Raw genomic sequence first — 55,325 nt, forward strand, 5'->3', positions numbered from 1 at the left:
TCGGCATTCAGCTGCCCTACAAGTGCCGTAGGTGACGGGTGGGGTGGCAGAAAACCATGCGTGACGGATAGGGCAGCCAGCATGGGAATCCCTATATAAACTGCTTTGATTTTGAACTGATAGCTCACTGAGAAAATCAATGGCACCAACAGCACAAAGCCCACATTGTAAAAAAGTGGAATCCCCACCACAAAGCCGGTGGTCATCAGTGCCCATTGAATCTTCTTTTCACCAAAAACACTCATCAGCACATTGGTGATCTTCTGAGCCGCACCTGTTTCCGCCACGAGTTTACCCAGCATCGCCCCCAACACGATCACAATGACAAGCCCTCCAAGCATTCCTCCTATCCCTTGCTCCACAATGGTGGTCACTTCCTGGAGCGGAACACCCAGAAGCAAGCCTGTGAGAATGGATACAATAATAAAAGCAAGAAAAGGATTAAGCCTGGCCCAGGTGATTAATAGCACCAGAATGACAATACAAAGAAGGATAATTAACAAAGACATTTTTCGGGACGGTTGATTAAATTGTTCGTAAGAAATAGCGCACACCAACCCTCAGGCGGAATAGATTCAAACAGATTTTGCTAAAAAATATGACCGAAGGGAATGATGCAAAAAACACTAAGATATCACTATCTAAAAAGAACACAAACGATTGTGCGCATGAAAACCAAGCTGGCCAAATATTCTTAGGCAATGTGTATAATCACTGTTATCAAAATTGACCTCAAAACATGTTTGATCTAAAAAAAGCCACCGAAGTACTGGAACGAACACCTGTCATACTTGAGCACCTACTGAACGATCTTTCCTCACAATGGATCCTGACCAACGAAGGTCCTGGAACCTGGAGCCCTTATGACATACTGGGGCACCTCATCCATGGAGAAAAAACGGACTGGATACCCCGGATGCTGATCATATTGTCAAATGATGGGTCCAAAACCTTTACACCGTTTGACCGCTTTGCACAAGAAAAAGCCAGCGAGGGTAAATCAATCAATGACTTGTTGACTGACTTCAAAACCCTAAGAGCCGCTAACCTCACTACGCTCCGAAAACAAAACATCTCAGCGGAAGATTTGACCAAAACCGGGCGCCACCCCGACTTTGGTGAAGTCACACTCGCTCAGCTGCTCGCCACATGGACAGTGCATGACCTCAACCACCTGTCTCAAATATCTCGGGTGATGGCCAGCCAGTACTCCTCAGACGTGGGGCCATGGATTCAGTATCTTAAAATTTTAAGAGGTTAGTGCCGGACTCACTCCCGCTTGTGTTCAAAAATAATCTGACAAATACTCCAAACATTGCTTGTAATTTATACTCAGTTTCGATTGATTTAATGTTTAGCATGAAACTGTTTATCTATGACCAGCCCAACCAGCTATCAGCAGAACATAACGGAATTTCCTGTCCGCAATATTGAGAAGATCCATTTACCCAAGGACCTGGAAGCACTCAAAACCATTCTTCTGCAGGCAGGTGAATCCAATCGTCCGGTATACCCGATCTCTACCGGACATAACTGGGGCCTGGGTTCGAGGATGCCAGTGAATGACGCGGACATTATAGACCTGAAGCATCTCAATCGGATCATAGAGGTCAACCGGGAGCTACGCTATGCCAGAGTGGAACCGGGAGTCACTCAGCAGCAGCTCTATGATTATCTGGAAGTACATGCCCCTGAGCTTATGCTCAATGTGACAGGGAGTGATTCTGGTTCATCCATTCTGGGAAACATCGTTGATCGGGGTTCTGGTAAAAGTGGTCATAGAGCTGAGGATCTCCGTGAACTCACCGTGATGCTGGCCGATGGGCAGCTCATTCGCACAGGCTTTGGTGAGCTCCAAGGTAGTCAAGGATCCTTTTACAAATACGGACTCGGTCCAGACCTGACACACCTTTTCACCCAATCCAACTATGCCATTGTCACAGAAGCAGTGGTCAACCTCAGGGTGAAGCAGCCATTCAATCTTTATCTGGCCGTTTTGGACAAATCAGGCCTCAAGGGGTTTCTGAATAAAATGGCTGAGCTGGTGGCTCAGGAGTTGGTGGGTTATTCTCTGGAAATAGACAGTCAGAATGACCCCAAGATTTATGAATTATTTGAATCGGGCAAGGACTTCAATGATAAATGGTTTGCGTGGTTTGTGGTAACGGGGCATGAGGAAGTGCTCCCGGCCAAACACTCGGTGGTCACCAAAGCCCTAGGCAGCCTGGTAGCCGAACTGAAAGCCTATCCGTCTTCTGATGACCACTCCTCTTCCACCCCACCGGTAAGGGTACGGATAGACCGATATCACGGTCAGCCCAATGACCACTCACTTTTGGCCACCGCGAGGAAATTTGGTGTGGAGCTTTCGGGAAAGGAAGTAAACCTTGATCTTTATCCTCAGATTCCCGGATTTCGATGTGTCCTCCCAGTCATTCCTTTCACGGGTGCTTCGTCGGATATCATTCAATATTTGGAATCCTTTTCTAAATCTCGCGGACTGGATCCTGCTATTTCCATCATTGCCCTTAATGACTATAGCCTGGAGGTTTTTGTAAGGGTCTATTTCGATCGGTCCGATCAGAGTGCTATCTCGCAGGCAGGCACCTGGGCCCGTGACCTGTTGAGCGAACTAAAGCAGCAGGGCATCTACCCCTATCGACTCGATATTGAGAACATGGCCCCATATCTACAGGAGCTCAAAAACCCCTACACTTTGTTGCAATGCCAATTAAAAAACCTGTTCGATCCTAACAACATCATAGCTCCGGGAAGATATTCCTAAAAAATTTCATTATTTATCTACAACGTATTAAGCTATATGCAAAAAAAATACTATTTTCCGGCATTAACCAAATCAGCTAATGGCAGAATATAAAAGTTTCGAAGACAATATTGAAGCAGGGGGCAACGAACTCCCGATCATCGCAATGGGTAGCCTCGGGCAAAACCAACGAAAAGCGATCATTGAAAAACACGGGCTCAATGCAAACACCGGAGCCTGGAATAATCTACAGTCCCTTCTGGATGCCATGAAAGAAGTGGCCAGTACCATTGGAGAAATGAATCTCTTTCTCATTGGAAAGGCCATCATTGAAGGCACTCAGTTTCCACCTATGGATAGCCTGGAAAACGCACTGCGATCCATCGATGTGGCCTACCACATGAACCATCGTAAAAACGGCCAGCCTATGTTCAATCCTAACACTGGTCAAATGACAGAAGGAATCGGTCACTACAAACTTGCACGATATGATGCCGAGAACAAGGAGGCTTTGCTCGTTTGTCATACCCCTTATCCAGCCAAATTTGAAGAAGGCCTGGTGGTTCAAATCGTGCGAATGTTTAAACCCAAGGATTCTTTGTTCACCAAAGTAAAACTGGATGAAACGAAGGAAACAAAATCTAACGGGGGAGATTCCTGCACTTTTATTATCAACTGGTAGTCAATCTGAAAGTGGTCTAATCATTCAATTGAGTCTATGATCGACTATGGATCACTTTTGTGTAAAAAATGCATGAAACACCCATCATTGTAAAAAAAAATTCAATTTTTTTTCGATTTTTTATCGTTGCTCTTTTTAGTAATTAGTAAATTATAGCATATAACTGTTTCAAATGACTCAATCGATGCAATCGTTTGTTCATTGCAGTTATATGTTGTCCTTAATCCATTATTTAAAAAAGTAAAGCTATGATTACTCCTATCGAAAAAAAGGGAAACATTACCACTCACGAAGACATCAATTTCAAACTACAGCAGGAGTTCCAATATGGAGCGCTCAAGTTTGCCAACAATCCATTGCACAAAAAACTAAAAGGTGATGGACAAGTTTTAGACAAACTAGTCTTCCTGCCCCGTATGCTCTTTTTTGTTATGGGATTTAAAGATCTCATGCAATTAGTCAGATACGAACAACCAGAAAATAAACTAGAAGAAAGTGTCAATACCCACAGTGATGAGGACTCTTATCACTGGGAGTGGTATTTGAAGGATCTGGCAAGCATGAGCGGTCAGTTCAAAAATGGAAACTCCATAGACCTAATCACCAATGTGTGGGACGATGAATCCCTGGCCGTGAGAAAGACCATTTATGCTTTCTCAAGACATATGCAAAACATGACCGATCCTGTGGCAAGGATGCTGATGGTAGAGGTTTTGGAAATCACTTTTGATAAATTCAAAGAGGCGATCCATCCGGTACTAAAGGATGCTGATCTATATGACCGACTGGAATACTTCGGTAAGATGCACCAGGAAACTGAAGAAAATCACACGACCGGAATCAGTGAAGACGAAATTTCAGGTTTGATAGAAGCACTACCGGATCATCTGAAAGCCGAAATGCTACTGGTGGTGCGCGAGCTATTTGACAACATGTACCTCATGGCCGCTAATTGGGCCGAAGCATAAATATACTAATCAACCTAATCTGTGAAAGGCCGGGAGAGTTTCTTCCGGCTTTTTTTAATTGTTATGGATGATAGAAAGTAGTCTGTCCAGTTGGAAATCCATATCCTGTCCGGAAGCTGTCTTTTGTGGCTCCAGAGATCCAAATTTCTCTGTAAGTGAGTGATAAACTTCTATTCTGGTGGTTTTGATCAGTTGTTTTGCGGTAAAAGGAAAATGATTATTCATGATTGATAGGTTTTGGTGATTCTCATATTACCGGAAAGTTACTTCACGTTACTTTTAATATTAAAACTCTTTTCGGCCAAACATCGGATTTTATAGGTGTATCTCCGATATGCTCTTATGTATCCCAACACTAGCAGGTTGAAAACAATATTCAGGCATAGACTACCTCTTTGACCTAATCAGAAGAGGGTAAGTATCAGTGCTTCTTACATGCAAGATTGCTTTCTTCTATATGTCCGAATAGTTTATAAAAATAGTTTCTGGCACTGAAGAAGCGCAACTGGTAAATGGATCTAATACTCCCATACCCGTCTGCGGGCATAAAACTGGGATACGTGCTTTTTCACCTTGCTGATGCGCTTTGTGAGGGTTTTCAGATACCGATGCATCTCTATTTCCAGCACATGGATTTTACCATCGTAAGAGTGCATACCAAAACCGCTCTTGTATTGGCGTGCCATTGCTTCCAACTCCGTCTGTGCTTTACACCGCTCACCAAAAAAAGCATTGAAACTCTCAATACTATAATCCTCTTCCAGCTTCACCAGGTGTTTCAAAATACGCCTGATGGTACGTGCAGAGTGATGATGGGTGGTCTCCAGCAGTTCCTGATAGAGTAGACCATGATAGTTATGGATCTCATCCAATAACCCGTAAACACCCTCCCTATGGTCTGCGCTTTCACAAAAGCTCGCCAGGCCATGGTATTGGGTGAGTAAGGCCATCTCTCGCTCCCAGTGTCCAGCCAGAGCTATAACCCGTGCCTCCAACTCCATGGCTGGCAGCGGAGCACCAATAGACAGAAACAACTGAATCAAAAAGAAGAGCGCGGGTAATTTCATGTTTCCCTTTGGGTGGTAAACATGACAAAGTTCGGAATCTCATGGGTCACCTACTCTCCCAAAATATCCCGATACTCCACAGGGAGGAATACCTAGCACCTACCTAATCATCTATAAAATGTTCTGGCCTCTTCTAACACCTCTTCCAGCACCTCTACAGGCAAGTCACTATTGGGGTCGATGGGTAAAATTTTCATACGTGTACGATCCCCTTTGATCAGCATCGGGTGTGCGATCTTCCCTCCTTCCACAATACCCACATATGGCATTTTGGTTTTTTTGTCCGTCCACAAATAACAGAATGTCTTGCCCTTGTAGAGATAAAACGGAAGTCTCCACTTCCATGCTTCTGTGATATGAGGATTAAAGGCCAATAAAAATTGTCTTAAAGCCAACATGCACCCTTTATTAGGCTCTTCCTGTGCTTCAAAGAATAGGTCTATTTCCCGTAAGTTCATTTCTTCAAACAACAAACAATTACCACTCTACCCTGTAGGTAAGGATGGGAATTAAACCGAGTTGGTACTGAGTTTCCAGTTGGTTGGTAAACCCATCAAAATACTTATATCCCTCGTTTTGAACGCCCGATGCATTCTGCAGGTCAAGTGCTATGGATGTAGTACGATTTTCCCGGTATCGGGTCCACAACAGACGTACATCAAAACGTAAATATGGAGCTGTGCGATAATCAAATCTTGAATAACCGGACATAGAACCATCAGTGGTTGGAATATTTTCAGAATAATAAAAGCCTCCCTGATACTGGCCCCTTAGGTTTAGTCCCAGACGCCTGTTTTTGGTTCCTTTAGACACATCCCACTCCTTGCCAGCGGCCATACTCATATTATACCTGGTATTGTAGGGCTGAATCACAAACCCCTCAATTTCTGATTCGAACAAGCTACCCCCAAGCCTGAAATAAAGGCCATCGGAAAAGCTCTTCTCTGAAGTCAACGTGCCACCGAAGGTCCACGCTGTTCGTTCGCCTAGTGCTATTACTGATGGGTAGTAATATCCAAAAAATTCACTCTGAACATTAAACCCACGCTTTTCATACACATGGGTAAGTGTACCACGATATGACTTCAATAATTCATATATCTCACCCCAACGCTGTCCTCCATAGAAACTGACAAAATCTGAATTATATGGGTTGGTCAGTTGGCTATACTTTCCCCCAGCAAGGATGAAAGAGTTGTTGGCATTGAGCTGCTGGGTCAATGAAATCCTGGGGTCAATACTCGAATCGTCGGCACTTTGGTTATAGTTCACTCCCGCCTTAACCTTGAGATCACTGAAAATATACCATTCTACTTGCGCATAAGGATTAATCAGAAACTGATTCAACGAATGATCAAATATCCCTTGCAAGCTCCCTGTCCAGTGGTATTGATTCGCCAGAACACCCAGTGTCACATTGGCACCACCCACAGATCGCTCGTAGGATGAATGCATACTCAGAATCCGCTGACTATTGTGCTGAATCAAGCTCGTATCCTGAACATCGTTATCATCATACCCATATTGATCACGGGTATTTTCATAGCCCGAGAGCACCACTGACGTGGTAAGGTGACTGTTGTCAAAACCTGACTTCAGGCTGGCGCCTATCACTCCGGTCTTGTTGTCATAATATATGTCCCGGCGGTCTTTGATCACCTCAGATTCAGCCATTGGCTTATGGTCGAAGTTGTTGAAACTGAGTCCGCCTGTACCAAAAACTTTCAACCGCGACCGGGTACCCAGAGGTGTGGAAACATTCAGTGAGAGGTCCTGAAAGCCAATGGACTCTCCCCCAAAATCCACTCCAAACTGAGTGAGTAGGCCCGTAAATGAATAGCGATAATTAGCCGCATAGGTCATTTTACCTCCTTCCCTGAAAGGACCCTCTGTGGCCAAATCCAGACCAATGAGTGAAGCCTGGGCTGTATATTGACGCTGGGTGGTGTTCCCGTTTTTGAGGTTCATATCGAAGACTCCCCCAACACTGTTGCTGTACCTCGAATCGAAGGTGCTGTACAAAAACTGCGACTGACTGAGCATCTGAGCACTGAGCATATTCACCCCTCCACCAGTGGCAGATGGTTGGTCCAAAAAAGTACCCGCATTAGACAGGTGATTGGGGTTAACAATCTCTGCACCCTCCAGCCTCCACGTGTTGTAGTTGGGAGAGATTCCACGTACTGAAATCTGATTGTTCTGATCGTTGGTAACTGCCACATCCGGTGAGCTGGTGACCAGCCTGGCCGGGTCATAATAGGTGGCTGCAAACCGATTGATCTGTTCTTCAGTGATCCCGATCTTACCCGGCTCAGTGATAGAGATATTGGTGGTGACTATCACCTCGTCCAGACTGGAGCTATTGCGCTCCAGGTACACATCTAGACGAGTGACCACTCCGGTCTTCACCCAAACTTCCGATAGGGTCTTGCCGGTATAACCCACGTAACTAACCAGAAGCCGATAATGGCCAGGTTCCAAATCAGTCAATTCGTAGAAACCATTTTCATCAGCCGCTACTCCGGTGAGCGTACCGGATACACTGATGGTAGCCCCCGGCAGTGGAGTATTACTCATCTGATCGTAAACAGTTCCCGATACGGTCTGCGCACCCAACTCCACACCGATGATCGCCATCAGTCCCCCAATCCAATATTTCATACGTTTATCCTAGAATTTTTTCTGTCAGGTTTTTATAAGAAAGTTCTATGCTTTTCAGTGGGTTTTCCGACTGATCCTGCTCCACAAAAAAGTGCTTCATTCCTGAAGTCTTCTTCTCTGCAAAAATGGACTGAAAATCTATGGTACCGGTACCCACTTCAGCAAAACCACGCTCTGGCGTGTTCGCTATATCCTTGACATGCCACATGGGCACACGGCCACTGTTGTCTTTGAAAAACTGAATAGGATCCAATCCTGCCCTGGTGATCCAATATAAATCCAGCTCAATCTTCACCATTTCAGGATCTGTTTCACTCAGTAGAATATTCATTGGAAGCTCACCATCCAGTTCCTGAAACTCAAAGTCATGGTTGTGATAACAAACCGTAATTCCAGCTGATTTAGCTTTCTCAGCGCATTTGCTCAGAGTAGCTGCATACCCTTTGTACTGATCCAATGACACGCGTTGCTCGGGAGAAAGCCACGGAAAAACTGCATACTGCTGTCCCGCATCTACCATGAACTCCAGCGCCTGATCAAACCCTTCGGCAAAAACCTGAGAAGACATATGACCACTGGTCAATTCCATACCCAGGTCGCTCACGATGCTCCCAAATTCTTTCCCCGAAAAACCATAAATTTTACCCGCATCGTAGCCGGCGCCCTCCAGCTTTTGATAGCCTATCCTGGCAATCTTTTCTAAGGTACCCTTAGGATCACTGCTCATTTCATTTCTCACAGTATACAGCTGCACCCCAATTTTAGTAGACGGTTTGACAACTGAAGCCATCAGCGATGGCATGGCGGCTATGGCCGCAGACGCTACCGCTGTGGTTTTAAGAAAGGTTCTTCTCTTGTAAGTCATAGTTGGTTAAGGTTTTGGGTTGAATTCAATATTTCGAATATATAGGAGCTTGTTTTCCTCTCCCTCATTGGTAAATACAAAGTAGACATTTTGGAAACCAGTGACATCTTTGATCTCTATCTCCAATGTACTGGTCGGGCCATTAGAGCGGTCGGGATAAATTTCTCCCCGGCCTATCTCTACTCCGTCAGGAGCACCTGTGCGGATAGATACGGTGCCTCCCTTTTCTCTATTGGCTAGTAAAAAGGACACACTCCCAATTCCGGTCAGGTCAAGATTATTGAAGCTCACCCACGAGCCATGGTAGATGCTTCTGATTTCTCCACCACGAGCCTGAATGTCTTTCGAATCGTCAAACAGGTCTGCAGGCATGCGCGATGGGCGCAACCAGATATTGCGGGTCACTTCGATCGGGCGAAGTGGAGCCTTGCCCCGATCCTTGTAGGCGGCTGTAAACAGGTACCGGCCGGTAGCCTCAGAGGTCTTAAAAGTCCCTTCCAATGGGTAACTCATTTGGTTGCCCAGCGACAATATATACTCCACTATGCTGGCGGCATCCTCGGTGGTGAGGTCCGGATGCGCAGACATGGCCTGCTCTCCCCATACTCCTCCTCCACCACTGATGATCTTCCTACTCAGGTAATTAACCGCGTTGCGGTCCGTTTTATACCGATCTGCCACGGCTGTGTATGATGGTCCAATTGACTTTTCATTGACTTTGTGACAGCCCTTACAATCGAGGGACTCGATGAGTGTGAGTCCGTTACTGACTGGCACCTGATGACCAAGGGTCTCCGCCATATCCGTAGACTGGTAATGGTTGATGTCAAACCTAATTTGATCTGTAGAAATCCCTGCTCCCTTTTCGTCTTCCAGATCACTGATTTGAACTTCATAGGCTATGTTGCGACCTTGCCAAAAGAAAGTATTATTACCAGTGATGGCGATATCCACTGCGGGTGGCTCATTACCTACCTCTATGGTAAATTGCTGAGTACGATAGTCTCCTTTACCATCCGACAGGGTAAGTTCGGGATAGTAAACACCTTCTTTTTCAAACACATAGGTAAATACTGAGTCATTGAATGTCTCGCCTTCTATCTCCCATTGATATTTAAGTTTATCACCATCATAATCTTTGGATCCGGACGCATCAAACCGTACCTCTAGTGGGGCAGAACCACTATTTCTGGAAACTGACGCCTCAAGAACCGGAGGTCGATTGCTCTCTATGTACCTGATTCTGGAAAGTTTGGCATTTTCATTTCTGGTAAACCATCCTGTACCATACTCGATCATATAGAGGTTACCATCAGGTCCAAACTCCATGTCCATGGCGTTGTTGAATTCCGTATTGGGCATAAAAGAATACCAATCAGTAGGATTGCCCTCCTCGTCTAGTTCCAGAAAATAAATGAACCCCCGCATCCAGTCATAGTAGATCACCCTACCGTCGAGATAAGCGGGAAATTTGGAGCGACCTTCATACATATCCGAGTAGTACACCGGTCCGGCCATGGCATTACGTCCACCATTTTTTACCTGGGGGAATATATCTGTACGGGCATAAGGATAATAAATTTTTGCCGGCTGGGCAGGAGGCAAATTTTGCAATCCTGTATTGTTAGGTGAGTTATTGAAAGGTGCCGCAGGGTCATATTTGGCCTGTGAAATGCCGGTTGAAAAATCATATTCGTTGTATGCATAGTTGTCGCCAACGAAAAGCGGCCATCCGAAAAACCCGGGTTCTTTGGCTACATTGAACTCATCATGCCCTCGCGGGCCTCTACCTTCGACATCCTCCCCGGCATCAGGCCCTACGTCGCCCCAAAAAAGCCATCCTCTCTTAGGGTCTACAGAAATACGATAGGGATTTCTACAACCCATGACGTAAATCTCTGGTTTGGTGAGCGGATCGTCATCTACAAAAAGATTGCCCTCAGGGATGCTATAGGAACCATCCGGTTCAGGTTTAATTCGAAGAATCTTTCCACGGAGGTCATTGGTATTGGCGGAAGATTTCTGTGCGTCCCAGGCAGATCTGCCAGGGCGCTCATCAGAAGGAGAAAACCCCTTGGAATCAAATGGATTACTATTATCTCCTGTGGATAGATAAAGTAATCCGTCACTCCCAAACTGAATAGACCCCCCGGTGTGGCAGCACTCTTCACGCTGCACAGGTACCTTCAGCATTACCACCTCATTGATCAGCCCCTTCGCTGTATAGGTAAACCTGGACAAATGCTGGACAGGCTCATCTCCTACCGGAGAATAGTACAAATACACCCAGTCATTTTGCTCAAACTCAGGATCAAGGGCGATCCCCATGAGGCCGTCTTCTTTTTCATGATGCACCGGAATAGAATCATAATCCGAGAGCTCATTGGTTCTGAGATCATACTGCTTAATTCCACCCCTCCTCTGTGTAAAGATTACTTTACCTTTAGGAAGAACCACTAGTTCGGTAGGCTCATATAGATTGGTAGCGAAAACCTCTTTTACAAATCTGCTTTCCTCCGGCGCCTCTTCCTTTTTGGTTTCGTGGGTCGTCTGCCCACACGATAGAAATAATCCTACTAACCCTAATAAGCCTAATCTTTTCAATTTACAATTCTCTAATTTTTATATTTCTGAACCACACTTTGTCCCCGTGATCCTGTAAGGAAATATGACCCTCTTTGCCTGTACCAAAGGCTTCCATTTCTGAAAACTTGCTTCCCGCCACCAGAGCATCCCACTCTGGGGTCCAGAAATCAAACTCAACCACTTTGTATCCATTGAGCCAATGCTCGACGTGTCCATTGTTGACTTTTATCCGAGTTCTATTCCACTCCCCTGTAGGGTTCACCGTCACAAATTTAGTTTTGATCATGTCATATAAATCACCGCTACGATGTTTTTCAATCTGCCCATCTGGATGCTTGAGGTTGTCCAAAAGCTGATATTCTGGTCCGGTATGCCACACATAGTCGTACTGATCATCCTCTACCACATTGTAGATGATTCCACTGTTGCCTCCATCAGACATTTTCCAATCAATCTGGAATTCGTAATTCTTGTACGGTTTATCGGTGATTATGATATCTCCTCCATCTTCTGCCTGCCAGCCAGCACCTGATCCCTTTCCGCTAAAATGCAGGGTCCCATTTACAGCCTGCCACTTTTTGCCCAGTGTCTCAACTTTATAATTGCGAAGGCCCTGGGTGGTTTTTCCATCAAACAGCAGTTTCCATCCCTGTGCCTTTTCAGCTTCAGATAACACATTGTGAGTCACTTTGTAGTCATTGGTAAACCCGGGAAGTCCCTCAGGAATATTGGTAAGTGTATACCAGGCCTCAGTAGTCCACAGCTCATGATCCAGTTCACTGACAAATGGACGTTTGATCCTAAAATACACCACATGTTTTTCCTGCAATCCCTCCAACTCGAAGAACACCTTCTTACGATCAGTCGACAAATAGAAATTCTTAGGCTTCATCTCTGTCACATCCAGCTTTGGCCCACCATATTCGGCTGTTGGTTTGAAATAAAACTGCTCAATGAGGAAGTCTTCCACACTAATATTCTGCCCCACCTTGATGGGCTCCGTAAACTCAATTTCGAACCCATTGGATCGGGCGCTTACTTTGAGCATTTCAAATGCAGAATTCCCATTGTAAACCAATCGCTGCAAGCCATAATTCAGCTTGCCTGTCTGCCCCCAGTTGCCGGAAACTCCAATGCCACCAGCAATAAGAGAGCCATCAGGTGCCCATGCCAGACGATTCACGCCGGCTTCTATACCTTGAGAGAACCTGAAAACAGCGCCCTGATAAATGCCATCCACTTTCTCTACTGCCACGCGCTTGATGCCTCCGTGAGTCACCTCACAGTGGATCATTTGCCCGGTGTAGGGTCCTTTGTCTATGGCCAATGGGGTGCTCGGTGAGTTTCCGATTTCATCCTGTGGCAGCCAGACTACCGGCTCATCCTGCACCCAGCCTTCTGTCCCCTCAGGGTCAACCGATCTGGAGCCATACCATGCACCTTCTCTTACATGATTGATCTTAGAAGCTGGCAACCAGTCGCCCTGATTGTCTGCAACGAAAATTTCACCATCTACACCTATCCCAATGCCATTGGGGGTTCTCAGTCCTGAGGCTATGAACTCTACCGCGCCCGTCTCCTTAGCTATTTTAATGATCTTACCACGGTCTTTGGGCTGTGGCTGCGCAGATGCACCACCTGGAAGAATATCTGTAGCCAACGCACCGTAGAAGTAACCATCTTTATACACCAGGCCAAAGGAGAACTCATGAAAGTTGGCCGAAACTGTCCAGTCATCGGCGATTGTCTGATATTCATCAATCAAACCATCCTTATCATTGTCAATCAGTTTGGTCAGCTCCTGTTTTTGAAGCACATAAATCTCTCCATCTACTACTTTGATACCCAAAGGCTCTGCCAGTCCGGTAGCAATGCGCTGGACCGTAATCTCTTCAGGATTGGTTGATCTGAAATTTTTCACCAGGTAAACAGGTCCCAGAGAGTCCCATGTGCACACGAGCATTTCATCCTCCGAAAGGAAGTCTATGCCCCCTACTCTTGGTCGGAAATCATCAGGTCGTGCCTGGAAAATATCGAATGCCGGATGTACACCAGCGAGCCAGCGACCATCGCCAGGAATGGACTTCACCAAAACCTCATCGCTGATGTATTCTTTGGTCTCCAGATAATCCGAAGGTGACACAAAAAGCATGGACTGAGGAATTACCTCAAATTTGCCGACATCCTTATTAAACCACTGAAAGGAGACAGCTCCACCGCCACCGGCCTGAAAGTACTGTATTTCGAAAGGATGATCCCCTGCCGTAAGGTACACCTCACCATCTTTGGGTGTGGGGCCATGGAATCCGCCATGGTCAATGGCAATCTTATTATCTACAAAGAGTCGAGACCCATCATCTGACACCAATCTCAGGCTATAACTTGCCGTCTTTTCTATTCTCAAATTTCCTTTAAACAAAACAGCGATGCGCTGGGTACGCTCACCAAAATCACTCTCGTCCCGAACATGAACCTGAGGAACAATAGCACCTCCTATCGGCAAAGCCTCCTTTTTCAGTGTATTGAAATTGGGCTGATCTCCGCTGTAGAGGTAAAGGTATGCTGCTACCCCCGGTGACTCACTGGAGATATTGACCTCATCCTGAAACTTCACTGGGACGGTTTTCTCACCTAAATGCCAGGCCCCTCCGTCCGAATCTTCGTCATTGTCGTCCAGTGATAAAATGTACCGGATCATCTCTGCGGCATCCTCCTCAGACAATCCTGCATGAGGGGTCATCATCGCTTCACCCCATACACCGCTGCCGCCTTTGATCACCTTGCCGGAAAGCATCTTCACAGACTCCTCTCCATCGCTGTATTTTCTAGCTACGGAGATGTAAGCGGGACCTACTGTCTTTACTTGCTCGTTGTGGCACGACTTACAGTCACTTCGCTCAATCAATTGGGCACCTGCCCCTACACCCGATGCCTCTTCAGACTCTTCTGTTACCACGGGCAGCCCTTTATCAAAACCTTCGTGATAAAAAGCCCTCAATTCTGTGGGCTCACCCTGCGACAAGGTCAATACCCCAACCACTGAAACAACATTTCCCTCAGGGTACTCCTGATTGCTTTTGGAAATTACCTCAAAGCTACCATTGGTATTAAAATCCCGCTCGCTCACCAGAGAAGAAATGGTGGTATTAAGTACCACCTGATAGTCTCCGGCATTCGAAACTTTAAACTTTCTGGACAATCCACTTTGGGAACCACGTCTAATGGCTTCTGGTGTTTCCTCAACGGTGATTTTATTGTCATCAGTACTGAGCTCGTAGGTGAATACCACCTGACCATCCACAAAGCGATGGCCCTTATATTGAACTTTTGGAGTCAGAATTTCATCACCTTTCTTCAACACCCACTCTACATCCTCCTTTTCGTCTGTATAATAGGCGTACCCCTTGGAGGTAGGCTGAGGGCCATGAACAGTGGTGTAAACCGCTCCGTCAAAATTTACCCCACCCTTCCAGGCTTTATAAAGACTGGCGGTACGGGCATCATAGGCCACCCATACGTCCTCACTAAGCGCGGCGGTTACCATTCTTGGTTTTAAATCCAATACAGAACGAAAAACCCAGGCTTCCCTAGGTCGCTCTATTTCTTTGCGCTCCTGACAAGCACTCATGGCGCCTATCAGCAAGCTGAAATAAATTAACTTCTTCATGCTTTATACTTCTCTTACCTTACTTAATACCTAATATCTTTCTGTTGGCCACGTCGTCTGGCTTGGCTCCTGCAAAATCATCAAAAGCCTTTTCTGTCACTTCAATGATATGATTCTGAATGAATGGCGCCCCTTCCTCAGCACCCTGCTGTGGAGACTTGATACAGCACTCCCACTCCAGCACTGCCCAACCATCATAGCCATACTGGCTGAGTTTAGAAAAAATACCGCTAAAATCTACCTGCCCATCCCCTAATGATCTGAATCTGCCCGGACGGTCTACCCATCCCTGAAAGCCACCATATACTCCCGACTTACCGGTAGGGTTGAACTCTGCATCCTTCACATGGAACATGCGAATGTTTTCATGATAGAAATCTATGAACTGTAGGTAGTCGAGCTGCTGCAGGACGAAGTGCGATGGATCATACAAAATCTTGGCGGAGCTATGCTTGCCTGTGGCCTCCCAAAAACGCTCGTAGGTGATGCCATCATGCAGGTCCTCACCGGGATGCAACTCATAGCAAATTTCTACTCCATTGTCCTTGGCATGATCAAGTATGGGTAACCAGCGCTTGGCCAGCTCCTCAAAACCCATCTCCACCAAGCCAGCGGGACGCTGCGGCCATGGGTATACCGTGTGCCATAGCAAAGCACCCGAGAAGCTTGCCATTACATCAATACCCAGGTTTTTGCTGGCGGTGGCTGCACTCTTCACCTGATCGATGGCCCATTCGGTACGTGCTTTGGGGTTTCCCTTGACCGAATCAGGAGCGAATGTATCAAACATGATATCGTAAGCCGGGTGTACCGCCACCAGCTGGCCCTGAAGGTGTGTAGCCAGTTCGGTGATTTCCAAACCGGCTTCATTCACAATCCCTTTGATTTCATCGGCGTAGGTCTTGCTCTCCGCTGCCTTTTTTATATCGATCAGCCGGCCATCCCACGCCGGGATCTGAACCCCTTGATAACCTAACCCCTTGGCCCATTTGCAAATACTTTTGAGGTTATTGAATGGTTCTTTATCATCAGCAAATTGTGCTAAAAATATGGCTGGTCCTTTAATGGTTTTCATGTCTTTGTGTTTATTAAACTACGATTCTAAAATTGATTGCGGGGCTGCTCTCAGACTTTCGTCCAAACGTTTCCGTTTTTAGTGGAGGCCACTACAGCTTTTACCAAAGCCATTCCCTGCACCCCTTCCTTTATTCCGGGAAAATCCAATACTGTATCCGCGGGTTTGCCTTCGGCATAATTCCTCAACGCCTCCGCAAAGTTGCGATAGATATTGGCGAATGCCTCGATGTATCCTTCCGGGTGACCGGACGGTGTCCGCGTGTGCTGCATGGCTTCTTCATACAAATAACCGCCCCGGTCTCCACCCGTACGGTAGATTTTATCCGGGTTTCCATGGTCCTTGACAATGAGGGTATTAAGGTCCTTCTGGCTCCATTCAAGGCCACCCTTGTCACCATAGATTCTGATTTTCAGATCATTCTCCTCTCCAGAGGCTACCTGTGAAGCTGAGAGGACGCCATTCGCTCCATTTTCAAAGTGCAGCAATACATTGGCATCATCATCCAGGATACGCCCCGGAACAGTGGCGCGTATTTCTGAGAGCACTTCAGTAATTTCCAATCCGGAAATGTACTCCGCAAGGTTGGCCGCATGCGTGCCAATGTCTCCAAAGCAATTGCTAATACCTGCACGTGCAGGGTCAGCCCTCCAGGAGGCCTGCTTTTGGTCAGTATCCTCCACTTTGGTGCTGAGCCAGCCCTGTGGATACTCCACCATCACTTTACGTACCTTTCCTATATCTCCTTTACGAACCATCGCCATGGCTTGCTTCACCATCGGATAACCCGTATAGGTGTAGGTCACAGCAAAAGGGAGTTTTGTCTCCAGTACCTTGGCTTGCAGGGCTTTGGCTTCTTCTAAAGTAAAAGCCAGAGGTTTGTCAATAATCACCGGAAAGCCATTTTCCAGGGCCATCATTGCCGGAGCAAAGTGCATCACATTGGGAGTCACAATGGAAACAAAATCCATTCGGTCTCCCTCGGGAAGTGCTTTCTCTTTTGTGATCATCTCTTCAAAAGATGCGTAGACCCGGTTTTCAGGTAGGAAAAGTGCCTGACCTGACGCTGCGGAGCGCTTTGCATCTGAGCTAAAAGCCCCACAGACTAATTCGATTTGCCCGTCGAGGTTGGCGGCCATGCGGTGTACAGCCCCTATGAAAGCACCAATGCCCCCGCCTACCATTCCCATTCGGAGTTTTCTATGTCTCATTGGTTTATTTATTTGATCTCTATCCATGCCTGCCCCTGCTTGTTGGACTCCAGCACCGCCTCGATAAACTTCATTCCTCTCACACCATCCTTCACACCAGGAAAAGCGCCTTCCCGGACTTTTTCTCCTCTGATGGCGAGTGCCGTGCCTTTGTAAATATTACCCATGGCATCAAAAAGCCCCTCAGGGTGACCTGGAGCTATCTTGGTGCTTTCCTGTGCAAATTCAGAGTTGTAGGGATTCCCGGGTTTGAAAATCTGAGCTGGTTTTCCCTCCTGCATATAGGTCAGGTAGGTAGGGTTTTCCTGCTCCCACTTCAAACCTCCCTTATCCCCATACACCATGATGGAGATGTTATTTTCTTCTCCTGTGGCAATCTGACTTGCACAAATTACCCCTTTGACTCCATCCTTTGTGCGGATGAGGGCGGTTCCATCTACGTCCAATGGGTTGTCTGGATATAAGGTATCAATATCGGCAAGCACCTTTTCTACCTCCAAACCGGTGGTGTACTCTATCAGATTAAAGGCATGAACACCAATGTCTCCGAAGCAGCAACTCTGACCTGATTTCTTAGGATCCAGTCGCCAAACCTGAGCCCGCTTATCCTTGTCATGAATGAACGGGTTGATCCAGCCCTGATAGTATTGCGCATCTACTTTCTGAATTTTGCCAATGGCCCCGGCGGCAATCATAGCCTTCATCTGCCGCACCATAGGATATCCGGTATAAGTGTGTGTGAGGCAGAAAACTACCTTCTTTCTCTCCACCAACTGCTCCAACTCCACAGCCTCTGCGGCTGTGATGGTGATGGGCTTTTCGCAAATCACATTAAATCCTGCATCTACCAACTTCATCGCCATGGAGTGATGCAGAAAGTTGGGGGTAAGGATAGATACTACCTCAATGCGTTCGTCCGCAGGCAAAGCCAATTCTTTTTCTATAAAAACCTCCAGACTTTCGTAGGCCCTTGAAGTATCCAATTCCAGCTTTTCAGCAAAAGCAATCCCACTTGCATGATCAATATCGAAAACACCTCCAACGAGCTGGTATTGCTCGCCCATATAAGCGGCAATTCTGTGGACGATTCCGATAAATGAATTGGGGCCTCCGCCAATTAAACCGAGTTTGATTTTTCCTTTGTTCATGCTGATTTATTAGTCTGAATTGATCTGATTAGAAATAAAATTCTCTGAAACATCGAATTTGGATGGAAATCTATCAAGTTTGACCACCAAATTCAATTTTTTATTACCTGCAAACGATTGCAATAAGTGTTAATCTTACAACTTTTCTAATTTGCTTTGAATTTGATGCTTCGATTTACTTACTTGATCATTTTAACCTAAACTAACAGATGGAAAATCAATTGAATCGCAACCGACTGTTTATAGCCAGTTGTTTTGCTCTACTCACCACCGCATTTGCGTTTGGTATCCGGGCTGGTATCATGAACGATCTGGTCACTGACATGAGTCTTTCAGACCAGCAACTGGGCTGGATCAACTTCATGGGTATTTTTGGCTTCCCAATTGCCACATTGGTTGGCGGACCTCTATACAACTCCCTGGGGCCCAAAAAAATAGGAAATATTGCCTTTTTATGTCACTTCATTGGCATCACGTTTTCCATTCTTTCTAATAGCTTTTACACGCTCTTCTTTTCTACTTTCTTCATCAGTTTTGCCAATGGAATGGTAGAAGCAGCTTATAATCCGCTGATTGCATCTATGTACACGTCCAACAGGGCCACCATGCTGAACAGGTTTCATGTTTGGTTTCCCGGTGGTATAGCCATTGGCTCTCTGATTGCTTTAAGCCTTGGGCTCTTAGGTGGTAGCTGGCAGATCAAAATTGCCGTGATGTACGTGCCCGCATTTACTTACTTTCTTTTGTTTAGAGGTCAGGCATTTCCTGAGGCACCGAAAGAAACCACCATGTCTACTGCAGAGAACCTGAAAGCGATCATGTCATCGCCCATTTACTGGCTGATGCTCGTCTGTATGGCACTAACCGCTACTACTGAGCTGGGTACCCAGTCGTGGGTAGAAAGAATCCTGGCCAACTCCGGCGCACAGCCGTTGCTGGTACTGGCGCTCGTTACTGTATTAATGGCCGTAGGTAGAATGTTTGCCGGGCCGCTGATTCACAGACTCAATATTACCGGTGTGCTACTTGGCTCAGCCATCATTTCCGCTCTGGCCATCTTTATGATGAGCATGGCTACAGGACCCATGGTGTATGTGGCTGCGGTACTTTTTGCCATTGGTGTATGCTACTTCTGGCCAAATATGATCTCCTTCGTGGCGGATTACTTGCCTAAAACCGGAGCACTTGGTATGTCACTTATTGGAGGAGTAGGAATGCTTGGTCTTTCTATATTCCAGCCCATCATTGGGGGATGGATAGAAGGACACAGAGCTGTAAAGTCCGCTGAGGGATTAACAGGCGAAGCGCTGGAATTGGCAGCCGGACAGGCCACCCTGGCAAACATTGCGATCATTCCCACCCTGCTGATCGGTGTGTTCTTATTCCTTTTTCTCTATGTGAGAAAGAACAAAACACACGCCTAGAACATCATATACATTCAAAAAAGGGGCTCCGAAATTGCATTTCGGAGCCCCTTTTTATTTACCTAGCACACAAGAGGCTATTTCTCGTATTTGATGTCTTCGCTCCTAAAAGTCAACATGAAAGCAAAGAAGACCAACAAAGCAAAACCAGCCGGTACCACCCAGATACCCCGCCAATCATGGCCAGCTTCCAGGACATAAAAATCGGTGATCTGACCAGCTACCCAAAAGCCCACAAGCATCCCTACTCCGTAAGTCGCCAGGGTGATCATACCCTGAGCCGAGCTCTTGAACTTATCACCCGCTTTGGAATCCGTATAGATCTGACCAGACACAAAGAAAAAATCATAGCAAATGCCGTGCAGAGCAATCCCCAAGAGCAGCATCACCACCAGTTCTTCATTATTGCCAAAAGCAAACATCAGGTAGCGCAGCACCCAGGCCAACATACCAAAAAGCAGGGTTTTCTTAATGCCATATCGGCTCAGGAATATTGGAAGCAAGAGCATAAAGCCCACTTCAGAAACCTGACCGATGGTCATCTTGCCCGTGGGGTTGGCCACTCCCATTTCAGAAAGAAACGGATTGGCATTTTGATAGTAAAAAGCCAAAGGGATGCAGATCAGTACGGAGGAGAAAAAGAACACAGCGAAATTTCTATCCTTCAAAAGCCTGAGGGCATCCAACCCTAAAATGTCTTTGAGGAGCAACTTCTCCCCTTTGGCAATACCTGGAGGAGTGGCTGGAAGTGTAAAACTAAACAACCCTAATATCAGCGAAGATACGGCACTCATGATGAAGGTGTTTTTCAACAACCCTGAGGAGATGGCCCCAGGGGCATCCCATGAAAACAAATAACTGATGACCAGCCCAGCGGCGATCCAGCCAATGGTGCCCCATACCCGGATTTTGGAGAACTCCTCCGAAGGATTTTCCATCTGCCTGAAGGCAATCGAATTGACCAGGGCCAGCGTGGGCATATAAGTGATCATATAGGCCAGTACATAGGGATAAAATGCCGTGAAATCAGCAGACACGTACATCTGGTACATGAGGAGCGCTCCGAGAATGTGCAGTATGCCTAAAATACGTTCTGCATTGAAATACCTATCGGCAATGAGTCCTATGACAAAAGGAGCGATAATGGCTCCCCAAGACTGGGTGGAAAAGGCCATACCAATCTGGCTACCGGTGGCACCAAGATTATTGCCCAAAAAAGTTCCTAGTGTAACAAACCAGCTTCCCCAGACAAAGAACTGAAGAAACATCATGGCACTTAATCGAATTTTTATTTGATTCATGGGGTTTTGTTGACTTAGAGAAATAATTAAGTCAACAAAATACTGGAAATAGCGCTGACAACAAACCTACCGGAGGTTGATTTTTAATCTTATTTCAGTCCTATTCTCCTAATGTAAATTCTCGAATCAACGCTTTCTGACCAGGATAAGATTCTTCTAGTTCTGAAGCAGTGAGCATTCTGAAGTCCTTGAAGTCAAACCCCGGGTTGACCATGCACCCCATCAGCACATAACTATCGGGAGCAGACACTTCACTGGCAAAAATGGACCGGGCCGGAAGGAGCAACTGTGGCAGGTCACCCGCTTCAAGGTTGAGGCCAAGAAGGTGCTCAGAATATTCTCCATGGTTTAGTACGTGCACCCTGGCACCACTCCCTGCATGAAAATACCATAGCTCATCGGAGCTCAGTTGGTGAAAATGAGACTTTTGAGAGCCTTCCAATAGAAAATAAATACTGGTGCTGAGGTTTCTGGTACCGCCACCGCCCATGATCTGAATGGTATTCGGGTTTCGATAGACCTCCTTGTAATAGCCCCCTTCTGGGTGCGGCTCCAGGCCGAGTTTGTCAATCCAATATTGTGCGTTCATTCGATTCAAAAGAGTTTGGCAGACATTACCACTTCACGCTTCACTTTGTAAAACTCCTTGTGGATATTGAACACTTTTCCGTTTTCAGGTGTAATGGGCACAAAAGAACCATCCTCTTTCATCTCATAGCCATTGATATTGTCTTTGAGGTTATAACACAGCAGGTTGATGGCTTGCTGCTTTAAGAGTTCGTCTTTGATTAAAAATAGTGACTCCAACCTACGCTCAAAAGAACGCACCATCATATCGGCACTACCGGAATACACCAACGGATCGCCCTGATTGTGGAAATAGAAAATTCTGCTGTGCTCCAGGTACTCACCCACAATGGACCGGACCGTGATGTTCTCACTCAGACCCGGACGTCCCGGACGGAGGCAACAAATGCCCCTTACAATCAAATGGATAGGCACCCCGGCACGGGAAGCCGCATACAGCGCCATAATGGTATCAATATCCTGCAGAGAGTTGATCTTGATGACAATACCGGATGGAAGTCCATTCTTGGCATTGTTTTCCTCCTGTTGAATGAGTTCGATCAGTCGGGAACGCATCTCCCGAGGTGCAGTAATGAGGTTATCGTATCGGTCAGGTACAGAGTGGCCTGTAATTACATTGAAGAACTCCTGCACGTCATTGGCATAGCCTTCATCGGAAGTCATCAACCCAATATCTGTGTACAGCCTGGCAGTGTCCTCATTGTAGTTACCACTAGACATGTGTACAAAGCGCTTCACTTTCTCCCCTTCCCTACGAACGATGAGCAGCAATTTGGTATGGGTCTTGAGCATACCTACCCCATAGATCACAAAGCAACCCGCTTTTTGAAGGCGCTGGGCCTCCTTCATGTTGTTTTCTTCATCAAACCGCGCCTTTACTTCAAAAAGTACCGACACGTGTTTGCCATTCTCCGCGGCATTCAGCAAAGCGGATACCACCCGGGAATTTTTCGCCAAGCGGTAGATGGTCAGCTTAATGGACAGCACATTGGGATCCTCTGCTGCCTGATCCAACAGATCCATCAATGGATCTATACTATTGTAGGGGTGATGAAGCAAAATATCCCGATCCTTCAGAATCTTGAACATATCCGGATGCTCATACTCAGACATGCTCAGTGGCGGCACAGGCTTGGGCATTTCAGGTCTGAAATCCCTAAAATCCTCGTGCTTCACAATCTGCCACAAACCCGTATAATCCATCAAAGCACCCTTGGGCACTTCTATGATGTTATCCTCATCAATTTCATATTTGGTACGAAGCTGCTTGATCAACCACTTGTCATACTCTCCTTCTACCTCCAGCTTCACCACCCGACCTGTCTTACGGGTTTTGAGTTTCTTTTTCATCTCCTCGATGAAATTGGCCTCCACATCCTCTGACTCTTCCAAGGTGAAATCCCCATTTCTAGTGACTCTGAACAAGGTAGAAGAAGTGATCTCCACATTCTTAAACACCTCGCTGATGTGCTGGCGCACCACTTCTTCTATGGGCACAAAGATCATCTTGTCCTTCCGCTCCATCTCATAGAACCTGGGCAGATTCTGAGGAATCTGGATGAAGGACATTTTACGTTTTTCCTTGGTATCCTGAGTCTTGGTGACCACTCCAAACACCAGGATGTTGTTCATCAAAATAGGAAAGGAATGGTACGAATCGTACACCATGGGTGTGAGCATGGGGAATACGATTTTCTCAAAATAGTTGGTCACACGCTCCTTTTCCCGCTTTTGCAAACTGCCATAACCGAGGATCTGAAAGCGATGATTGTTAAACTCAGGCCTTAGGTTGTTAATGAAATGATCATTTTGAACCCGGCTAAACTCTTGAAAATCATGGAGCAGCTTGCGCTTGAAAGGAACCGCCCGCAACCCCGAGTAGTCCACACGATCTTTGCCATAGTCCAGGTAATTGTACAAACTACCCACTCTGATCATGAAAAACTCATCCGCATTAGAGGCCGTGATGGCCACGAATTTGAGCTTATCAAAGAGGTTTCTCCCCTCCTTCATGGACTGAGCCAAAACGCGGTAATTGAAATGTAACCAGCTCAGGTCCCTACTGATGAGATCACTTTGCTGTATCAGATGATCGTATTTTTCTATCATTTAGATATGTCCTTCTCCATAGTGAAAGGCCTCAGGCCTTTAGATCCCCAAAATACAATAGTCTGTAAGGAAATCACAAATTAATTGACTCGTGAGCACAAGAATAGTTTTGAGAAAAAGACCTGAAGTAATGCCCAGGTCAACAACAGGAAACGTAAAATTACAACCCTCTGTTACGCACTTTTTTGCCAGATTCCCCACCTAACGGACCTTAAATCGTCCTAAAAACGAATGTGCCTCCTATCAACAAAAAAATCCCCGGATTTCATTCCGGGGATTTTCATATCAATGATCAACGTGCTTTTGTAAAAAGGCTTAGAGCAAGCCGTTAGTTTTTCTCACGGCATCAGCACTTTCAGTCAGCTTGGCTTTTTCTGTAGCATCCAGCTCTATTTCCACAATCTGCTCGATACCGTTTTTGCCGATGATGGCTGGGGCACCTATACAGATGTCGCTCAGACCATATTCGCCTTCTAGTAAGCAAGAGCAAGGGAACATTTTTTTGGTGTCGCAAGCAATCGCCTGCACCATGGCCGACACTGCCGCACCCGGTGCATACCAGGCTGAGGTACCTAATAATTTAGTCAGGGTAGCTCCACCCACTTTGGTCTCTTCGCTTACAGTTTCCAGCTTATCAGCACTTAGAAATGCTGAAACAGGCACACTGTTTCGGGTAGCCAGACGAGTCAAAGGAATCATGCCTGTGTCGCTGTGTCCACCGATCACCATACCATCTACATCAGAAGCCGGGCAATCCAAAGCCTCAGCCAGTCTGTATTTGAACCTGGCAGAATCAAGTGCGCCACCCATTCCGATAATTCTGTTCTTAGGAAGGCCTGTGGCCTTGTGCGCCAGATAAGTCATCGTGTCCATTGGGTTTGAAACCACAATAATGATCACATTAGGAGAATGCTTGATAAGGCTTTCTGCCACAAATTTCACGATTCCGGCATTGGTAGAGATGAGCTCTTCACGGGTCATTCCCGGCTTTCTAGGGATACCAGAGGTAATCACGGCCACATCACTATTCGCAGTTTTAGTGTAATCGTTGGTGGTACCGGTAATTTTGGTATCAAAACTATTCAGAGAAGCGGTTTGCATCAAATCCATGGCCTTGCCTTCCGCAAAGCCTTCTTTGATATCGATGAGGACTACCTCAGAAGCAAAATCTTTAATGGCAATATACTCTGCGCAACTTGCACCTACTGCGCCTGCACCTACAACGGTTACTTTCATGATTTATGGGATTTTATCTTTGAAACTTTTCTGTGCTCAAAACTACTATCCAAAGGGCGAATCGCAAAGCTTTGAGGATTAAAGCTTCATGTCTGAATACACGGTGCCCAGATCGAAAAATCCCAGAGAAGCTTTGTAGGTTTTGAAAAGGTTATTCATATACTCATTGTACATTTCAGCAAATGCAGACATAATCTTTGCCTTGACTTCCGTATGGTTGTTCATCACTTCCATCAGGTTGGCTTTGGGGATCACATAGATCTCACATTCATTGGTCAGCACGATGGCGGTGTAGATTCGCTTAGTACCTTTCAGTACTGCATTGTCACCAAAGAGCTTCCCGCTGCGAAGGGTCAGCAGCCGTTCAAAACCTTCTTTGATGTCCAGATTGAGTGACACAATCCCTCGCTTAACGATGTAGACCGCCTGACTGGGATCTCCTGTGAAAAAAACCACTTCATTTTCGTGGTATTTCCTCATGTACAGGTAAGGCAAAAAGTAGGCAAGTTCATCATCCGTGAGGGACTCGAAAAGCCGGTTTTTCCTCAAGAAATTGAACATGACAATGTCAGTATCCGAATACTTCCTTTTGAAAAACCTAAGCATGACGCAACACTTCTAGTTTCAACATTCGGGCGGTTTTGGAGGTGACTTTAAATCGGTTGTCTATTCTGTGACCTACTATCCAGGCGATTTGACCGTCTGATTCCAGTACAAGAACCTCTTTTTTCAATGTTACTGGAATTTTAGAATCAATCATAAAATCACTTACCTTTTTTTTGCCCGCCATGCCCAAAGGATAAAAAGCATCTCCCTGCTTCCAAAGACGTAGTTTCAAGGGAAAAGTAAGCTCATCAGGATCAAAAAAAGCTGTAGTGGTCGGATCATGTGGAGGAAGTTCATTTCCGCTGAAGTAGGTCAGGTGAATATTGAAAGTCCCGACACTGACGGTACCTTCATCTTTCGGCACCATCACTTCTCCCTCCACAGAAGTATCCACTCTCCGTGTGATGTACAACTGTCCTCTATCCAGGTTCATCTCGTAGCCACTGGAGTAAAAGATTTTTCCCGGCTGCCCACTCAATATCGCTCCTGACAAGTCGCGGGCATCCGCAAAGCCAAAACCATAGGGTTTAATCAATTCTGTAAGGATGACGAGTTGATCTGGATGGCCCCGATACCACTCCACATTGAGCAGCCAGCGACCCTCGGTTTCCACTGCCTTTTTGACCTCCACTGCTTGCTCCAGCAGCTGCGCAGTGCCTTGCAGGCGTAGCAGCGTATCCTGCAAAGTAGACTCCAGAGCCGGGTTGATCTTTTTCAATAGTGGCACCACTTCATTCCTGATGAGGTTCCGCTGATAGTCATTGTTCTGATTGGACACATCCTCACGCCATGAGATGGCCTCACTTCTGGCAAAAGCGTAAATCTCCTCTTTGGTAGCGAAAAGCAAAGGCCTGATTAACCCGGGACCCTCAATAGCAATACCGGTAAGCCCGTGGATTCCCGTGCCCTTTGTCAGGTTGAGCAACACAGTCTCCAGGTTATCATTGGCATTGTGGGCAGTAGCTACTTTGGTAAACCCCTGCTTATTACGCAGTTGATCAAAGAAGGAATAGCGCTCCTTCCGTGCCACCATCTGGATGGATTCCCTGGCATCATAAATAGCCGGATCAACCCGATGAAGAAAAAAGGGGACTTCATGCGCATGACACCAGTCTCGTACCAATGCCTCATCCTCCTCAGAGTCGTCTCCCCGCAAGCGATAATTGACATGAGCCACCCCTATGCTAAAGCCTGACTTTAGCATTAAATGAGCCAGCACCATAGAATCCACCCCTCCACTCACGGCGATCAGCACTTTATCTTCCTGAGCGATCAGGGCATTTTCTTTAATTAATGTTAAAAAGGACTGATACATAATTTCGCAACCCCAGCTATCGTTTAGAGTTATTAGCTTTGCACGCTCATGTTTAAGATACTGCAATATTATATATTCCTTGTCATCATTTTATGCCTCTCTACTGTGGCCCAGGCCCAAAAAGGTGAGCGCATCAAGTACAAAGCTGAGGAGTTGGAGTATGGAAAAAAGAAGGATGAAAGCTATCGGAAACTGACCGGAGATGTAGTATTCACCCAAAAGAGTACCACGGTCTACTGCGATACATCTTATTTCTACAAGAAACGAAACGTGATGGAGGCTACAGGGCATGTGAGAATAGTGGATGATTCCACCACTATCACCTCCAGGCAGCTGGTCTACGAGGGAGATGAGCGTATGGCAAAGCTCCGCCAAAATGTAGTCTATCTGCGTGGAGAACGCGAACTCTACACTGATTTTCTCGACTATGACCTGGAAGGGGAAATCGCTCACTACTTCAACAAAGGCAAGCTCATAGACACCACCAATGTGCTCACGAGTGAAATTGGCTACTATTTTGCTAAAGATGAGTTCGCACAATTTTACAAAAACGTGGTGCTCACTTCCCCGGACTTTGTACTTAAGACTGATACACTACGCTACAACACCCTCACCAAAGTGGCCTATACCTATGGGCCAACTCAGATCACCTCCGATGACGGAACAGTACTGCATGCCAAGGGAGGAGAATTCAGAACAGTGGTGGATGAATCAGATTTTGTAAAAGGAAGCATCGAAACCCGGGATTATTACCTGGAAGGAGATGAACTCTATTTTGACGATGGAGAGAAGTACTACAAGGCAGTATTCAATGTGAAAATGACTGCTAAGGATGAAGACGTGATCATCACCGGGGATGAAGGCTACTATGACCGCCGCAATGGGATCAGCAAAGTATATGGTCGACCGCTCATGAAAAGAATACTCGAGGCAGACACCCTCTATCTGGCTGCAGACACCCTGGTAGCTATAGAAAGCAAGTACGATTCTGCCAAGAGAATATTGGCCTATAAGAATGTAAAAATCTACAAGGAGGGCCTGCAGGGCATCGCCGATTCCATGGCCTACTTCAATGAAGATTCAGTGATCTTTTTCTACGGAGACCCTGTCATGTGGAACAATCAGAATCAGATCACCGCTGACACCATCAATCTGGAAATATCCGAAGATGAAATGAAACGGATGAATCTCCGCTCCGATGCATTTTTGGTGTCCGAAGACTCGATAGAAAACTATAACCAAATCAAAGGTCGGAACATGATTGCCCATTTCGTGGACAATCAGATAGACCGAATCAACGTGAATGGCAATGGGGAAATCCTCTATTTCGCACTCGAAGAGGGTGACTCAGTGCTCATGGGTATGAATAAAATCTTTTGCGCCTCCATGCAGATCCGATTCAAGGAACAAAAACTCTCAAGCTTTTCGGTTTACACTAACCCTGAAGCGCAGTTTATTCCTCCGCATGAACTTACCGAAGAGATGCAGTACCTCGCCAATTTTGCCTGGCGCGAAACAGAACGCCCCACCCTTTTTGAGATTGCGCCATACCTCAATCCGGACTATGAATTTATTCCAGTAGAAGTGAACCCTGATGACATTGGGGGTATCCAATCAGAATCTCAACATAAGTCGTACACCCCCACTCAAAATACTAAACCAAAGAATACCCCCGTTAGGTCTTTGAATCCAACCAGTAGCTCTAGTGTGAATACACCTACATCCGCCGAACCCAATACCGTTAAAAAAAGCATTAACAAAACAAATAAAAATCTAAAAGCAGTAGATGACGATGGCTCTTTTCAATAGACCATCTAAATCCATTAAGTTTGCGTCCAATTTGAGAAAATGAGGAGACTATCAGGGAACATATTATTGATTTTACTATTGGTGGCAAGTGTCGCTTGCACCAAATTCAGGAAAATACAGAAGAGTGGTGACTGGAAAGTGAAGTATGCCGCGGCGCTAGATTATTACGAAAACAAAGACTACTTCAGGTCCAACACGTTGCTGGAGGAGATTCTCCCTATTATTCGTGGTACCGAGGAAGCAGAATATGCCAACTTTATCTACGGATACACCTTCTACTATCAGAAACAGTTTATTCTGAGTGCTCATTACTTCAAGCTATTTACTGAGATCTATGCCCGGAGTGAATATGTAGAGGAAGCCGCCTACATGGCCGCCAATTCCCTGTACATGCAGTCTCCACAGGCAAGCCTGGACCAGACCAGTACATATGAGGCACTCACATCACTTCAGAATTTTTTGAATAAATACCCCTACTCTGAATATGCAGACGAGGCAGATCAGCACATCAATACCCTACAGGTAAAGCTGGAGAAAAAGGCCTACGAAAACGCGAAACTTTATCATCAGCTAAGGCGTTACAAAGCAGCATTGATTGCTTTTGATAACTTTCAGTATGACTATCCAGATTCAAAATACAATGAAGAACTTGCCTTTTTGGGGATTGAAACCGCACACGAACTAGCAGGTGTGAGTATCAAGTCCAAGCAGGAAGAGCGATACAAAAAAGTGGTGGAGTTATATCAGAAATTTATCGACAAATTTCCCAACAGTAAATTCCTCAAAGAAGCAGAGGAATATTATGGGGATAGCATTGAACAATTGACTATCTTTGCCGATCAAAATAATCAGAATCCTTAAGAAAATGGCTACAAACGCATCTATAATCACAAGAGATAACGAGAAAATAGCTGAGCCTACGGGCAATATTTACGAATCTATTGCCGTGATAGGTAAGCGGGCAAGACAAATCTCTGCCCAGCAGAAAGAAGAACTCAACTCAAAATTGGCTGAGTTTGCCTCTTCAGTGGACAATCTGGAAGAAATCTTTGAGAACCGAGAGCAGATAGAAATCTCCAAATTCTACGAGCGTATGCCTAAGCCTACTTCAGTGGCTGTAGAAGAATTTATGGAAGGAAAGATCTCTTACAGAAGTATTGATCCAGAAGAAGCTTAATTTACCAGCAATGCTGGAAGGAAAAAAAGTACTCTTAGCGGTTTGTGGCTCCATAGCAGCCTATAAAGCCGCTTTTTTTGTGCGCTTACTGGTCAAGTCAGGAGCCGAAGTGAAGGTGATCATGACCGAAAGCGCCAAAGATTTCATTACACCACTTACGCTGGCCACCCTTTCGAAAAACCCGGTACTCTCCAGTTTTTATCAAAACGAAAACGGTGAGTGGCACAACCACGTGGAGCTGGGCCTGTGGGCCGACCTCATGATCGTGGCGCCTGTTAGTGCCAATACCTTGTCAAAATTGGCGAATGGTGCCGCTGACAACCTCCTCACTGCCGTATACCTCTCTGCCAGATGTCCGGTGATGGTATGCCCGGCGATGGATCTCGACATGTATCAGCATCCTGCTACCCGGAGAAACCTGAAAACCCTCGCGGACTATGGTAACATTATCGTAGATGCAGAATCTGGCGAACTGGCAAGCGGTCTCTCCGGAGAAGGGCGCATGGCTGAGCCAGAGCACATCCTGGAAAAAGTAAAAACCTTCTTTCAGCAAACCCAATCTTTTGTGGGCAAGAAGGTGATGATGACCTCTGGTCCTACGCACGAATCCATCGATCCGGTGAGATTTATTGGCAACCACTCCACAGGCAAGATGGGCAAGGCCATCGCGCTGGAGCTGGCCAACAGGGGAGCCGAAGTGGAATTCATCTCTGGTCCTGCAGCACATGCTCCACATCACCCCCTCATCAGGGTGACTAAAGTCACCTCGGCAGAAGAGATGTTTGAAGCTGCCAAAGCCTACTTCGAAACGAGTGATATCGGTATTTTCACAGCGGCAGTAGCTGATTACAAGCCTGAGACAATGGCCACTTCCAAGCTTAAGAAAAAAGAACAGGCCCTCCAAATCACACTCGTGCCTAACCCTGACATTGCCAGCCAGCTGGGCGCTATGAAGAAAAAGCATCAGTTCACGGTCGGGTTTGCGCTGGAGACAGATGAAGAGCAAGTAAATGCCAGGAAAAAGCTTGAAAGCAAAAACCTGGATGTGATTGTTTTGAATTCATTGAATCATGAAGGCGCTGGTTTTGCCCACGACACCAATAAAGTATCTATCTTCGATAGACATAATAAAGAACAACATTTTGAGTTGAAAAGTAAGGTTGAAGTTGCCAAAGACCTGGTAGACTTTATTGAACAATCACTCAATGGCTAGACTCCTCGTTTTTATCCTTTTCATCGGTGCACTCAGCACCACCGCACAGGAACTCAACTGCCGGGTGGTAGTGAATGCACAACAAATCCAAACCACTGAGCGAAATATTTTCAGTGACATGGAGACCTCTTTCACCCAGTTTCTGAACAACCGAAAATGGACCGATGACGAGTTCAGCTCCGAAGAGCGAATCAACTGTAACATTATTCTTACCCTGGATCCGAATGAATCCACCCCCAGCTCAGGCCGGTGGGGTGCCTCCGTGCAGATACTCTCTTCCAGGCCAGTGTATAATGCCAGCTATGAAACAGTGGTCTTCAATTTTGCAGATCGCGACTGGCAATTTGAATATGTACAATCCCAGCCACTGCAATTCAACGAAAACTCATTTACCAGCAACATCACCTCCCTCCTTGCCTACTATGCCTACACCATTATCGGCATGGACTACGATTCCTTCTCCGAACTTGGGGGTACCCGACATTTCCAAATCGCTAATCAGATCGTCTCCAACGCCCAAAATTCAAATTACTCCGGATGGTCACAATTCAACAGTGTGAGAAACCGCTACTGGTTAAGTGAAAATCTAATGGGGAGTAATTTTGAGCCGCTCAGAAAGGCGGTTTACGAGTACCACCTCAAGGGACTTGACGTATTTATGGACGACCCGGAAGCAGCGAGAAACAGCATTCTCAATGGGCTCAAGCTCATACAAACAGCCAATAAATCAAGGCCACGGTCCATTCTGACAATTAGCTTCCTGGATGCCAAAGCCGAAGAACTTTCTCAGATATTCAAGGAAGGAAACCCTACCCAAAAAAGGGAATCATATGAGATTCTGTCAAAGTTAGATCCGAGTAAATCAGATACCTTCAAAAAAATCATTGAGTAATGGCGAAGCGACTGGTCAGAATTTTACCCGAAAAGATCGCTGATCACTTCCAGGGAGACCAATACCTCAGTTTCGTTTCGCATGACGCCACCGTCACTTTGGCCACTCCGCTCAGCCTAAAATCGGATACCTTAAAAGTGAAAAATACTAAAGGTCATATATTACATTTGCCTTTGGCTCAGCTGGACGAAATCTGGGCCGAAGTAAAGGCAGAATAATCAATGATCCGATCTCTTTCCATCAAAAACTACGCACTTATTCAAAGCCTGGAGATGTCTCCTTCTCCAAATCTCAACATCATTACTGGTGAAACCGGTGCCGGAAAATCCATCATGCTAGGAGCTGTAGGCTTGCTATTGGGCAATAGAGCCGACACCAAAGCACTCTTCAGTGAAGAAGAAAAATGTGTAGTGGAAGGTGTGTTTGATATTAAAAATTACAAACTCAAAGAACTTTTCGAAGCTGTAGACCTGGACTTTGAAAGTGAATGCATCATCAGAAGGGAGATTAGCCCATCTGGTAAATCAAGAGCATTCATCAATGACACTCCCGTGACTCTGGACGTGCTCAAAACGCTGGGGGTGCACCTAATGGACGTCCATTCTCAGCACGAATCACTACACCTGGGCAGCAACGAATACCAGCTGGAAATACTGGACATTTACGCTGGCCATCAGGAGCTCATTGCTCAATACCAAAAATCTTACGCAGAGTTTACAAGTGCGGAAAAGACCTACTCAAGGCTGGTAAAAAAAGCTCAGGAGAGTGCCAAAGACACCGATTACAAGCAGTACTTGTATAACGAGCTGGCAGAAGCTCAACTTTCAGAAGGAGAGCTGGAACTATTGGAGGAAGAATTGGAGATACTTGAAAATGCCGAAGAAATCAAAGTCAATCTGGGTCAGCTCAATCAGCTTCTGGACGAATCTGAAATCTCTCTGATCAATCAGCTTCAGGAAGGACTCCCCCTGCTTTCTTCCATCAAAGGGTTCTCCAAGAGGCTGGAAGAGCTCTTCGAACGCCTGAACAGCGCGAGCATAGAGCTTCAGGACATAGCCCGCGAAATCGCCAATGAGCAAGACCGTGTGGAGTTGGACCCGGAAAGGCTTCAGGTGGTCAAAGAGCGAATTGATCTGCTCTTCAGACTTCAGCAAAAGCACCACACCAACGAGGTGACCGAACTAATCGCCCTCAGAGATGAACTCAGCGCCGCGCTCGAAGACGTGCTCAACATAGATTCGGAAATTAAAAAAGCCAAAGCCGCACTCGAAGAGGCTCAGAAAGCCATGCTATCGACTGGTAAAGCACTTACTGCCAGCAGACAAAAACATGCTCAGCCGTTCGCGGAGGCTATCAAAGCACTTATCACAAAGCTGGGAATAGAAAATGGTAATATCTCCATCAAAATCACCTCGACAGAACCCAATATCAACGGACTGGACCTTGTAGAGCTTCTTTTCTCCGCCAATAAGGGTGTACAACCCCGGGAGTTGAAAAATGTGGCCTCTGGTGGTGAATTTTCCAGGCTGATCTTTGCGGTGAAGTACCTGCTGGCTGACAAGACCGCCATGCCTACCATCATTTTTGATGAAATTGATACCGGGGTTTCTGGAGAGATCGCCCTGCAAATGGTGAACATGATGAAGCAAATGGCCAAAAACCATCAGGTAGTCTCTATCAGTCACCTGCCGCAGTTTGCCGCGGGTGGAGATGCACACTATTTTGTCTACAAGGATCACTCCTCAGACAAATCTGTGAGTAAGATCAAAAAGCTTCAGGAAGAGGAACGGGTGTTGGCCATTGCCCAGATGATCGGCGGTGAAAAACCCGGAGCCAGCGCTATGCAAAGTGCAAAAGAATTACTGAACCCCGTCTCATAAACCATTTGCAGCAATCCCTTACCTGATGCCGTGGTATTTACATTGGCAGTACAGGTTATTTACCCTATTTTTGAACACTGAAATAAAACCAATAAACAATGGCCAATAATTTATTACAAGGAAAAAGAGGAATCATATCAGGAGCGCTAGACGAAAACTCTATCGCCTGGCATGTGGCTGAGCGGGCGCACGAAGAGGGTGCCACTTTTACATTGACCAATGCGCCTATCGCTATGCGAATGGGTGCCATCAATCAGCTGGCTGAAAAAACAGGAAGCGAAATTATTCCTGCTGATGCTACCTCAGTGGAAGAGCTGGAAAACCTTTTCACAAAATCCCAGGAAATCCTTGGTGGCAAAATAGATTTCGTATTGCACTCCATAGGGATGTCTCCCAACATTCGAAAAGGAAGATCTTACGGAGACCTCAACTACGACTGGTTCCAAAAATCTCTGGATGTATCTGCCCTTTCATTTCACAAGATGATGGCTGTAGCCGAAAAGCAGGATGCTCTCAGTGAGTGGGGTTCTGTAGTAGGTCTGTCCTATATTGCCGCGCAGCGGACTTATCCATTCTACACTGATATGGCTGATGCCAAAGCAGTATTGGAGTCTATAGCCAGAGGCTACGGATATAGACTGGGGAAAGCCAAAAAAGTACGTGTAAACACCATCTCTCAGTCTCCTACCAAAACCACCGCAGGATCGGGCATTGGTGGATTTGATAGCTTCTTTGACTTTGCTGATAAGATGTCACCACTAGGCAACGCATTGGCTGGCGACTGTGCCAACTATTGTATTTTCTTGTTCTCAGACCTCAGCAAAATGATCACCATGCAGAACCTTTACCACGATGGAGGTTACTCCAACACTGGTATCTCTGAGGAGATCATCGAGCAGATGGGAAAATAAAAACCTATGAGATCAGTTGAAAGTGCAGCCACTTGCACTTTCAACTTTCTTCACATCACACCTTCCCTTTAATGCTCTCCTTCCCCAACGCCAAAATCAACCTGGGTCTGCATATCGTCGCCAAAAGACCCGACGGCTACCATAACATAGAAAGTTGCTTCTACCCCATCCCCTGGTGTGACGCACTGGAAGTCCTTCCATCTGAAAAATTAACGTTCACCTCTTCCGGCCTAGATATACCTGGCACTCAGGAGTCTAATCTGTGCATCAAAGCCTACCATCTCCTGAAGAAGACTTACGATCTCCCGGGTGTACACATACACCTGCATAAAGTGATCCCTATGGGTGCGGGACTGGGTGGCGGCTCATCGGATGGAGCATTTACCTTGAAAATGCTCAATGATCTGTTTGAATTGGGATTAGATGTGCCAACACTCCAAAACCTGGCTGGCCAGTTGGGCAGCGACTGCCCCTTTTTTATTGAAAATAAACCAGTCATTGCTACGGGTACTGGAACCAATTTTAAGGGTACCGCACTCAACCTTTCGGGAAGATACATAGCCATCAAACATCCTCAAATTCACGTGAGTACACAAAAGGCTTATAGCCTGGTTAAGCCTGCTGCTCCAACCCATTCGATTGAGGGTATATTGAGTAAACCGATCGACCAATGGAAGGACGTGCTTCAAAATGATTTTGAAGCGTCGGTTTTTGCCCAGTTCCCTGAAATCCGAGACGTGAAGAATCAGCTATATTCCGCCGGAGCAACCTATGCGGCCATGAGCGGTTCGGGCTCTGCCGTTTTCGGGCTGTTTGAGCAGGAAATCTCACTGGATGGGTTTTACACCTTTGAGCTCTAGCCCAAACATCTCATCGAGTCCCTGTAACATCGCTATTTCACACGGAACATTATACACCGTCATTGCACCTAAAGAACCAAACGATAATCTCCAGCAGAGTATAAATCATCGGTACGATCAGTCAAACGGACAACAAGCAAAAATCTTTCGAAGGATTGCTTCGGCACTCCTACCGTCGCTCCTCGCAATGACGAACCAAAGAACAAAAACACCGTCATTGCGAATCCCGATGCAATCGGGATGAAGCAATCTGACGTAAGGACCTGAAAGGTTCAAATGCTTACTTCTATAATTCAGTTCTATAATTCAGTGGGACTCTCGATAAGAAATCAATCGGCAAATCAGACGGTAAGCATCAGCCATACAGAGGATTGCTTCGGCGATCCTACCGTCGCTCCTCGCAATGACGTATTACAACGTATCGTCATTGCGAATCTCAATAATTAGCGGATGAAGCAATCTGACCCATAAAAGGCGGGACAAGGATTAGCTAGCGTGCAGGTTTCCATCAGAAACAAAAACTGCTTATTTTTCAACCAGGATTTCATAAGTGATAATGGTAAAAGGTGGCTGCATATACATCATGACCAATGGGAACAACACGACCTTATATGTCGGCGTGACATCTGACCTGGTAAACCGTATCTATGAACATAAGAATCACAAATACCCCAGAAGCTTTACTGCGCGGTATAATCTGAATAAGCTGGTTTACTATGAGTCATTGCCAACCATTACAGAGGCCATAGATCGGGAGAAGCAAATCAAAGGAGGATCCAGAAAAAAGAAAATGGATTTAATATCCTCACTAAACCCGGATTGGATTGATCTCTACCCCAAGATTCTTGAATGGTAGGTATAGGCACTAAGGCCCGTCGGTGGATTGCTTCGGCGCTCCAAATGTCGCTTCTCGCAATGACGAACCAAGGGCAAACACCCCATAAAAGTCCGGTTATCATCGCTCCACAAGGGATGCCACACACCGTCATTGCGAATCCCGATAACTATCGGGTGAAGCAATCTGACATAAAGACTTAACAGATCCAATCCCTCTCAAAAAGGTGTCAATAAATTCGATCAGAAACCAGATGGAAAGCACCAGCTAATACGGTGGATTGCTTCGGCACTCCCTTACGGTCGCTTCTCGCAATGACGACATAAAGCACGAAACATCTCATCGAGTCCCCGCTGCACCCTCATTTCCCAAAGGACGGCACCCAAATACCTATTGAACCTTCACCGCAGTGCCACTGGCACTCACCATAAGCATGCCCGAGTCGCGACCTACGGTCTCATAATCCAGATCCACGCCGATCACCGCATTGGCACCCATAGACTGTGCACGCTCCTGCATCTCAGCCACAGCAATGTCCTTAGCTTCACGCAAAGCTTTCTCATAAGATCCTGACCTGCCTCCCACCACATCGGTGATCGCCGCAAAAAAATCCTTGAAAATATTGGCCCCAATGATCGCTTCGCCAGTCACCAGTCCGTAATATTCGGTGATCTGCTTTCCTTCGATGTTGGGAGTAGTAACTGTAAGCATATCAATTATTGTTTAATGTTGGCTAAATCAAGCATAAAGGCATATTCCATGGCTATCTCCCGGTAAACCCTGAACCGACCAGAAGCGCCCCCATGACCTGCTTCCATATTGGTATTGAGAAGTAGCAGATTATCGTCAGTCTTGAACTCACGCAATTTGGCTACCCACTTGGCCGGCTCCCAATATTGCACCTGAGAATCAAAGTATCCGGTCATCACCAGCATGTTTGGGTAATCCTGAGCCTTCACATTGTCATACGGAGAGTAGCTCTTCATGTATTCATAAGATTCCAGTTCATCAGGATTTCCCCACTCGTCATATTCATTGGTGGTCAGCGGAATGGTAGGGTCAGACATGGTGGTGAGCACATCCACAAAAGGTACGGCTGCTATCACACCTCTGAAAAGTTCTGGTGCCTGATTGACCACAGCACCCATCAGCAGCCCTCCGGCACTGCCCCCCATGGCAAACAGTCTGTTGGAGCTGGTAAAATCTGCATTGATCACGTACTGCGCACAATCAACAAAATCGTTGAATGTATTCTTCTTCTTAAACATCTTGCCATCGTCATACCAGGAACGACCCAGCGCCTGACTGCCTCTGATGTGGGCAATACCAAACGCAAAACCACGATCCAGCAAGGACAACCTACTAGAGCTAAAGCCCGGATCAACAGTGTGACCATATGAGCCATATCCGTAGAGCAAAAACGGACCAGATCCATCCTTCTTGAATCCTTTTTTGTAAATAATGGACATTGGAATGCTCCTGCCATCTCTGGCTTCCACCATGATGCGCTCTACTATATACTGAGATGGATCATGTCCACCTACCACCTCGTCCTGCTTCCTCAACTGGCGCTCCTTAGTGACCATATCAAAGTCATAAACGGTCTCCGGAGTAGCCAATGAAGAGTAATAATACCTCAGGGTGTTGGTTTCAAAATCCTTATTAGTGTCTATACCAGCTTTGTAGGCCACTTCATCCATTGGAATGTAATAGTCCTCCTTGCTCTTCTGGTTGATCACACGGAGTTGATTCAGTCCATTTTTCCGCTCTTCCACCACCAGAAAGTTTTTGAACACTTCGATGGATGACAACAAAACATCCTCCCTGTGTGGGAGGACCTCTTTCCAATTGGATTTATCTGTATCATTCTCACCCACTTCCATCAACCTGAAGTTGGTGGCTTCCCAGTTGGTCACCACATAGAATTTGTCTTCGAAATGCTCAATGGAATACTCATGTACAGCTTCTCTGGGAGTAAACTGCTTAAAGGCTCCGTTCGGATTGTCCGACTTCAGGATATGGTGGTCAGTGGACAAGGTACTACTATTCCAGATGATGATGTACTCACCGGATTTGGACTGATAACATCCAATGTAATAAGATGGATCCTCCTCCTTATACACTGTTTTGTCTGTATCTGTAGAGGTGCCCAATGTGTGTTTTTTGATTTCCTCTGAAAGCAGACTGACCTTATTTTTAGCTGTATAAAAAAGCGTCTGGTTATCTGCGGCCCATGCCACACCAGCCTCAGCAAAGGGAATCTCATCCTTCAGGAATTCTCCGGTCTCAAGATTTAATATCCTAATGGTATAAATTCTTCTACTCAGCGTATCCTCACCGAAAGCCAAAAGCTTGTTATCTGGACTTACCTTTAGTCCGGATACATTGTAAAATTCCTGCCCTTCAGCCAACTGATTCACGTCCAGAATCACTTGCTCTTTAGTACTCAGATCACCCTTTTTTCGGCAATAGATTGGATACTCTTTTCCCACCTCGTAACGTGAGTAATAATAGTAGCCATGACTCAGATAGGGAACAGACTCATCGTTTTGACTGATCCGCCCAACCATTTCCTGATAGAGTGTCTCCTGCAGAGTCTCTGTGGATTTTAGTGCCTCCCTGGTGTAGTTATTTTCAGCACCCAGATAATCCAGTACTTTTTTGGTTTGTTCATCAGGCTCAGAAGCAAGTTTCTGCTCATCTGCCAGTCGCATCCAGTAATAATTGTCTACTCGTACATCTCCATGACCTGTGAGTTCATAAGGTTGTTTTTCGGCAATTGGTGGCTGCATAAGTTCCTCTTTATCAGTTGTGTTTTTGGGCTCGCCCGCGCATCCTAAATAAAAAATGGCACTCAACAGGAGCACGCTAGATTGGGGTGTAAACATGGTTTTGTTATTTTGAGAGTCGGAATTTAGCCAATTACCTCAATAAATCGGTATTCAGGGCTTTCCTTTTCAAACGGCGATTGATCAAAGGATAAATCAGCACGGAAGCAAGAATGAGTGCAGTACCCAGGTAGAAACCAGAGGTCATCTGTTCCTTTTCAGGAAAAAAGACCAGGGCCATAGCGATCCCATAAACGGGCTCCAGGTTAACAGTAAGGTTGACCGAAAAAGCCGACAGACGCTTCATCAACTTTACAGAGTAGGAATAGGCATATACGGTGCAGACCAGTGCTAATATGATCAGATAACCCCAGTCGCTCAATGTGGGGCTTAATGCCAGGCTGTCTATCCCCTCAAAACTCAAATAAATTGGAAAAAACAGGGCTATAGCCAGAGTGGCTCCGATCATTTCATAAAAAGTGATCACAAAAGGATCCTCCCTTTTCGTAAGCTTGCCATTGATGACGGTGAACAGTGCCGCGATGGCCGCCGATACCATCGCCAAAATCAGTCCCGAAAAGTAATCAAACTCAACATTGAAAATGATGGCTATCCCCACGAAAGCAATCACGCTCAGTACCACTTCGTAGGGTTTGATCCGGCGTTTGTTAAAGAGTGGCTCTAAAAAGCTCGTCCAAAGTGAACAGGTGGCCATACCCGCCAGGCATACCGACACATTGGATACCCTGGCCGACAAGAAAAACAAAATCCAATGAGCGGCGATCAAAGCCCCGGTGCCCAATGTGACCCAATGATCTTTTCGCTGCTGAAAGGAAAATGACTTCTTCCTGAAATAGACAATCGCCAGGAGTCCCACAGAAGCCAGCAGGGTTCTGAAAAATACCATTTCTACAGACGGCAGATCTATCAGCACACCCAAAATGGCCGTAAATCCCCATATGAGCACAATAAAATGGAGAAAAGCAAAGTCCTTCGTCTCCTGCGTCATCGGGGTACGGTATTATACATCAGCACACCTACCACCGAAAAAATAATGTTAGGTATCCACACCGCAAGGATGGGATTGAGTGATCCCGCCTCGGCAATCGCTCGTGCCAGTATGAAAAATATGATAAAAATAAAGGCGATCAAGAATCCCAATGCAATCTGAAAACCGGTACCTCGCCGCGACTTTTTAGCCGAAACAATCACCCCAATGAAGCAAAGTATAATCACCCCGAAAGGCTGCATATAGCGGATGTATTTTTCGATCTGATAGAGCTGTACATCATCGGCGCCACGGCTTTTCTGCAAGGCTATGTAGTCATTGAGCTCAGGGATGGTCAGCGTCTCCTGCAGCCGTTCTTTGTTTTGAAAATCAGATGGCGACATATTCAGCAAGGTGTCCAGATCTCCTGCCGCCCCCCCTGAGGTGATGATCTCCGTATTTTCAAAAATTTGCCTTCGCTGCCAGTTTTTGAGACTCCACTTGGCAGTGGCAGTATCCCAGTGAATTCGCTTGGCAGTGAGCTTATCTTCCAACCGCTCATCTACAATCCGCTCTAAGGTCACGTTGTAGCCAATGTCCCGCTGATTGTTATACCGGTCTATGTAGATGTAATCATTCTCGGCAATCTTCAGGTGAATATTCCGGTCAGAGTAGAAATACGGCTTTTTCAGGTAATTCAACTCAAACCCTATCCTGAACTTATTAGCATTTGGAATGACATAACCCATGAACACATAACTCATAGCAGCAATGAGGACAGCCGCCATGAAATAAGGCACCAGCATTCTCCTGAAACTCACCCCTGAGGCTAAAATGGCAATAATCTCAGTCTGTGCAGCGAGCTTGGCCGTGACAAACACGGTGGCAATGAAAGCAGTAATGGGTGTCAACAGAATGGCGAAATAAGGAAAGAGCGTCAGGTAATACTTGAAAATCTGCTCACGGCTCACGTCATTCTGCATAAAATCATCATTCTTCTCCGTGAAGTCAATGACACAGATGATCAATACCAGCATAAACACCACAAAAACAAAGGTGCTCAACACTTTTTGCAATATGTACCAATCTAATTTCTTCAAAGTCGGGTTGTTACTTTTTTGACCATGGCTGTTTTCCAGGCATCAAAGTTACCTGCTTTTATCTGTACCCTCGCCTCCTTTACTAACCATAGATAAAACGATAAATTGTGAATGCTGCAAATCTGAGCTCCCAGTATTTCTTTGCTCATGATCAAATGCCGCAGATACGCACGGGTGTAAAACGTACTCACATACCCTCCCAATGCAGGATCGATTGGAATATACGCTTCTTTCCACTTTTCATTCTTGATGTTGATGATCCCTTCACTTGTGAAAAGCATTCCGTTTCGGGCATTTCTGGTGGGCATCACACAGTCAAACATATCCACCCCCAGTGCGATGCACTCCAGAATGTTTTCGGGAGTACCTACCCCCATCAAATAGCGAGGCTTGTCAGCAGGCAGTATGTCACAAACCAACTCCGTCATGGCGTACATGTCTTCATGGGGTTCACCCACGGACAATCCGCCGATGGCATTCCCCTCACGACCCTGCTCGGCGATAAACTCCGCAGACTGCTTACGCAAATCAGGATAAGTGCTGCCCTGCACAATAGGAAAAAGGGTCTGACTGTAGCCATAGAGCGGATCTGTAGTATCAAACTGCTGTATGCAGCGCTTCAGCCACCGATGGGTCATATGCATGGAATCTTCAGCATACTTTTTATCACATGGGTAAGGCGTACATTCGTCAAAAGCCATGATGATATCCGCTCCGATCACCCGCTGTATGTCCATCACCCGCTCAGGTGTGAAATCATGCATCGAACCGTCGATATGAGATTTAAATCGCACGCCAGACTCAGTGATTTTTCGGTTATCTCCCAAAGAGTAGACCTGATACCCCCCACTGTCAGTCAGGATGGGTCGATCCCAGCCATTGAATCCATGAAGTCCTCCGGCTTTTTGAATCACCTCCAGACCTGGCCTCAGGTAAAGATGATAGGTATTGCCCAAAATGATCTGGGCATTGATATCCTCCTTAAGCTCCCGCTGATGAACCGCCTTCACCGTACCCGCAGTACCCACCGGCATAAAAATAGGTGTTTCTATTGGCCCGTGATCCGTTTCCAGCAGGCCCGTGCGTGCCTTGGTTTTTTGGTCTGTATGTTGTAGCGTAAATTTCATAAATGCCGCAAAAATAGTTGGCTTGGTATGAATATCACCATTTTGTGGCTCCTATCTTTACCCACTAAGCCCTATCGTGTTTTGGAGTACTTTTTTTACACATTTGCCTTTCTTCATTTCTTGCTGATCACTCAGACCATTGCGCCCCTGCTCCGTAAAAGCTCCACAACACAACTCAACACCCTATCTCCTCCTTTTTCGGTCATTGTCTGTGCTCACAATGAAGTGAAAAACCTGAAGAAACTGATGCCGCTGCTACTGGCCCAGCAGTACGTGGATTTTGAGATCATCATCGTCCTGGACAGGTGCACTGATGGAAGTATTGCCTTTATGCAATCGGTGAATAGTGCTCAGGTATTGACCATAGAAGTCCCCGCTGTACCGGATGGTTTCAACCCGAAAAAGTACGCTTTGACGCAAGGAATAAATGCAGCTCACAATGAATGGCTTCTACTCACTGATGCTGATTGTCGGCCGGTTTCTGACCAATGGATAGCCTCCTTTGCTCCGTATACTTCAGAGAAGACAGAACTCATTCTTGGGATAAGTCCCTATGAATCACAGCCAGGCCTGATCAGTCAGATCACGACATATGAAACGCTGCAAACAGCGATCCATTACACATCAGCGGCCTATCAGGGCAGGGCCTATATGGGAGTGGGCAGAAACATCGCCTACAGGAAAAGTACCTTCCGTAAGGCAGGGGGATTCCATCCCTTTGAGGCAGTGGTGGGAGGTGACGATGACCTACTGGTGCAGAAAATAACCACTCCACACAACGCGGCAATTAATTTTAAATCAGATAGTTTAACCAATTCCTCTCCAGAACGTAAATGGAAAGGGTATCTCAAGCAGAAAACAAGGCATTTGTCAGTGGGAAAGCATTACCAACCAGCAGTGAAAACCGCCCATTTTATAAGGGCCTCTACTCACGGTGTTCTATGGCTTTGTTTCCTATATTTGCTCTTCTCTTTTCAGTATTCTTCACGAATTATTGTACTGTTCGGCTTGTTGATACTGGTAAAAGGAGTATTTTTCAAAAAAATCGCCAATAACCTCGGGATGCCTTTTAATAGGATTTGGTTTCCGCTGGTGGATTTGATCTATGCGATTTTTTTACCCCTGCTAGGTGTCAGGGCCATGTTTGTAAAGAATATTAGATGGAAGAAGTAAAAAGGCAGTTTTCAGAAAAGGCCCTTCAGGATTTCAAACTCATCGATCGAGCAACGTTGCACAATGATGAGTCGGCTTTTGCTGACTTGATGAGCCGGTACAAAAAGCCGGTATACCATATGATCCTCAAAATGGTGCGGAACGTAGATGATGCCGAGGATCTTACCATTGAAGCCTTTGCAAAGGCATTCAAAAACCTGGCGCGTTTCAAAAAGGATTACACCTTCAGTACCTGGCTTTTTCGGATAGCGACCAACAACGCCATCGATTTTATCAGAAAGAAAAAACTGGAAACCTACAGCCTCAATACGTCATTTACGGATGATAGCGGTGAGTCTGTAAACATCGATGTGGAGGATGCCGAGCGTACACCGGACGAAGAGGCGATCAACACTCAGAAGATCGAGCTGGTACGCATGTTTGTGACCAAGCTACCTCCGAAGTATCAGCGACTCGTCAAGTTGAGGTACTTCGACGAACTCTCCTATGAGGAGATCGCTACTGAGCTGGAAGCTCCATTGGGTACTGTGAAAGCTCAACTCCACCGGGCACGCGAGCTCATGTATGAATTGGTGAAAGACAAAAAGAAGCACATTTGATGTCAAGTGGTGTTCAGGTCGTCTTTGACCACTTTCCCGATCTCTCTGCAACCCAAAAAAAGCAGTTTGAAGCCCTTTCGGGGCTATACACCGAATGGAATGAAAAGATCAATGTCATCTCCAGAAAAGACATTGACCAACTTTACACCAGACACATCCTGCACAGTCTGGCCATTGCCCGATTCATCTCGTTTCCACCGGGAAGCCGATTACTGGACATTGGCACGGGCGGAGGGTTTCCGGGTATTCCGTTGGCCATCCTTTTCCCAGAGTCTTCTTTTTTTCTGGCAGACAGCATAGGCAAGAAGATCAAAGTAGTGCAGGAAGTGGCCCAGGCCATTGGGCTGACCAACGTGCATGCTGAACATATCCGCGCCGAACAAATCAAAGAGAAGTTTGATTTCATCGTATCCAGAGCTGTGGCCAGAACCAGACAGCTCTACAACTGGACCCATCAGATGATCCACTCAACTGACCATCCCACATTGGCCAATGGGTACTTACTGCTCAAAGGAGGAGAACTGGACGAGGAGATGAAGGAGCTTGGCCGCTCCCATAGTGTCGTTGCTATCAGCGATTATTTCGAAGATCCCTTTTTCGAGACTAAAAAGATCGTTTATATTCCGGTATAAGCCGGATCGTAAAACCACCCTCCCATGAACCACGAGGAATTTAGAAAAAACGCCCATGCCGCTGTGGACTGGGTGGCCGATTATTTGGAGCAGATCGAAAAATACCCCGTAAAATCACAGGTAGCTCCAAAAGACATTTACAACCAGATTCCTGCATCACCCCCAGCTAGCGGGGAGCCTTTTGAGGCCCTGATGAGTGATCTGGACACCATCATTATGCCTGGGATTACCCATTGGCAACATCCACACTTTCATGCCTATTTTCCTGGCAACTCCAGCTATCCGTCAGTCATTGCCGAGATACTCACGGCAGGCATAGGCGCGCAGTGTATGGTTTGGGAAACCTCACCAGCCGCCGCTGAGTTGGAGGAGCGCATGATGGAATGGTTCAAAGGGATGATGGGGCTGCCTTCTGATTGGCATGGAGTGATCCAGGACACAGCCTCCACAGCCACCCTGACCGCCCTGCTGACCGCCCGCGAATGGAGAACTGATTTTCAAACCAACAGGAAAGGCACTTCAGTAGGCAAATTAAGGATTTACTGCTCTACGGAAACCCACTCCTCTGCTGATAAGGCGGTGAAAATAGCCGGGCTGGGAAGCGAGAACCTCGTGAAAATCTCGGTGGATGACGAGCTGGCCATGATTCCATCCGAACTCGAAAAAGCCATCCAAAATGATCTGGCTCATGGGTATGTGCCGTGCATGGTGATTTCAGCTATGGGCACCACCGGCACGTTGGCCTTCGATCCCACCAGACAGATTGGAGAAATCTGTCATAAACACCAGGTCTGGCTTCACGTAGATGCCGCCTATGCCGGAAGTGCGCTTGTGCTGCCCGAACTGGACTGGCTCAGAGACGGACTACAGTTGGCTGATAGTTTTGTTTTCAATCCGCACAAGTGGCTCTTCACCAATTTTGACTGCAGTGCCTACTATGTGAAAGACAAAGAAGCCCTGATCAAAACCTTTGAAATACTCCCGGAATACCTCAAAACAAAAACCCGGGGACAGGTAAATGATTACAGAGACTGGGGGATACAGCTGGGCAGGCGCTTCCGGGCCCTCAAGTTGTGGTTTGTGCTGCGAACCTACGGAGTAGACCTCCTGCGGTCCACCATCCGAACACACATTGACTATGGCGGCTGGCTGGCCAGTCAGATTGAGCAAACGCCACACTTTGAGCTGCTCACACCCCAGAAACTAAACATGGTGGTCTTTCGGTACAATCCTCCCGGTAAAAGCGTGGAGGAATTAAATGCACTCAATGAAACCATCCTCACCCAAATCAACCAATCCGGCAAGGCTTACGTCACTCACACTAAGGTAAATGGCCTGTACGGCATAAGAGTGGTACTCGGTCAGACCAGGTTGGAAAAAAAGCACGTGGAAAATTTATGGGGATGGTTGGTTAAAACGAGTGATGCGCTCTCCAAGTAAAGGTTGGATCCATCTTCCATTTCAGGTCAGTTTACGAAAACATTGAGAATGAGGCACTTTCTGAACAACGGAACTTTAACTCATCATCCTCTTCTTTTTCACATAATTGCTTCTTATGTTTGACTAAACTATAATCACTTTTTAAAATGAAAAAATTCTTACTTATTGTTTTCGCATTGGGCTATTCCTTTGTGGGCCTTTCGAACGGAAAATACGCTATCGATGACTCCAAAGTTGAATCCATCATGGAGCAGGCCATTTCAATTGATTCAAAAGTTGCTTTAGACAATCCTTTTTCTGTAGCTGGGATTCAGGAGGAAAAAAATGTGTGGATTGCCGTAGCTTTAGATTTCTTCTTGGGTGGTCTTGGTGTTCACAGGGTATACCTCGGTACACCTCCGGGAATTATTGCGGGTTATTTCTTCACCTGCGGTGGAATCTTCGGAATATTACCTCTTGTTGATTTGATCGTATTGGTCATCAACAATGAAGACATCAGCGCTTATGTGAATAAGAAAGGCCTTATCATGTTTAACTAGTAAGGTCTCAAATGATATCAAAAACCCTCTTCACGAGGGTTTTTTTTATTTCACCCCTTTCATAAATTTCAGGCTTATTTCTCTGGCTCGCTCTTTGTTTTTTGCTACAGCCAATTCTCTCGCATGTCTGGCTCCGCCAAGGTAAAACGTGTAGAATAAAGCTACCCCAGTCATCCCTCCGGTGAAGAAATAACCTTGATGTAAGCTATAAGCACTAAAACCTACTAACAGTGTCTGAATACCCCCTGAAAGTACTCCTTTTAAAAAGTAACCTGAATACATCTGCCCCACTCCCGGCAGAAACAAAGACAAGGTATATGCCTTATCAGGGTTTTTAGGCTTGAGCCGACCCGAAAAAAAAGCCTCCACCTGCTCGCTATCTGTACCCAAATGATCAGCATTCATCAGGGTCAATTCCTTAGCTTCTTCCCACTTGTTTAAGCCAATAAGATTCAAAATCTCCAAAATCAGTATATCACCATCAACCTCCCCCTGAGATGTACCCTGAGACAATCTGTATTTCAATAATTCGTCAAAACTCCTTTGATAGTTACCAAGTAAATAATTGAGCAGAATCTTCTCATACTTCAATGCTCTGTTCAAAGTATCTCTTGACGGAATTTTAACCCGGTTGAGTATATCCAGTGCCGATTGATAATCACCTATTTTCTTATAACAATAAGATTTCTGCAACAGAAAAAAGCCCTTCCTGGACAAGTCACTTTCTTCAAAAGCTTGTCGCTCAAAGCTTAGTGCGCTTTTAAGTACATCTTCCCGTGTCTCAACGGCGTTCGTCCCCCACAAAACATCCTGTCCGCTACTTACAAAGTAACCGTATAGGAATATGCATATGAAGCAATATCGCATCATGATTCGTTTTGTTAAAATTCACATTTTCCACCTTAACGGCGACCACACTCCCCCAAATATTGGCAACATAAAAAATGGAGAAGATGCTTCCAAAAACAATAAAGGAGGCACTTTTAGGGCCGTCTTTCCGATACCCTTCATAAGCTTGCAAGGCAAAAATGGTACTCGTCATGAGGCTCATGGTACCCTGCCCTATTTTGCCCAAATAAAACTTCCCTCCACCTGGTATGATGGCCGATAGCACGCCGGCAATCACAGGAGATTTGGCTTTTCGATCCCGCATCACATGGTAGGTGTCCAATAGGGCCTGCTGATGGTCAACAAGTTGATAATAATTAGGATCAAAGGAAGTTTGAAAGGACTCAAAGCGCTCAAAATTATGATCAAGCAAAGACAATCCCGCCAAACTCAGCTTCCGAAGCTCAGCATGTAGCTCGGACAAACTATCCGTCTGCATCAAAACCTGATTCGCTTTGGCGTAATCACCAAGATAGGCATACTGTAATCCTGAATAAAACCTGGATATATTCCAAAAATTGAGATTTGAACGAGTTACATCCTCAAAAAAACGTATCGAGCTCGCCCTGTTTTTCCGGAAGTACTCAAACATTCCCAGATGAAAAGCAGTCGTGTCTGTTCTTCCTAAAACCAACTCCTTTTGCTCCAGCCAAAAGACACCTTCATCGTAAGCCGAAATGAATTCGAGATGCAACAAGAATTGATAATCATTGTCTGAAAACCCCTGGCCAAATGACCAAAGAGAACCTAATAAGCTTATGTGAATTAGAAAACTTCTCTTACTTATAGTCATCCCAATGATCTATTACCTTACCCTGTAAATTGATTAAGGCTGGAGAAGTTTCAGCAAAGGTCGCTCTGTTACATCTGGTAAGTCTGTCGGCCGTCAGAAACAGCCCCTTGAACAAACCATAACCCGCAAAAGACAATTTGCTAAACTCCGAACAAGATTGATCATAAATACAATCATTGAGGATCTGATTAGACAAGTGTTTCTGATAGAAATGAAATAAGAAAAAACTGCGTTGATGAGCCGGAGCCTCTCTTATACTCAATTTCTCCAATACAAGCTCAAAATCTCGTTGCTCATCTTGCCCGTGAAGCAAGTGACACATCATTATTAAAGCCCCTGCGATTACTAAAGCCTTCATTCCAGTAAAGTTGCAGTATTAGGTGTTTTGAAATCAGCAAACTCCTGATCTTCCGGTACATTAAATCTGAAATCAGAAAAAGTAGTCTTTGTAATGGTAGAGTCGTTTTTCTGAAAGTCTATCTCTGTAATAGACATAGGAAAGTCAACACCACGAACCATCCGATAATCATAATAGTAAGTCTTCTTTAGGTATTTCCCATCCTTGTCGAGGTACCCCATAAAAACTGGATGATCACCATTACTCACAAGCTCTACTTTCTCCAAACCTCCCATAGCGGCAGGTGGGGTATATTCTGTTACCAGCATCATGTCCTCTATTCTCGACTCTCGGAGTGAAAAACCCGCTTCGCTCAAACCTAAATCCTCACTGCTACCAAACAAGAAATAGTAAAAGGTAGTGTTTCGGCTCCCCATTCGATTATCCAAAGACTTGACAACTGTATTCTCCTTCGTGTTGAATATCTCAACATTACCCAATGAATTATTCAAAACATACATATCAATGGGGCTAATGAAATGGGTCACCATCTTGCCAGAGGGCTTATAGAACACCCGGGCATCTATTCTGGAAACCATCCCGTGTGTAGTAGACCGCTTTACCATGCTAAAACTAACCCAATCAAAATCTAATTGGACGCAGGTCGTAAACGAAATCAAAAATGAAAGGATAATATTCATAGGATGCTAAATTTCAGAAGGTGCCAAATTACCAAAGATCAAGGATTTATTTTTTGAAACAATGATCTAATTTAAGGCTCATAACAAACACGGAAGTCATCATGAAAAAAATCGTTGTCCTATCCGGTGCAGGCATCAGTGCAGAAAGCGGCATCAGCACTTTTCGTGATTCAGGAGGATTATGGGAAGGTCACAACATTGAGGATGTAGCCACCCCTGAGGGTTGGGGGAGAAACCCTGAACTCGTTCTTGACTTTTACAATCAAAGACGTAAACAGGCGTTATTCGCAAAACCTAACATAGGACATACCGTACTCGCACAACTGGAGCAGGATTTTCATGTCACCATTATCACCCAAAATGTAGATAGTCTGCACGAAAGAGCGGGTAGTTCCCATGTCATTCACCTACATGGAGAACTCTCTAAAGTAAGAAGTACCATAGACGAATCACTCATTTATGAGCTGGACGGGTGGGAACTTAACCTCGGCGATCTCTGCGGAAAAGGCTCTCAGCTAAGACCACATATTGTTTGGTTCGGAGAGGCCGTACCTATGATGGATCTGGCCATCAAGCACACACAGGAAGCAGACTTTTTCATAGTGGTCGGAACCTCTCTGGTGGTATATCCTGCTGCCGGTTTACTCAGCTTTGTAGACAACCACATCCCCAAGTACATCATCGACCCCAACCTGCCAGCATTGGACCATGTTCCTAACCTCCACTATTTTCCCAAATCAGCCACTGAAGGATTAGCCATTGTTTGTGATATAATCAGAAGCAATAATCTTAGAAAAATCTAATCGTTTATCTGTTTCGTACCTCTAATAAATAAGCTTAAATTAGCGGTTCAGCTACAGGTTTACTGGAAAATTTAGTTACTCACTCTAGAAGGAATTTAAAAACAAGTACTAGTACAGGTTTTCTTGTACGTTCCTGTTGGCAAATTCAGTATTGTACCGCCTATAATACAATTGAAGTGATAAACTTATTCAAGCCTAAGCTTTTGACCTCTGTAAAGGTCAATTTTAGCTCTACAGATGAACAGATATTCCAATCGATCACAGGTATTCGTCATTACTCCATTGTCAACCCAACATCTGGCAATGAATATGTGCCTCATGTGAGAGATAAATCTTTCCTCGAAGAGACCTTTAAAATCAGAAGATTTGCACTTCCCGTCCAATCAAAACCACTTAATATAAGAAGTACCTCTTTCGATACACTTTGGTGGTCATCGGAGTACATAAATACAGCATCTGTCAAATCTCATCATATCGTTGTAGGGAATTTATCAAGAACAGCTACTGATTTAGATAATACACACATGATGTGCTTAAAAAAACTCATAATCAATAAGTTAGACTCAACGATACTATTCGCTGTTTGATCTAAAAAAAATAGGGAATTCATACCATACAGCTCAAATTCACATTTCATGCTTTCGTTTAATATGACCAGAAAAAAACATTCACTTTACCGCTCGAATATCTGGCTTGTACTTCTGCTTGTTGGAAGTGCAAATATCGCTTTTGGTGAAGGCTCAAGAACCCTCGCCCCAAATTATGGAGATACCACCTCATTGGTGGCACCTGGATCAGCCAACAATCAATTTGCATGGCTGGAGCATGATGGATTTGGAGGAGCTACCGACAATTTTCTCGACCCTTCCGCTCCTGCCAATGAGCGACTCTACATTCGCCTGAAAGCCGGCGAAACACTGCGATATGGAATCAGACGAATCCCTGTAAGGTACTCGGGGGGTAATTCTTACTCCAACTCGGCCACTGAGCACAATAATCATGAATATTTGACCATCGTGGTGTATGATAGCGATGGCAATGTTGTCAACAGCAATACACTCACCAACGACAACAGTCCTAACCATGGTGCCTGGTTAGATGCTGGTCAGCCTGGAGTCATTACCTCAGTAGCTTCCTCATTGTTAGGCCCACAGTTCACCCACAATTCCAATACTTACAATGCAGGTGGGTACACCCCAATAGAATACACCAACAACGATCCGGAAGGGGATCAGGATTTCTACATTGCCTTTATTCAGGACGATGGAGGAACTACCGATATAGATGAACGAAGCTGGTATGACCTTTGGGATTTCTCAGTGTATGACGGCAACGAAGAGAAACCCGGACGTATGCATTGTACGAGATGGAGCCTTACCGCTCAGGATTTTGATAACCTATTAGCCGATGAGGTTAATTTCTATGTAAGGGTACCCTCCACCATCGATGGCGGTGATGCCGGCAATTACATCAAAGAAGTACAGCTTGGCGGCCTTAATCCATTTTCATTGGTGGTTTATGCCAACTCTCAGGGAACAGACGGTACCGATGGAGATACCAATGGAGATGGAATCACCGACTTTCAGGATTACCGCATGAGTGTAACCAATGAAATTGCAGAAATAGAATATGACCTCTTCATTAACAACCCGGACGTTGACCTTTACCCTACGACCGTATTACCGACGATCTCCATTACGGATGCCAATGTCTACTGTAATGCGAGTACAGGTGGAGGTGCTGCAGCAATATTCTTTGAAAGCAACCAAGTTGGGCAGATAGCGGTGCTCGTAGATCTGGATGGTACTAACGGCTATCAGGATGGCACAGAAGACGTGATCATTGAAGCTGAGATAACCACCGAAGGAGAGCACGTGATTCGCTGGGACGGGCTCAATGGCTTTGGTGCTGCAGTACCCTCAGGAACAAATCTGACCATTTCAGGAAGATTTACCTCAGGCCCTATTCATGTTCCTCTTTGGGACGTGGAAGAAAATGACCAGGGAATGAACATGCTGGATATCAGACCAAATACCAGTTTCAACCTTATTTATTGGGACGATAGCGACATTTTCACTGGAGTAAACCCAGAAGTGGAACTGGACGGAACGAATACCTCATTACATACCTGGACAAGTGGTGATGATGACCTGATCAATACCTGGTCTTTTGGGTATTATCAGATCAATACTCAAAACATCTCTTTCACCTACAGCTGCGACGCTGATGGAGACGGAGTGGCCGATGCCCAGGATGAAGACAGTGACAATGATGGAGTACCTGATACAGATGAGGGAGACCATGATGCTGACACGGATGGCGATGGAGTACCTGACTACCTCGATCCGGATGTGGATGGAGACGGAGATGTAGATGCATCTGACAACTGGGCAGACATCAATGGTGATGGCATCAATGACAACTTTGATTACGATTTAGATGGTGTTCCCAATTCACTTGATTTAGACTCGGACAATGATGGCATCACCGATCTGGTAGAGGCTGGAGGCACCGATAGTGATAATGATGGGAAACTGGATGGATTCACCGACGTGAGTGGAGGCCTCACCTTCAGTGGGTATTCCATTTCCACAGGTTGTAGCTCCACAGTGACTACCATCACCACCCCTACCACCCTCACCGGATGGGCAGATGATCAAACCAGACAGATCACATTGCCCTTTGCCTTTGAGTTTTACGGCACCACATTTGCAGCCAACAGTAGCTTATACCTCAATAGTAATGGCTGGGTAAGCTTTAATAACATTGATCCAGGCACGGATTGGAGGCCCGATCCATATCCATCTGGCACATACCCAAACACCATCGCGTTCCATCATGTCGACATGACCCCAAACTCCGGGGGTACCATTACATACGGAACCAACGGAACCGCCCCCAATAGGATATTTATTATTTACCTGCAAAATGTACCCTTTTATGGTCAGAACGGAACCTTTACAGGTCAACTTCAGCTCCATGAAACCACCAACGAAATCAGGGTAGTTACGACCAACCTCAACCCCGATGGTGGCGGAGGTATGACTCAGGGATTGAACCAGAACGGTACCACCGGGATCACCGTCACAGGGAGAAATGATCAGAACTATACCATTGTTTCTCCAGAATGTCAATCATTCACTCCTAACTATGTAGCTGCACCGAATGGAGTAGACGACACCCTTGACTCCACCCCACTCCCAAATCCTGATACAGATGGAGATGGTCTGGCTGATTTCCGGGATCTTGATTCGGACAACGATGGCATTGTAGATACCTACGAAGCTGGAGGTACAGCCAATACAGCCACAGGCCAGATTGCCGACTTTACAGATACCGATGGCAATGGACTCAATGATCAACAGCAGATCGTGGCGCTCCCACTTCCGGATTCTGACGGTGATGGGTACAAAGACTATCTGGACATTGACTCTGACAATGATGGCATCCGAGATTACATCGAAGCACAGCAGAGTTCAATTTTTATCGGTTTTGAAAACAATGACACCAACTCCAATGGACTGGTAGATGTTTATGATCCCATCATAGGTGGCACGATACTCACCCCGGTAGATACTGATGGAGATGGGCTCCCTGACTATATAGACACAGATGCTGATGACGATGGCGTAGTGGACCTGATTGAAGGGTGGGACTCCGACAAAAATGGAATCTCTGATTTGGACACCAATGCCGATGGATCTATCGATGACACTGATGCATGTGCTGGTTATTCAACACCTGGTCTGCTCAGATCCGAAAATGCAGATTTTGAAAATGGACTGAATGGACTTTCCGGGTTCTCAGGGGAAGTCTTTGTGACCTCTGATGCGCAATCGGGCAGCTCTGCCATTCTCGTAGGACCATCAGAGGGAGGAACATATGTCTCTGAGTACATTCCCGCAGAACAAGGCCAGGCTTTTCAGTTTACTGGTTACGCCAAAATAGCCGGAAGCCCTGGCTATACCGGCATAGGCATTACCTTCTGGGATGAAGACCTCAGCACCCGACTCAGCGAACCTCAAGCTCAGGTGTTGGCAACCACCTACACCCTTTATACGGTTAATGCTACTGCCCCGGCTGGAACTGCTTTCATAGAGCTATGGACCTATAAATCCGGGGCATCGGGCACACTAACCTTTGATAACTTCTCCCTCATCCTTACATCCGCCTGCTCCGGCACCTTCTCCGACGACTCTGATGGTGACGGACTGCTCGATCTCTTTGAAAACTACAATACTCCCCTGCAAAACACCGATGGATCAGACGAAAGCGACTGGCAGGATGATGATGACGACAATGACGGATCGCCCACAGCTGGAGAAGATGTCAATGGCAATGGAGACTGGTCTGATGACTTCACCGAAGGTGGTGTAACCATCCCCGATTACCTCTTCAGAGGTGATTTCGATGGGGATGCCATCGCTGATAAAAATGATGCAGACTCTGACAATGATGGCATCACCGATGCTCAGGAGTCCAATGGTGAAGCCATTGACCCCAGCGGAGATGATGACAATGATGGTA

47 protein-coding genes and 1 pseudogene (1 of these 48 cut by a window edge) are annotated in these 55,325 nt (G+C 45.9%); 22 read left to right on the plus strand and 26 right to left on the minus strand.

All coding sequences use genetic code 11. The features are described from left to right. A protein-coding gene (locus GV030_RS17125; protein ID WP_159584574.1) for a gluconate:H+ symporter crosses the window boundary here: on the minus strand, window positions 1–509 show its 5' portion. Its footprint begins 805 nt before the window's first position; 509 of the gene's 1,314 nt are visible here — the first part of the coding sequence; the start codon lies at window positions 507–509; the stop codon falls past the left edge of the window. A gap of 230 nt (window positions 510–739) precedes the next feature. Between GV030_RS17125 and GV030_RS17130 the strand changes: the two genes are divergently transcribed. The 4 genes from GV030_RS17130 (at window position 740) to GV030_RS17145 (ending at window position 4,414) form a co-directional block, all read left to right on the plus strand. Further along, window positions 740–1,261 carry a DinB family protein gene (locus GV030_RS17130; protein WP_159584576.1) on the plus strand — a complete coding sequence of 174 codons (522 nt, stop codon included), beginning with the start codon at window positions 740–742 and terminating at the stop codon, window positions 1,259–1,261. 114 nt (window positions 1,262–1,375) lie between these two features. Then, window positions 1,376–2,785, plus strand: a complete 1,410-nt coding sequence (locus GV030_RS17135) for an FAD-binding oxidoreductase (protein ID WP_159584578.1) — start codon at window positions 1,376–1,378, stop codon at window positions 2,783–2,785. Between the two features lie 79 nt (window positions 2,786–2,864). Next, window positions 2,865–3,446 (plus strand): hypothetical protein, encoded by a 582-nt coding sequence (locus tag GV030_RS17140; protein ID WP_159584580.1) that lies wholly within the window; start codon window positions 2,865–2,867, stop codon window positions 3,444–3,446. Window positions 3,447–3,694: 248 nt separating this feature from the next. Further along, the gene (locus GV030_RS17145) at window positions 3,695–4,414 is read left to right on the plus strand and encodes a hypothetical protein (RefSeq protein ID WP_159584582.1); all 720 of its coding nucleotides are present in this window, start codon (window positions 3,695–3,697) and stop codon (window positions 4,412–4,414) included. A gap of 54 nt (window positions 4,415–4,468) precedes the next feature. On the opposite strand, the gene GV030_RS17150 is transcribed toward GV030_RS17145, so the two are convergent. The 10 genes from GV030_RS17150 to GV030_RS17195 all read right to left on the minus strand — a co-directional run bounded on the left by GV030_RS17150 (window position 4,469) and on the right by GV030_RS17195 (window position 18,694). After that, on the minus strand, window positions 4,469–4,639 hold the full coding sequence (locus tag GV030_RS17150) for a hypothetical protein (protein ID WP_159584584.1): 171 nt from the start codon (window positions 4,637–4,639) through the stop codon (window positions 4,469–4,471). Between the two features lie 293 nt (window positions 4,640–4,932). Next, entirely contained in the window at window positions 4,933–5,481 is a 549-nt protein-coding gene (locus tag GV030_RS17155) for a hypothetical protein (protein WP_159584586.1), read from the minus strand. Window positions 5,482–5,588: 107 nt separating this feature from the next. Continuing rightward, window positions 5,589–5,939, minus strand: a complete 351-nt coding sequence (locus tag GV030_RS17160; protein ID WP_159584588.1) for a DUF1801 domain-containing protein — start codon at window positions 5,937–5,939, stop codon at window positions 5,589–5,591. 19 nt (window positions 5,940–5,958) lie between these two features. Beyond that, the gene (locus GV030_RS17165; RefSeq protein WP_159584589.1) at window positions 5,959–8,142 is read right to left on the minus strand and encodes a TonB-dependent receptor; all 2,184 of its coding nucleotides are present in this window, start codon (window positions 8,140–8,142) and stop codon (window positions 5,959–5,961) included. 4 nt (window positions 8,143–8,146) lie between these two features. Further along, window positions 8,147–9,007 (minus strand): sugar phosphate isomerase/epimerase, encoded by an 861-nt coding sequence (locus tag GV030_RS17170; RefSeq protein ID WP_159584590.1) that lies wholly within the window; start codon window positions 9,005–9,007, stop codon window positions 8,147–8,149. A 6-nt stretch (window positions 9,008–9,013) separates the two neighbouring features. Then, window positions 9,014–11,611 (minus strand): PQQ-dependent sugar dehydrogenase, encoded by a 2,598-nt coding sequence (locus tag GV030_RS17175; protein ID WP_159584591.1) that lies wholly within the window; start codon window positions 11,609–11,611, stop codon window positions 9,014–9,016. A gap of 1 nt (window position 11,612) precedes the next feature. After that, window positions 11,613–15,260 (minus strand): family 16 glycoside hydrolase, encoded by a 3,648-nt coding sequence (locus GV030_RS17180; RefSeq protein WP_159584592.1) that lies wholly within the window; start codon window positions 15,258–15,260, stop codon window positions 11,613–11,615. Between the two features lie 19 nt (window positions 15,261–15,279). Further along, window positions 15,280–16,335, minus strand: coding sequence for a sugar phosphate isomerase/epimerase (locus tag GV030_RS17185; protein ID WP_159584593.1), 1,056 nt, complete (start codon window positions 16,333–16,335; stop codon window positions 15,280–15,282). Window positions 16,336–16,385: 50 nt separating this feature from the next. Further along, complete coding sequence (locus tag GV030_RS17190; RefSeq protein WP_255465519.1) at window positions 16,386–17,546, minus strand: Gfo/Idh/MocA family protein; 1,161 nt, start codon at window positions 17,544–17,546, stop codon at window positions 16,386–16,388. A gap of 8 nt (window positions 17,547–17,554) precedes the next feature. Beyond that, on the minus strand, window positions 17,555–18,694 hold the full coding sequence (locus GV030_RS17195) for a Gfo/Idh/MocA family protein (protein WP_159584594.1): 1,140 nt from the start codon (window positions 18,692–18,694) through the stop codon (window positions 17,555–17,557). A 209-nt stretch (window positions 18,695–18,903) separates the two neighbouring features. On the opposite strand from GV030_RS17195, the gene GV030_RS17200 reads away from it, so the two are divergent. Then, entirely contained in the window at window positions 18,904–20,118 is a 1,215-nt protein-coding gene (locus GV030_RS17200; RefSeq protein ID WP_159584595.1) for a sugar MFS transporter, read from the plus strand. 77 nt (window positions 20,119–20,195) lie between these two features. Here the strand turns inward: GV030_RS17200 and GV030_RS17205 are convergent, their stop codons facing one another. The 6 genes from GV030_RS17205 to tilS all read right to left on the minus strand — a co-directional run bounded on the left by GV030_RS17205 (window position 20,196) and on the right by tilS (window position 27,273). Beyond that, entirely contained in the window at window positions 20,196–21,419 is a 1,224-nt protein-coding gene (locus GV030_RS17205) for a nucleoside permease (RefSeq protein ID WP_159584596.1), read from the minus strand. Window positions 21,420–21,519: 100 nt separating this feature from the next. After that, window positions 21,520–22,008, minus strand: coding sequence for a cupin domain-containing protein (locus GV030_RS17210; protein ID WP_221413404.1), 489 nt, complete (start codon window positions 22,006–22,008; stop codon window positions 21,520–21,522). Between the two features lie 5 nt (window positions 22,009–22,013). Beyond that, window positions 22,014–24,116, minus strand: coding sequence for a polyphosphate kinase 1 (gene ppk1, locus GV030_RS17215; RefSeq protein ID WP_159584598.1), 2,103 nt, complete (start codon window positions 24,114–24,116; stop codon window positions 22,014–22,016). Between the two features lie 315 nt (window positions 24,117–24,431). Continuing rightward, window positions 24,432–25,352: a malate dehydrogenase gene (gene mdh, locus GV030_RS17220; protein WP_159584599.1), complete on the minus strand. Its 921-nt coding sequence runs from the start codon at window positions 25,350–25,352 to the stop codon at window positions 24,432–24,434. 78 nt (window positions 25,353–25,430) lie between these two features. Beyond that, window positions 25,431–25,958, minus strand: a complete 528-nt coding sequence (locus GV030_RS17225) for a Crp/Fnr family transcriptional regulator (protein ID WP_159584600.1) — start codon at window positions 25,956–25,958, stop codon at window positions 25,431–25,433. Continuing rightward, the gene (gene tilS, locus GV030_RS17230; protein ID WP_159584601.1) at window positions 25,951–27,273 is read right to left on the minus strand and encodes a tRNA lysidine(34) synthetase TilS; all 1,323 of its coding nucleotides are present in this window, start codon (window positions 27,271–27,273) and stop codon (window positions 25,951–25,953) included. Before tilS ends, GV030_RS17225 begins: the two co-directional genes overlap by 8 nt. A gap of 48 nt (window positions 27,274–27,321) precedes the next feature. Between tilS and GV030_RS17235 the strand changes: the two genes are divergently transcribed. From GV030_RS17235 to GV030_RS17280, 10 genes are all read left to right on the plus strand, one after another. Next, a complete protein-coding gene (locus GV030_RS17235) occupies window positions 27,322–29,082 on the plus strand; it encodes an OstA-like protein (RefSeq protein ID WP_159584602.1) in 1,761 nt (586 codons plus the stop codon). A gap of 39 nt (window positions 29,083–29,121) precedes the next feature. Next, window positions 29,122–29,943 (plus strand): outer membrane protein assembly factor BamD, encoded by an 822-nt coding sequence (locus GV030_RS17240; RefSeq protein WP_159584603.1) that lies wholly within the window; start codon window positions 29,122–29,124, stop codon window positions 29,941–29,943. Window positions 29,944–29,947: 4 nt separating this feature from the next. After that, window positions 29,948–30,259, plus strand: a complete 312-nt coding sequence (locus GV030_RS17245; RefSeq protein ID WP_159584604.1) for a DNA-directed RNA polymerase subunit omega — start codon at window positions 29,948–29,950, stop codon at window positions 30,257–30,259. Window positions 30,260–30,269: 10 nt separating this feature from the next. After that, on the plus strand, window positions 30,270–31,472 hold the full coding sequence (gene coaBC, locus GV030_RS17250; RefSeq protein ID WP_159584605.1) for a bifunctional phosphopantothenoylcysteine decarboxylase/phosphopantothenate--cysteine ligase CoaBC: 1,203 nt from the start codon (window positions 30,270–30,272) through the stop codon (window positions 31,470–31,472). Further along, entirely contained in the window at window positions 31,465–32,364 is a 900-nt protein-coding gene (locus GV030_RS17255) for a DUF4835 family protein (RefSeq protein ID WP_159584606.1), read from the plus strand. Before coaBC ends, GV030_RS17255 begins: the two co-directional genes overlap by 8 nt. Continuing rightward, on the plus strand, window positions 32,364–32,582 hold the full coding sequence (locus tag GV030_RS17260; RefSeq protein ID WP_159584607.1) for a hypothetical protein: 219 nt from the start codon (window positions 32,364–32,366) through the stop codon (window positions 32,580–32,582). Before GV030_RS17255 ends, GV030_RS17260 begins: the two co-directional genes overlap by 1 nt. Before the next feature lie 3 nt (window positions 32,583–32,585). Further along, window positions 32,586–34,244, plus strand: coding sequence for a DNA repair protein RecN (gene recN / locus GV030_RS17265; RefSeq protein ID WP_159584608.1), 1,659 nt, complete (start codon window positions 32,586–32,588; stop codon window positions 34,242–34,244). 98 nt (window positions 34,245–34,342) lie between these two features. Then, on the plus strand, window positions 34,343–35,155 hold the full coding sequence (locus GV030_RS17270) for an enoyl-ACP reductase (protein WP_159584609.1): 813 nt from the start codon (window positions 34,343–34,345) through the stop codon (window positions 35,153–35,155). A 71-nt stretch (window positions 35,156–35,226) separates the two neighbouring features. Beyond that, complete coding sequence (gene ispE, locus GV030_RS17275) at window positions 35,227–36,015, plus strand: 4-(cytidine 5'-diphospho)-2-C-methyl-D-erythritol kinase (protein ID WP_159584610.1); 789 nt, start codon at window positions 35,227–35,229, stop codon at window positions 36,013–36,015. Between the two features lie 556 nt (window positions 36,016–36,571). Then, the gene (locus tag GV030_RS17280) at window positions 36,572–36,871 is read left to right on the plus strand and encodes a GIY-YIG nuclease family protein (protein WP_159584631.1); all 300 of its coding nucleotides are present in this window, start codon (window positions 36,572–36,574) and stop codon (window positions 36,869–36,871) included. Window positions 36,872–37,240: 369 nt separating this feature from the next. Here the strand turns inward: GV030_RS17280 and GV030_RS17285 are convergent, their stop codons facing one another. The 5 genes from GV030_RS17285 to tgt are packed head-to-tail and all read right to left on the minus strand — an operon-like array spanning window position 37,241 to window position 42,893. After that, window positions 37,241–37,561, minus strand: a complete 321-nt coding sequence (locus tag GV030_RS17285; protein WP_159584611.1) for a heavy metal-binding domain-containing protein — start codon at window positions 37,559–37,561, stop codon at window positions 37,241–37,243. Between the two features lie 5 nt (window positions 37,562–37,566). Then, on the minus strand, window positions 37,567–39,738 hold the full coding sequence (locus tag GV030_RS17290; RefSeq protein WP_159584612.1) for a S9 family peptidase: 2,172 nt from the start codon (window positions 39,736–39,738) through the stop codon (window positions 37,567–37,569). Between the two features lie 34 nt (window positions 39,739–39,772). Beyond that, window positions 39,773–40,687, minus strand: coding sequence for a DMT family transporter (locus tag GV030_RS17295; RefSeq protein ID WP_159584613.1), 915 nt, complete (start codon window positions 40,685–40,687; stop codon window positions 39,773–39,775). Continuing rightward, window positions 40,684–41,766 (minus strand): LptF/LptG family permease, encoded by a 1,083-nt coding sequence (locus GV030_RS17300; protein WP_159584614.1) that lies wholly within the window; start codon window positions 41,764–41,766, stop codon window positions 40,684–40,686. The genes GV030_RS17295 and GV030_RS17300 overlap by 4 nt, the downstream gene beginning before the upstream one ends. Beyond that, window positions 41,763–42,893, minus strand: a complete 1,131-nt coding sequence (tgt, locus tag GV030_RS17305; RefSeq protein WP_159584615.1) for a tRNA guanosine(34) transglycosylase Tgt — start codon at window positions 42,891–42,893, stop codon at window positions 41,763–41,765. Before tgt ends, GV030_RS17300 begins: the two co-directional genes overlap by 4 nt. Before the next feature lie 27 nt (window positions 42,894–42,920). Here tgt and GV030_RS17310 point away from each other — a divergent pair, with 27 nt between their 5' ends. From GV030_RS17310 to GV030_RS17330, 5 genes are all read left to right on the plus strand, one after another. Next, window positions 42,921–44,066, plus strand: a complete 1,146-nt coding sequence (locus GV030_RS17310; RefSeq protein WP_159584616.1) for a glycosyltransferase — start codon at window positions 42,921–42,923, stop codon at window positions 44,064–44,066. Continuing rightward, window positions 44,054–44,665, plus strand: coding sequence for an RNA polymerase sigma factor (locus GV030_RS17315; protein ID WP_159584617.1), 612 nt, complete (start codon window positions 44,054–44,056; stop codon window positions 44,663–44,665). Before GV030_RS17310 ends, GV030_RS17315 begins: the two co-directional genes overlap by 13 nt. After that, a complete protein-coding gene (gene rsmG, locus GV030_RS17320) occupies window positions 44,665–45,297 on the plus strand; it encodes a 16S rRNA (guanine(527)-N(7))-methyltransferase RsmG (protein ID WP_159584618.1) in 633 nt (210 codons plus the stop codon). Before GV030_RS17315 ends, rsmG begins: the two co-directional genes overlap by 1 nt. 24 nt (window positions 45,298–45,321) lie before the next feature. After that, window positions 45,322–46,737, plus strand: a complete 1,416-nt coding sequence (locus tag GV030_RS17325; protein WP_159584619.1) for a pyridoxal-dependent decarboxylase — start codon at window positions 45,322–45,324, stop codon at window positions 46,735–46,737. Between the two features lie 146 nt (window positions 46,738–46,883). Next, window positions 46,884–47,276, plus strand: coding sequence for a TM2 domain-containing protein (locus GV030_RS17330; RefSeq protein ID WP_159584620.1), 393 nt, complete (start codon window positions 46,884–46,886; stop codon window positions 47,274–47,276). Between the two features lie 45 nt (window positions 47,277–47,321). Here GV030_RS17330 and GV030_RS17335 read toward each other — a convergent pair whose 3' ends face one another. From GV030_RS17335 to GV030_RS17350, 4 genes are all read right to left on the minus strand, one after another. Next, the gene (locus GV030_RS17335) at window positions 47,322–48,146 is read right to left on the minus strand and encodes a hypothetical protein (RefSeq protein ID WP_159584621.1); all 825 of its coding nucleotides are present in this window, start codon (window positions 48,144–48,146) and stop codon (window positions 47,322–47,324) included. Next, window positions 48,094–48,861, minus strand: coding sequence for a hypothetical protein (locus tag GV030_RS17340; protein WP_159584622.1), 768 nt, complete (start codon window positions 48,859–48,861; stop codon window positions 48,094–48,096). Before GV030_RS17340 ends, GV030_RS17335 begins: the two co-directional genes overlap by 53 nt. Before the next feature lie 82 nt (window positions 48,862–48,943). Next, on the minus strand, window positions 48,944–49,315 hold the full coding sequence (yidD, locus tag GV030_RS21710; RefSeq protein ID WP_159584623.1) for a membrane protein insertion efficiency factor YidD: 372 nt from the start codon (window positions 49,313–49,315) through the stop codon (window positions 48,944–48,946). Beyond that, the gene (locus tag GV030_RS17350; protein WP_159584624.1) at window positions 49,312–49,995 is read right to left on the minus strand and encodes a hypothetical protein; all 684 of its coding nucleotides are present in this window, start codon (window positions 49,993–49,995) and stop codon (window positions 49,312–49,314) included. The genes yidD and GV030_RS17350 overlap by 4 nt, the downstream gene beginning before the upstream one ends. 101 nt (window positions 49,996–50,096) lie before the next feature. Between GV030_RS17350 and GV030_RS17355 the strand changes: the two genes are divergently transcribed. After that, window positions 50,097–50,798, plus strand: coding sequence for an NAD-dependent deacylase (locus GV030_RS17355; RefSeq protein ID WP_159584625.1), 702 nt, complete (start codon window positions 50,097–50,099; stop codon window positions 50,796–50,798). Window positions 50,799–51,448: 650 nt separating this feature from the next. Further along, window positions 51,449–55,325, plus strand: a pseudogene (locus GV030_RS17360) (hypothetical protein); the annotation flags it as partial.

Origin of the sequence: Marinoscillum sp. 108 (genome assembly GCF_902506655.1) — a bacterium.
Lineage (GTDB): Bacteria > Bacteroidota > Bacteroidia > Cytophagales > Cyclobacteriaceae > Marinoscillum > Marinoscillum luteum.

What these genes read in the sequence shown, in the direction of transcription:
- GV030_RS17130 (WP_159584576.1), top strand. Translation starts at nt 740, where the DNA reads ATGTTTGATCTAAAAAAAGCCACCGAAGTACTGGAACGAACACCTGTC.
- GV030_RS17135 (WP_159584578.1), top strand. Translation starts at nt 1,376, where the DNA reads ATGACCAGCCCAACCAGCTATCAGCAGAACATAACGGAATTTCCTGTC.
- GV030_RS17140 (WP_159584580.1), top strand. Translation starts at nt 2,865, where the DNA reads ATGGCAGAATATAAAAGTTTCGAAGACAATATTGAAGCAGGGGGCAAC.
- GV030_RS17145 (WP_159584582.1), top strand. Translation starts at nt 3,695, where the DNA reads ATGATTACTCCTATCGAAAAAAAGGGAAACATTACCACTCACGAAGAC.
- GV030_RS17150 (WP_159584584.1), bottom strand. Translation starts at nt 4,639, where the DNA reads ATGAATAATCATTTTCCTTTTACCGCAAAACAACTGATCAAAACCACC.
- GV030_RS17155 (WP_159584586.1), bottom strand. Translation starts at nt 5,481, where the DNA reads ATGAAATTACCCGCGCTCTTCTTTTTGATTCAGTTGTTTCTGTCTATT.
- GV030_RS17160 (WP_159584588.1), bottom strand. Translation starts at nt 5,939, where the DNA reads ATGAACTTACGGGAAATAGACCTATTCTTTGAAGCACAGGAAGAGCCT.
- GV030_RS17165 (WP_159584589.1), bottom strand. Translation starts at nt 8,142, where the DNA reads ATGAAATATTGGATTGGGGGACTGATGGCGATCATCGGTGTGGAGTTG.
- GV030_RS17170 (WP_159584590.1), bottom strand. Translation starts at nt 9,007, where the DNA reads ATGACTTACAAGAGAAGAACCTTTCTTAAAACCACAGCGGTAGCGTCT.
- GV030_RS17180 (WP_159584592.1), bottom strand. Translation starts at nt 15,260, where the DNA reads ATGAAGAAGTTAATTTATTTCAGCTTGCTGATAGGCGCCATGAGTGCT.
- GV030_RS17185 (WP_159584593.1), bottom strand. Translation starts at nt 16,335, where the DNA reads ATGAAAACCATTAAAGGACCAGCCATATTTTTAGCACAATTTGCTGAT.
- GV030_RS17190 (WP_255465519.1), bottom strand. Translation starts at nt 17,546, where the DNA reads ATGAGACATAGAAAACTCCGAATGGGAATGGTAGGCGGGGGCATTGGT.
- GV030_RS17195 (WP_159584594.1), bottom strand. Translation starts at nt 18,694, where the DNA reads ATGAACAAAGGAAAAATCAAACTCGGTTTAATTGGCGGAGGCCCCAAT.
- GV030_RS17200 (WP_159584595.1), top strand. Translation starts at nt 18,904, where the DNA reads ATGGAAAATCAATTGAATCGCAACCGACTGTTTATAGCCAGTTGTTTT.
- GV030_RS17205 (WP_159584596.1), bottom strand. Translation starts at nt 21,419, where the DNA reads ATGAATCAAATAAAAATTCGATTAAGTGCCATGATGTTTCTTCAGTTC.
- GV030_RS17210 (WP_221413404.1), bottom strand. Translation starts at nt 22,008, where the DNA reads ATGAACGCACAATATTGGATTGACAAACTCGGCCTGGAGCCGCACCCA.
- ppk1 (WP_159584598.1), bottom strand. Translation starts at nt 24,116, where the DNA reads ATGATAGAAAAATACGATCATCTGATACAGCAAAGTGATCTCATCAGT.
- mdh (WP_159584599.1), bottom strand. Translation starts at nt 25,352, where the DNA reads ATGAAAGTAACCGTTGTAGGTGCAGGCGCAGTAGGTGCAAGTTGCGCA.
- GV030_RS17225 (WP_159584600.1), bottom strand. Translation starts at nt 25,958, where the DNA reads ATGCTTAGGTTTTTCAAAAGGAAGTATTCGGATACTGACATTGTCATG.
- tilS (WP_159584601.1), bottom strand. Translation starts at nt 27,273, where the DNA reads ATGTATCAGTCCTTTTTAACATTAATTAAAGAAAATGCCCTGATCGCT.
- GV030_RS17235 (WP_159584602.1), top strand. Translation starts at nt 27,322, where the DNA reads ATGTTTAAGATACTGCAATATTATATATTCCTTGTCATCATTTTATGC.
- GV030_RS17240 (WP_159584603.1), top strand. Translation starts at nt 29,122, where the DNA reads ATGAGGAGACTATCAGGGAACATATTATTGATTTTACTATTGGTGGCA.
- GV030_RS17245 (WP_159584604.1), top strand. Translation starts at nt 29,948, where the DNA reads ATGGCTACAAACGCATCTATAATCACAAGAGATAACGAGAAAATAGCT.
- coaBC (WP_159584605.1), top strand. Translation starts at nt 30,270, where the DNA reads ATGCTGGAAGGAAAAAAAGTACTCTTAGCGGTTTGTGGCTCCATAGCA.
- GV030_RS17255 (WP_159584606.1), top strand. Translation starts at nt 31,465, where the DNA reads ATGGCTAGACTCCTCGTTTTTATCCTTTTCATCGGTGCACTCAGCACC.
- GV030_RS17260 (WP_159584607.1), top strand. Translation starts at nt 32,364, where the DNA reads ATGGCGAAGCGACTGGTCAGAATTTTACCCGAAAAGATCGCTGATCAC.
- recN (WP_159584608.1), top strand. Translation starts at nt 32,586, where the DNA reads ATGATCCGATCTCTTTCCATCAAAAACTACGCACTTATTCAAAGCCTG.
- GV030_RS17270 (WP_159584609.1), top strand. Translation starts at nt 34,343, where the DNA reads ATGGCCAATAATTTATTACAAGGAAAAAGAGGAATCATATCAGGAGCG.
- ispE (WP_159584610.1), top strand. Translation starts at nt 35,227, where the DNA reads ATGCTCTCCTTCCCCAACGCCAAAATCAACCTGGGTCTGCATATCGTC.
- GV030_RS17280 (WP_159584631.1), top strand. Translation starts at nt 36,572, where the DNA reads ATGGTAAAAGGTGGCTGCATATACATCATGACCAATGGGAACAACACG.
- GV030_RS17285 (WP_159584611.1), bottom strand. Translation starts at nt 37,561, where the DNA reads ATGCTTACAGTTACTACTCCCAACATCGAAGGAAAGCAGATCACCGAA.
- GV030_RS17290 (WP_159584612.1), bottom strand. Translation starts at nt 39,738, where the DNA reads ATGTTTACACCCCAATCTAGCGTGCTCCTGTTGAGTGCCATTTTTTAT.
- GV030_RS17295 (WP_159584613.1), bottom strand. Translation starts at nt 40,687, where the DNA reads ATGACGCAGGAGACGAAGGACTTTGCTTTTCTCCATTTTATTGTGCTC.
- tgt (WP_159584615.1), bottom strand. Translation starts at nt 42,893, where the DNA reads ATGAAATTTACGCTACAACATACAGACCAAAAAACCAAGGCACGCACG.
- GV030_RS17310 (WP_159584616.1), top strand. Translation starts at nt 42,921, where the DNA reads ATGAATATCACCATTTTGTGGCTCCTATCTTTACCCACTAAGCCCTAT.
- GV030_RS17315 (WP_159584617.1), top strand. Translation starts at nt 44,054, where the DNA reads ATGGAAGAAGTAAAAAGGCAGTTTTCAGAAAAGGCCCTTCAGGATTTC.
- rsmG (WP_159584618.1), top strand. Translation starts at nt 44,665, where the DNA reads ATGTCAAGTGGTGTTCAGGTCGTCTTTGACCACTTTCCCGATCTCTCT.
- GV030_RS17325 (WP_159584619.1), top strand. Translation starts at nt 45,322, where the DNA reads ATGAACCACGAGGAATTTAGAAAAAACGCCCATGCCGCTGTGGACTGG.
- GV030_RS17330 (WP_159584620.1), top strand. Translation starts at nt 46,884, where the DNA reads ATGAAAAAATTCTTACTTATTGTTTTCGCATTGGGCTATTCCTTTGTG.
- GV030_RS17335 (WP_159584621.1), bottom strand. Translation starts at nt 48,146, where the DNA reads ATGATGCGATATTGCTTCATATGCATATTCCTATACGGTTACTTTGTA.
- yidD (WP_159584623.1), bottom strand. Translation starts at nt 49,315, where the DNA reads ATGAAGGCTTTAGTAATCGCAGGGGCTTTAATAATGATGTGTCACTTG.
- GV030_RS17350 (WP_159584624.1), bottom strand. Translation starts at nt 49,995, where the DNA reads ATGAATATTATCCTTTCATTTTTGATTTCGTTTACGACCTGCGTCCAA.
- GV030_RS17355 (WP_159584625.1), top strand. Translation starts at nt 50,097, where the DNA reads ATGAAAAAAATCGTTGTCCTATCCGGTGCAGGCATCAGTGCAGAAAGC.